Annotated in this window: 51 protein-coding genes and 2 tRNA genes (2 of these 53 only partly in view); 30 read left to right on the top strand and 23 right to left on the bottom strand. The window is 65.8% G+C overall.

The genetic code is table 11. The annotated features are described in order from the left end of the window. The 7 genes from pth to AC6H0N_RS09925 all read right to left on the bottom strand — a co-directional run. Positions 1-439 carry the 5' portion of an aminoacyl-tRNA hydrolase gene (gene pth, locus AC6H0N_RS09955; RefSeq protein ID WP_497573939.1) on the bottom strand. The gene continues 173 nt to the left of window position 1, outside the view, so only the first 439 of its 612 coding nucleotides appear in the window; it begins with the start codon at positions 437-439; its stop codon lies off the left edge, out of view. Positions 440-459: 20 nt separating this feature from the next. Beyond that, positions 460-1,083 carry a 50S ribosomal protein L25/general stress protein Ctc gene (locus AC6H0N_RS09950; RefSeq protein WP_497573938.1) on the bottom strand — a complete coding sequence of 208 codons (624 nt, stop codon included), beginning with the start codon at positions 1,081-1,083 and terminating at the stop codon, positions 460-462. 84 nt (positions 1,084-1,167) lie between these two features. After that, on the bottom strand, positions 1,168-2,118 hold the full coding sequence (locus AC6H0N_RS09945) for a ribose-phosphate pyrophosphokinase (RefSeq protein ID WP_497573937.1): 951 nt from the start codon (positions 2,116-2,118) through the stop codon (positions 1,168-1,170). A gap of 83 nt (positions 2,119-2,201) precedes the next feature. Then, a tRNA-Gln gene (locus tag AC6H0N_RS09940) sits at positions 2,202-2,278 on the bottom strand. 14 nt (positions 2,279-2,292) lie between these two features. Then, positions 2,293-3,150, bottom strand: coding sequence for a 4-(cytidine 5'-diphospho)-2-C-methyl-D-erythritol kinase (ispE, locus tag AC6H0N_RS09935; protein ID WP_497573936.1), 858 nt, complete (start codon positions 3,148-3,150; stop codon positions 2,293-2,295). Then, positions 3,132-3,704, bottom strand: coding sequence for a lipoprotein insertase outer membrane protein LolB (gene lolB / locus AC6H0N_RS09930; RefSeq protein ID WP_497573935.1), 573 nt, complete (start codon positions 3,702-3,704; stop codon positions 3,132-3,134). Before lolB ends, ispE begins: the two co-directional genes overlap by 19 nt. Next, entirely contained in the window at positions 3,701-5,422 is a 1,722-nt protein-coding gene (locus AC6H0N_RS09925; RefSeq protein WP_497573934.1) for a tetratricopeptide repeat protein, read from the bottom strand. Before AC6H0N_RS09925 ends, lolB begins: the two co-directional genes overlap by 4 nt. Positions 5,423-5,536: 114 nt before the next feature. On the opposite strand from AC6H0N_RS09925, the gene mutM reads away from it, so the two are divergent. Next, the gene (gene mutM, locus AC6H0N_RS09920; protein WP_497573933.1) at positions 5,537-6,385 is read left to right on the top strand and encodes a bifunctional DNA-formamidopyrimidine glycosylase/DNA-(apurinic or apyrimidinic site) lyase; all 849 of its coding nucleotides are present in this window, start codon (positions 5,537-5,539) and stop codon (positions 6,383-6,385) included. A gap of 124 nt (positions 6,386-6,509) precedes the next feature. Further along, positions 6,510-8,471 carry a dynamin family protein gene (locus tag AC6H0N_RS09915; protein ID WP_497573932.1) on the top strand — a complete coding sequence of 654 codons (1,962 nt, stop codon included), beginning with the start codon at positions 6,510-6,512 and terminating at the stop codon, positions 8,469-8,471. A gap of 6 nt (positions 8,472-8,477) precedes the next feature. On the opposite strand, the gene AC6H0N_RS09910 is transcribed toward AC6H0N_RS09915, so the two are convergent. The 5 genes from AC6H0N_RS09910 to AC6H0N_RS09890 are packed head-to-tail and all read right to left on the bottom strand — an operon-like array spanning position 8,478 to position 12,499. Continuing rightward, entirely contained in the window at positions 8,478-8,732 is a 255-nt protein-coding gene (locus tag AC6H0N_RS09910; protein ID WP_497573931.1) for a YfhL family 4Fe-4S dicluster ferredoxin, read from the bottom strand. Positions 8,733-8,749: 17 nt separating this feature from the next. After that, positions 8,750-9,241 carry a pantetheine-phosphate adenylyltransferase gene (gene coaD, locus AC6H0N_RS09905; RefSeq protein WP_497573930.1) on the bottom strand — a complete coding sequence of 164 codons (492 nt, stop codon included), beginning with the start codon at positions 9,239-9,241 and terminating at the stop codon, positions 8,750-8,752. Continuing rightward, complete coding sequence (gene rsmD, locus AC6H0N_RS09900) at positions 9,238-9,777, bottom strand: 16S rRNA (guanine(966)-N(2))-methyltransferase RsmD (protein ID WP_497573929.1); 540 nt, start codon at positions 9,775-9,777, stop codon at positions 9,238-9,240. Before rsmD ends, coaD begins: the two co-directional genes overlap by 4 nt. Next, positions 9,774-11,108, bottom strand: a complete 1,335-nt coding sequence (locus AC6H0N_RS09895; protein ID WP_497573928.1) for a M16 family metallopeptidase — start codon at positions 11,106-11,108, stop codon at positions 9,774-9,776. The genes rsmD and AC6H0N_RS09895 overlap by 4 nt, the downstream gene beginning before the upstream one ends. Next, entirely contained in the window at positions 11,105-12,499 is a 1,395-nt protein-coding gene (locus AC6H0N_RS09890; RefSeq protein WP_497573927.1) for a M16 family metallopeptidase, read from the bottom strand. Before AC6H0N_RS09890 ends, AC6H0N_RS09895 begins: the two co-directional genes overlap by 4 nt. Before the next feature lie 143 nt (positions 12,500-12,642). On the opposite strand from AC6H0N_RS09890, the gene ftsY reads away from it, so the two are divergent. Genes ftsY through ftsX form a run of 3 tightly spaced genes read left to right on the top strand, consistent with a single transcriptional unit; the run spans position 12,643 to position 15,232 of the window. Beyond that, on the top strand, positions 12,643-13,671 hold the full coding sequence (ftsY, locus tag AC6H0N_RS09885) for a signal recognition particle-docking protein FtsY (RefSeq protein WP_497573926.1): 1,029 nt from the start codon (positions 12,643-12,645) through the stop codon (positions 13,669-13,671). Continuing rightward, complete coding sequence (locus tag AC6H0N_RS09880; protein WP_497573925.1) at positions 13,668-14,333, top strand: cell division ATP-binding protein FtsE; 666 nt, start codon at positions 13,668-13,670, stop codon at positions 14,331-14,333. The genes ftsY and AC6H0N_RS09880 overlap by 4 nt, the downstream gene beginning before the upstream one ends. After that, complete coding sequence (ftsX, locus tag AC6H0N_RS09875) at positions 14,330-15,232, top strand: permease-like cell division protein FtsX (protein ID WP_497573924.1); 903 nt, start codon at positions 14,330-14,332, stop codon at positions 15,230-15,232. The genes AC6H0N_RS09880 and ftsX overlap by 4 nt, the downstream gene beginning before the upstream one ends. On the opposite strand, the gene AC6H0N_RS09870 is transcribed toward ftsX, so the two are convergent. Continuing rightward, the gene (locus tag AC6H0N_RS09870) at positions 15,229-16,014 is read right to left on the bottom strand and encodes an ion transporter (protein WP_497573923.1); all 786 of its coding nucleotides are present in this window, start codon (positions 16,012-16,014) and stop codon (positions 15,229-15,231) included. The genes ftsX and AC6H0N_RS09870 overlap by 4 nt on opposite strands. Positions 16,015-16,235: 221 nt before the next feature. Here AC6H0N_RS09870 and tadA point away from each other — a divergent pair, with 221 nt between their 5' ends. From tadA to AC6H0N_RS09855, 3 genes are read left to right on the top strand one after another with little or no spacing between them, the layout of a single operon-like run. Further along, positions 16,236-16,703 (top strand): tRNA adenosine(34) deaminase TadA, encoded by a 468-nt coding sequence (tadA, locus tag AC6H0N_RS09865; protein ID WP_497573922.1) that lies wholly within the window; start codon positions 16,236-16,238, stop codon positions 16,701-16,703. Further along, on the top strand, positions 16,703-17,182 hold the full coding sequence (locus AC6H0N_RS09860; protein ID WP_497573921.1) for a L,D-transpeptidase family protein: 480 nt from the start codon (positions 16,703-16,705) through the stop codon (positions 17,180-17,182). The genes tadA and AC6H0N_RS09860 overlap by 1 nt, the downstream gene beginning before the upstream one ends. Beyond that, positions 17,175-17,600, top strand: coding sequence for a GNAT family N-acetyltransferase (locus tag AC6H0N_RS09855; protein ID WP_497573920.1), 426 nt, complete (start codon positions 17,175-17,177; stop codon positions 17,598-17,600). Before AC6H0N_RS09860 ends, AC6H0N_RS09855 begins: the two co-directional genes overlap by 8 nt. An 18-nt stretch (positions 17,601-17,618) precedes the next feature. Here the strand turns inward: AC6H0N_RS09855 and AC6H0N_RS09850 are convergent, their stop codons facing one another. From AC6H0N_RS09850 to ygfZ, 3 genes are read right to left on the bottom strand one after another with little or no spacing between them, the layout of a single operon-like run. Further along, positions 17,619-18,401: an NRDE family protein gene (locus AC6H0N_RS09850; protein WP_497573919.1), complete on the bottom strand. Its 783-nt coding sequence runs from the start codon at positions 18,399-18,401 to the stop codon at positions 17,619-17,621. After that, positions 18,392-18,691, bottom strand: coding sequence for a DUF4936 family protein (locus tag AC6H0N_RS09845; RefSeq protein WP_497573918.1), 300 nt, complete (start codon positions 18,689-18,691; stop codon positions 18,392-18,394). The genes AC6H0N_RS09850 and AC6H0N_RS09845 overlap by 10 nt, the downstream gene beginning before the upstream one ends. Next, positions 18,688-19,701, bottom strand: a complete 1,014-nt coding sequence (gene ygfZ, locus AC6H0N_RS09840) for a CAF17-like 4Fe-4S cluster assembly/insertion protein YgfZ (RefSeq protein WP_497573917.1) — start codon at positions 19,699-19,701, stop codon at positions 18,688-18,690. The genes AC6H0N_RS09845 and ygfZ overlap by 4 nt, the downstream gene beginning before the upstream one ends. Before the next feature lie 93 nt (positions 19,702-19,794). On the opposite strand from ygfZ, the gene mltG reads away from it, so the two are divergent. The 11 genes from mltG (at position 19,795) to AC6H0N_RS09785 (ending at position 36,025) form a co-directional block, all read left to right on the top strand. Next, positions 19,795-20,793 carry an endolytic transglycosylase MltG gene (gene mltG / locus AC6H0N_RS09835; RefSeq protein ID WP_497573916.1) on the top strand — a complete coding sequence of 333 codons (999 nt, stop codon included), beginning with the start codon at positions 19,795-19,797 and terminating at the stop codon, positions 20,791-20,793. Next, entirely contained in the window at positions 20,790-21,422 is a 633-nt protein-coding gene (gene tmk / locus AC6H0N_RS09830; protein ID WP_497573915.1) for a dTMP kinase, read from the top strand. The genes mltG and tmk overlap by 4 nt, the downstream gene beginning before the upstream one ends. After that, positions 21,419-22,438, top strand: a complete 1,020-nt coding sequence (gene holB, locus AC6H0N_RS09825; RefSeq protein ID WP_497573914.1) for a DNA polymerase III subunit delta' — start codon at positions 21,419-21,421, stop codon at positions 22,436-22,438. The genes tmk and holB overlap by 4 nt, the downstream gene beginning before the upstream one ends. Beyond that, positions 22,435-22,800, top strand: a complete 366-nt coding sequence (locus AC6H0N_RS09820; RefSeq protein WP_497573913.1) for a PilZ domain-containing protein — start codon at positions 22,435-22,437, stop codon at positions 22,798-22,800. The genes holB and AC6H0N_RS09820 overlap by 4 nt, the downstream gene beginning before the upstream one ends. A 24-nt stretch (positions 22,801-22,824) precedes the next feature. Next, positions 22,825-23,604: a TatD family hydrolase gene (locus tag AC6H0N_RS09815; RefSeq protein ID WP_497573912.1), complete on the top strand. Its 780-nt coding sequence runs from the start codon at positions 22,825-22,827 to the stop codon at positions 23,602-23,604. Further along, positions 23,582-24,247, top strand: coding sequence for an ankyrin repeat domain-containing protein (locus AC6H0N_RS09810; protein ID WP_497573911.1), 666 nt, complete (start codon positions 23,582-23,584; stop codon positions 24,245-24,247). The genes AC6H0N_RS09815 and AC6H0N_RS09810 overlap by 23 nt, the downstream gene beginning before the upstream one ends. A 66-nt stretch (positions 24,248-24,313) precedes the next feature. Beyond that, positions 24,314-25,486, top strand: a complete 1,173-nt coding sequence (locus AC6H0N_RS09805) for a M20 aminoacylase family protein (protein WP_497573910.1) — start codon at positions 24,314-24,316, stop codon at positions 25,484-25,486. A 32-nt stretch (positions 25,487-25,518) separates the two neighbouring features. Further along, positions 25,519-28,017, top strand: coding sequence for an ABC transporter permease (locus tag AC6H0N_RS09800; protein ID WP_497573909.1), 2,499 nt, complete (start codon positions 25,519-25,521; stop codon positions 28,015-28,017). 94 nt (positions 28,018-28,111) lie between these two features. Next, positions 28,112-31,012, top strand: coding sequence for an HD domain-containing phosphohydrolase (locus AC6H0N_RS09795; protein WP_497573908.1), 2,901 nt, complete (start codon positions 28,112-28,114; stop codon positions 31,010-31,012). A 218-nt stretch (positions 31,013-31,230) separates the two neighbouring features. Further along, a complete protein-coding gene (amt, locus tag AC6H0N_RS09790; protein WP_497573907.1) occupies positions 31,231-34,632 on the top strand; it encodes an ammonium transporter in 3,402 nt (1,133 codons plus the stop codon). Between the two features lie 37 nt (positions 34,633-34,669). Continuing rightward, entirely contained in the window at positions 34,670-36,025 is a 1,356-nt protein-coding gene (locus tag AC6H0N_RS09785; RefSeq protein WP_497573906.1) for a DNA recombination protein RmuC, read from the top strand. A 4-nt stretch (positions 36,026-36,029) separates the two neighbouring features. Here AC6H0N_RS09785 and moaA read toward each other — a convergent pair whose 3' ends face one another. Further along, entirely contained in the window at positions 36,030-37,106 is a 1,077-nt protein-coding gene (gene moaA / locus AC6H0N_RS09780) for a GTP 3',8-cyclase MoaA (RefSeq protein WP_497573989.1), read from the bottom strand. A 208-nt stretch (positions 37,107-37,314) separates the two neighbouring features. Here moaA and AC6H0N_RS09775 point away from each other — a divergent pair, with 208 nt between their 5' ends. Then, positions 37,315-39,738, top strand: coding sequence for a Lon protease family protein (locus AC6H0N_RS09775; RefSeq protein WP_497573905.1), 2,424 nt, complete (start codon positions 37,315-37,317; stop codon positions 39,736-39,738). Between the two features lie 135 nt (positions 39,739-39,873). On the opposite strand, the gene infA is transcribed toward AC6H0N_RS09775, so the two are convergent. The 5 genes from infA to AC6H0N_RS09750 all read right to left on the bottom strand — a co-directional run bounded on the left by infA (position 39,874) and on the right by AC6H0N_RS09750 (position 45,282). Beyond that, the gene (gene infA / locus AC6H0N_RS09770) at positions 39,874-40,146 is read right to left on the bottom strand and encodes a translation initiation factor IF-1 (RefSeq protein ID WP_497573904.1); all 273 of its coding nucleotides are present in this window, start codon (positions 40,144-40,146) and stop codon (positions 39,874-39,876) included. A gap of 259 nt (positions 40,147-40,405) precedes the next feature. Next, the gene (mltB, locus tag AC6H0N_RS09765) at positions 40,406-41,422 is read right to left on the bottom strand and encodes a lytic murein transglycosylase B (RefSeq protein WP_497573903.1); all 1,017 of its coding nucleotides are present in this window, start codon (positions 41,420-41,422) and stop codon (positions 40,406-40,408) included. Continuing rightward, on the bottom strand, positions 41,419-43,383 hold the full coding sequence (locus AC6H0N_RS09760; RefSeq protein WP_497573902.1) for a transglutaminase TgpA family protein: 1,965 nt from the start codon (positions 43,381-43,383) through the stop codon (positions 41,419-41,421). The genes mltB and AC6H0N_RS09760 overlap by 4 nt, the downstream gene beginning before the upstream one ends. Beyond that, the gene (locus tag AC6H0N_RS09755; protein ID WP_497573901.1) at positions 43,370-44,347 is read right to left on the bottom strand and encodes a DUF58 domain-containing protein; all 978 of its coding nucleotides are present in this window, start codon (positions 44,345-44,347) and stop codon (positions 43,370-43,372) included. The genes AC6H0N_RS09760 and AC6H0N_RS09755 overlap by 14 nt, the downstream gene beginning before the upstream one ends. Further along, on the bottom strand, positions 44,344-45,282 hold the full coding sequence (locus AC6H0N_RS09750; protein WP_497573900.1) for an AAA family ATPase: 939 nt from the start codon (positions 45,280-45,282) through the stop codon (positions 44,344-44,346). The genes AC6H0N_RS09755 and AC6H0N_RS09750 overlap by 4 nt, the downstream gene beginning before the upstream one ends. A 50-nt stretch (positions 45,283-45,332) precedes the next feature. On the opposite strand from AC6H0N_RS09750, the gene AC6H0N_RS09745 reads away from it, so the two are divergent. The 3 genes from AC6H0N_RS09745 (at position 45,333) to bamC (ending at position 48,429) form a co-directional block, all read left to right on the top strand. Next, positions 45,333-46,256 carry a histone deacetylase family protein gene (locus AC6H0N_RS09745; RefSeq protein WP_497573899.1) on the top strand — a complete coding sequence of 308 codons (924 nt, stop codon included), beginning with the start codon at positions 45,333-45,335 and terminating at the stop codon, positions 46,254-46,256. Positions 46,257-46,382: 126 nt separating this feature from the next. Further along, positions 46,383-47,258, top strand: coding sequence for a 4-hydroxy-tetrahydrodipicolinate synthase (gene dapA / locus AC6H0N_RS09740; protein ID WP_497573898.1), 876 nt, complete (start codon positions 46,383-46,385; stop codon positions 47,256-47,258). A 22-nt stretch (positions 47,259-47,280) separates the two neighbouring features. Continuing rightward, positions 47,281-48,429, top strand: coding sequence for an NlpB/DapX family lipoprotein (bamC, locus tag AC6H0N_RS09735; RefSeq protein ID WP_497573897.1), 1,149 nt, complete (start codon positions 47,281-47,283; stop codon positions 48,427-48,429). A gap of 60 nt (positions 48,430-48,489) precedes the next feature. Here the strand turns inward: bamC and AC6H0N_RS09730 are convergent, their stop codons facing one another. Continuing rightward, positions 48,490-49,623, bottom strand: a complete 1,134-nt coding sequence (locus AC6H0N_RS09730) for a JmjC domain-containing protein (protein ID WP_497573896.1) — start codon at positions 49,621-49,623, stop codon at positions 48,490-48,492. Positions 49,624-49,701: 78 nt separating this feature from the next. On the opposite strand from AC6H0N_RS09730, the gene rlmD reads away from it, so the two are divergent. From rlmD to flhA, 7 genes are all read left to right on the top strand, one after another. Beyond that, positions 49,702-51,006 carry a 23S rRNA (uracil(1939)-C(5))-methyltransferase RlmD gene (gene rlmD / locus AC6H0N_RS09725; protein WP_497573895.1) on the top strand — a complete coding sequence of 435 codons (1,305 nt, stop codon included), beginning with the start codon at positions 49,702-49,704 and terminating at the stop codon, positions 51,004-51,006. Between the two features lie 156 nt (positions 51,007-51,162). Then, positions 51,163-51,252 (top strand) — tRNA-Ser (locus AC6H0N_RS09720). 17 nt (positions 51,253-51,269) lie between these two features. Then, a complete protein-coding gene (locus AC6H0N_RS09715; RefSeq protein ID WP_497573894.1) occupies positions 51,270-51,686 on the top strand; it encodes a DUF2721 domain-containing protein in 417 nt (138 codons plus the stop codon). After that, positions 51,687-52,274, top strand: a complete 588-nt coding sequence (locus tag AC6H0N_RS09710) for a pseudouridine synthase (protein ID WP_497573893.1) — start codon at positions 51,687-51,689, stop codon at positions 52,272-52,274. A 34-nt stretch (positions 52,275-52,308) separates the two neighbouring features. Continuing rightward, entirely contained in the window at positions 52,309-52,752 is a 444-nt protein-coding gene (locus AC6H0N_RS09705; RefSeq protein WP_497573892.1) for a DUF192 domain-containing protein, read from the top strand. Positions 52,753-52,900: 148 nt separating this feature from the next. Further along, entirely contained in the window at positions 52,901-54,040 is a 1,140-nt protein-coding gene (flhB, locus tag AC6H0N_RS09700; RefSeq protein WP_497573891.1) for a flagellar biosynthesis protein FlhB, read from the top strand. A 33-nt stretch (positions 54,041-54,073) separates the two neighbouring features. Beyond that, on the top strand, positions 54,074-55,917 hold the 5' portion of the coding sequence (gene flhA, locus AC6H0N_RS09695) for a flagellar biosynthesis protein FlhA (RefSeq protein WP_497573890.1). 259 nt of this gene lie beyond the right edge of the window; the window shows 1,844 of its 2,103 coding nt (coding positions 1-1,844); the start codon lies at positions 54,074-54,076; its stop codon lies beyond the right edge, outside the window.

Genomic DNA, 55,917 nt, shown 5'->3' with positions numbered 1-55,917 from the left:
CCACTTCGTTGCGATCGCCCGGATGCCCGATGCCGATGCGCAAACGCCAGTAGTCGTTGGTGCCGAGATGGGCCGAGGTGTCTTTCAGACCGTTGTGGCCACCCAGACCCCCGCCGAACTTCAGGCGCAACTGGCCGGGCGGAATGTCGAGTTCATCATGCACCACGAGGATCTCGGCCGGCTCGATACGGTAGAACCTCGCCAGCGCGCCGATCGACTGGCCCGAGCGGTTCATGAAGGTCTGCGGCATCAGCAGCCAGGCGCCGGCACTGCGCGCGTTGGCCGCGAGGCCATGAAAGCGGGATTCGGGTGCAAAGCGCACGCCGAGCTCGTCGGCGAGACGCTCACAAAACCAAAACCCGGCGTTGTGCCGGGTTTCGGTGTATTCGGCCCCGGGGTTGCCGAGGCCGACGACGAGGCGCACGGGTGCGGAGCTCATCGGTCAGCGTGCGATGCCGATCAGGCCTCGGCCTCGCCGCCTTCGCCGTCTTCCGCTGCGTCGTCGTCAGCGCTGCCGCCGCCGGTCTTCAGTGCGGTGGCGATAACCGGGTTGCCTTCACCGTGGTGAACAACTTCGACGCCCTTGGGCAGAGCGATGTCGGAAACGTGCAGCGACTGATCGTTCTCGATCTTGGAGAGATCGATCTCGAGGAACTCCGGCAGGTCTTTCGGCAGGCAGGCGATGTCGATCTCGGTCATGACGTGCGAGATCATCTGGCCGCCGAGCTTCACGGCCGGGCTGACGTCGCCATTGACGAAGTGCAGCGGCACCTTGATGTGCAGCTTTTCGGTGGCGCTGATGCGCTGGAAGTCGATGTGCAGCACTTGCTGCTTGTACGGGTGCCACTGGGTGTCACGCAGGATGACGGTCTCTTTCTTGCCTTCAACGACAACGTTGAGGACGGAAGAGTGGAACGCTTCCTTGCGCAGCAGGTGATACAGCTCGTTATGGTCGAGCGTGATCGCCTCGGCGTCCTGATGGGCGCCGTAGATGATGCCCGGCAGCTGGCCAGCGCGACGCAGGCGGCGGCTCGCACCCGTGCCCTGATCCACGCGCTTGGTGGCCTTGAATTCGATGTTCATTGCAGTACTCCGGTGGTTGAAGATGATCCGCCCGCGACCAGACGGATCGTAAAGTGGCCCGCAGCAATCGCTGCAGGCCGAAAATCATTCCATGAACAGCGAGCTGACCGATTCCTCGTTGCTGATGCGCAGCATGGTGTCGGCCAGCAGTGAGGCGACCGAAACCTGGCGAATCTTCGAGCACCCGCGCGCGTCGTCGCGCAGCGGAATGGTGTCGGTTACGACCAGTTCGTCCAGATCGGACTCCATGATGCGTGCCGCGGCAGCGCCCGACAGTACGGCGTGCGTACAGTAGGCCAGCACGCGACGCGCACCGTTCTCTTTCAAGGCGGTAGCGGCCTTGCACAGCGTGCCGGCGGTGTCGACGATGTCGTCCATGATCACGCAGGTGCGGTCCTTGACCTCACCGATGATGTTCATCACCTCGGCCACGTTGGCCTTGGGGCGGCGCTTGTCGATGATCGCCAGATCGCATTCGAGACGCTTGGCGAAGGCGCGCGCGCGCACCACGCCGCCGACGTCGGGCGACACGACCATCAGGTCGTCGTATTTCTGTTTGTCCAGATCGTTGAGCAGCACCGGAGCGGCGTAGACGTTGTCCACCGGCACGTCGAAGAAACCCTGGATCTGGTCGGCGTGAAGATCCATCGTCAGCAGGCGCTGCACGCCGACGGCCTGCAGCATGTTGGCGACGACCTTGGCCGTGATCGGCACACGCGCCGAACGCGGACGGCGATCCTGGCGGGCATAGCCGAAATAGGGGATGGCAGCGGTAATGCGACCGGCCGAAGCGCGTTTGAGCGCATCCACCAGCACCAGCATTTCCATCAGGTTGTCATTGGTCGGCTGGCAGGTCGGCTGCAGGACGAAGACGTCCTTGCCGCGGACGTTTTCAAGCAGTTCGACATTGACCTCGCCATCGGAGAAACGACCGACCGTCGCAGAACCGAGTGTGATGCCGAGGCGGCGTACGACATCGGCAGCGAGTTTAGGATTGGCGTTGCCGGTGAAGACCATCAGGCTGCCACGGGGCATGACCGATTCTCCAGTACCGAAATTGAAAATCTGTGGAGCCGGAAGCGACACGGGCAGGCGCGTGGCCTGCCCGGTTCGTCGTCTGGCTGGGGAGGAAGGATTCGAACCTTCGAATGCCGGAATCAAAATCCGGTGCCTTGACCAACTTGGCGACTCCCCAAAAAACCTTTTTCGCTACCCGTCGAGCCAGCTGTGAAGCGGATGCCGCGCCTGACTTCGGGCCTTCCATGCACGCCACTTTGGCGGGCAGGCGGCAATAATATCCGAAGCCGCATTTTCGGAGTCGACCGCCGCAAACACACAGGCACCCGAACCGGTCATGCGCGCGGGAGCAAAGCGCTCCAGCCATTCAACTGCCGCGGCAATTTCCGGGTGAAGTCTGCACGCTACTGGCTGCAGGTCGTTCCGGGTTGCGCGGAAAGCGAAGTCCGCAATTCTGATGGCTTCGGTGTTTCGCGTCAAGTCGGGGGAGCGGAAAATTTCGAGGGTCGGCACGTGTACGCCCGGCGCGACGATGACGTAGCACGCCGGCGGCAATTCGACAGGCGTGAGGACTTCGCCGATGCCTTCGACGAAGGCATCCGTGCCGCCAATGAAAAACGGCACGTCGGCACCCAGGCGCAGCCCGAGCGCGGCCAGTTCGCTGCGCTTCAAGCCTGTGTTCCACAAGCGGTTGAGTGCGATCAACGTGGTGGCGGCGTCCGACGAGCCGCCGCCAAGTCCGCCGCCGCTCGGCAGCACCTTGTGCAGGTCGATGTTCGCCCCTGCACTGCAAGCCGTTTCGGCCTGCAGTAACTGCGCGGCGCGAATTACCAAATCGGTGGATTCGGGAATGCCGGGAATGTCGTTGAGGCGCCGGATCGCGCCGTCGTCACGCAGCTCGAAGTCGAGCGTGTCGCTCCAGTCGAGCAGGCGGAAGACGGACTGCAGCAGGTGGTAGCCGTCGTCGCGGCGGCCCACGACGTGCAGAAAGAGGTTGAGCTTGGCTGGTGCGGGGCAGCCGACCAGACGTTTCAGTCGCGCGGCGTCCATGCGTCCACCACGATGCGCAGTCGGGCGTCGCCCCACTGAGCGTTCAATTTGCGCGGGTGCGATTGCGGGTCGTCGCTTGCGTACTCGGGATAGTCGATGATCCAGCCGCTGTCTGAAATGCGCGTCGGACGGCCGATTGCGTCGGTTTCGAGGATGCGCGCGCCTTCGGCCGGGATGGCCTGGATCCAGTCGGCCAGATGCTCGGCCGGCGCATTGATGCCGAGAATGTGCGGTAGCAGCGTGGTGGTGTCGGGAGCGTACAGACGCTGCCCGTCCGAACTGCGCAGCACGGCGCCTTCCGGCGTGCCGACGACATGCGCGACGACTTGCCCGAGCGGACTGAGTACCACCCATTCGTCGCCCTGCGGGCGGTGCGCCCAGCGCAGCCGGCCATTGGCGCCGCGCTCGCCGTCGCTGGCAGCGAGACGGCCTTCCAGGTCGAAGGAAAGCACGCGCTCGCGTTCGATCGGCGCGACCTGCTCATCCCGCGGCGGCTGCAGGGCGCAGCCGACCAGCAGGGCGCAGCCGGCAAGGGTGGCGAGTAGACGGATCATTGGCCGCGCAGGCGGCGCATGGTTTCACCGAGCACTGCGTTGTCCGGGTGAGCGCGCAGCGCCTCGTTCCAGATGCGGTTGGCTTCGTTGCGGCGATCGAGCGTCCACAGGATTTCGCCCAGATGGGCCGCGATTTCAGGGTCGCTGCGGATCGTATAGGCGCGCTGCAGATAGATCAGAGCCGATTGCGCATCGTTCTTGCGAAAGCGCACCCAGCCCATGCTGTCGAGAATGAAGGGGTCGTTGGGCGACAGTTCGAGCGCGCGGGTAATCAGCTCTTCGGCTTCTTCAAGGCGCACGCCGTGTTCGGCCAGCGTATAGCCCAGTGCGTTGTAGGCGTGGGCGTGCTCGGGGTCGATCTCCATGACCAGTCGCATGTACTGCTCCATGCGTTCGAGCTGGTCCAGGCGCTCGGCCAGCATGCCGGCCTCGTAGAGCAGGTCGGGGTCTTCCGGGGCGTCGATGAGGGCCTCGTCGATGACCTGCAGGGCTTCCTCGGTGCGCCCGGCGTTACGCAGCAGCAGCACTTCGGTGAAGATCAGCCGGCGACGATCGTCCAGCTCGACTTCGGTGCCGGCCAGGTGGGCGCGCGCGGCGTCCAGATTGCCGCCCTCGGCCAGCAGATGCGCGATGCGGATCTGCGCGTCCAGGTAGTGCGCTCCGGTCTCGATTTCGCGGTACAGCGCCAAGGCGTCGTCGCGACGATCGGTGCGCTCGGCAATGGCCGCCAGATTGAACAGGATGCCGTCGCGCTCGGGGTGTCCGAGCTCCAAGGCGCGCCGGAACTGTTTCACCGCCAGCGGGAAGTCGCCGGTCTGGGTGGCGATCATCGCGACGGCGTAGATCAGGTCGATATCGTCCGGGTAGCGGGCCAGCAGACTGCGAAACTCGGTCAGGGCGGCCGGAAAGTCCTGCGCCGAAACCTGGCTGCGGGCATGAGCGATGGCAGCGTTGCGGCTGTCGGGGTGGCGCATCAGGTATGCGCCGAGCAGGTCCAGGGCGTCCTGTACGGCATTGAGCTGCACGAGCAGTTGCGACTTGAGAACCACCGCCGGCTCCCAGTCAGGACGCAGCTTGAGGGCGGTTTCGATGGACGTCAGCGCGGCCAGGTCGTTGCCTTCGCCGGCGTAAGCCTGGGCCAGGGCGAAATGCGCCGGCGCTTGCAGCAGGTAGGGTTCGGTCAGACGCTCGACGGTCTCGCGCACCAGCGACTTGTCCTGCATCGGGGACAGGGCGCGGTTCAGGCCCAGCAGGTTCTGCTCAAGGCGCGGTCCTTCGGAATTGGCCAGAATGCGCGCCAGCTCGATCTGCACCTCGTTCATCTGGTCGCCGCGGGTGGCGAGGATGCCGGCCAGCATGCGACGGGCGTCCTCGGACGTCGGCTCGGCATCGAGCCAGATGCGCGCGGCCACCGAGGCGCTGTCCATGTCGCGCGCCACCAGTGCGATCTCGGTGGCGCGTCGGGCGATGCGTGGGTCGAGCGTCTGGCGCGCCGCGTGCAGATAGGCTTCGGCCGACACCGGCAGGTCGCCGCGGCTGCCGGCGATCTCGCCGAGCAGGACCAGAAACAGTACGTCTGAGGAGAGCTCCTGTATCGGCAGGATGGCGCCCGACTCGGTGGTGGCGGGGCTGTCGCCGGGCGCGGCGTGGCTGGCCGGAGCCAGTAGCGCAAGGGTGAGCGCCATGCCGGCGACGAACGGGGGGAGCTTGTGCTTCATAATCGGGTCCAGTAAGGCCGGTCTGCGCTGCTCGCGAAGTGTCCGATGGTATGCAGTTTCATGCTGCACGGGCAAGCGCGCGATGCCCGGCAGGCTTCAATCAGGAAAACATTCATGCCCGAATTGCCCGAAGTCGAGACCACCTGCCGGGGAATTCGTCCGGTATTGACCGGGCGAATGGCGAGCGGTTGCATCATCCGCAACGGTCGCCTGCGTTACCCCGTGCCCGCCGATCTGGGTGGCTGCATTGACGGTCAGCCATTGCTGGCGGTGGAGCGGCGAGCCAAATACCTGCTGCTGGGCTTCCCCGGCGGCACCGTGATCGTGCATCTGGGCATGTCCGGCAGTCTGCGTGTGGTCGATGCGCGGGCACCCGCCGACAAGCATGATCACGTCGACCTGCTGTTTGGCGAAACGGCCCTGCGCCTGCGCGATCCACGGCGCTTCGGGTTGATAGTGTGGCATGCGGGCGAGCTGGCGCAGCATCCGCTGTTTGCGCGTCTGGGTATCGAGCCGCTGCATGCGGGCTTCGATGGCGACTGGCTGTTTGAAGCGCTGCGTGGCGTGAGCACGCCGATCAAGCTGGCCATCATGGACGCTCATCGCGTCGTCGGTGTCGGCAATATCTACGCCTCGGAGAGCCTGTTCCGGGCGCGCATCCATCCGCTCACGCCAGCCGGCAGTCTGGGGCGTCAGCGCTGCCGACGCCTTGCCGAGGCCATTCGCGAGACGCTCTTTGCGGCCATCGAAGCCGGCGGCAGTACCTTGCGCGATTTCGTCGGGGGTGACGGCAAGGCCGGCTACTTCCAGCAACAGTACTTCGCGTATGGTCGCGACGGCGACGCCTGCCGCGTGTGTGGAGGCACCGTGCGCAAGACCGTGATGGGCCAGCGTTCGACCTTCTGGTGTGCGCGGTGCCAGCCGCTGCGCAAGCCGCGCACAGCTCTGCCGCGACGCGTCTGAGCTGCGTCCGTCGGCCATCACATGCCGCCGGTCGCGGCGCTTCAGATGCATCATTGGCAGGGCGTCGGCCGGACGCTATGCTGAGCGAATCTGATCGCGTCCCCCCTCGATGCCGGAGAGTGCAATGAACGAACTGATTGATCGGTTTTCCGCCTATGGCAACTGGCGCGAGGAGGGTGAGGCGGCCATCGGGCGTCTGCGCGCGTGGCTGACCCGCAATGAAGTCGGCGATGCGCAGACCGAGATGCGCCTGAAACAGGTGCTCGACCGCATGCGCGAGGACCGCCTGACAATTGCCTTCGTCGCCGAGTTCTCGCGCGGCAAATCCGAACTGATCAACGCTGTGTTCTTCTCCGGCTATGGTGACCGCATCCTGCCGTCGAGCGCCGGCCGCACCACCATGTGTCCGACTGAACTGTGCTGGGAGCACGGCAGCACGCCGCAGATTCGCCTGTTGCCGATCGAGTCGCGTCGCGACGGCGACGTGGTCGCCGTGCTGCGTTCGCGCCCCGAAGCCTGGCAGGTCGAGCCGCTCGATACCGCTTCTGCCGAGAGCCTGCAACGTGGTCTGGCGCGCGTCGGCGAAACCACTCGGGTGAGCGTGGACGAGGCGCGCGAACTCGGCTTTCGCGTGGGCGAGGAGGGCGGTGAGGACATGCTGGTGGCGGACGCCGACGGCATGGTCGAGATCTCGCGCTGGCGCCACGCCATCATCCATTTTCCGCATCCGCTGCTCGAACAGGGCCTGGTTGTGCTCGACACGCCGGGGCTCAACGCCATCGGTGCCGAGCCCGAACTTACCCTGTCGATGCTGCCCAATGCACACGCCGTGGTGTTCGTGCTGGCGGCCGATACCGGCGTCACGCAAAGCGATCTGGCGGTATGGCGCGAGTGCGTCAGCGCCGGTCGCAGTGGTAACCACGGCTGCATGGTGGTGCTCAACAAGATCGATGGCCTGTGGGATGGCTTGCGCGACGACGCGCGCATCGAAGTCGAGATCGAGGGGCAGGTGGCGTCGGTTGCGCGCACCCTCGGGGTGCAGGCTTCGAGTGTGTTTCCGGTGTCGGCACAGAAGGGGCTGGTCGGTCGCATCAACGGCGACGAGGCACTGGTCGAGCGCAGCCGGCTGGGGGTTTTCGAGCAGGCACTGTCGGCGGAGGTGCTGCCGGCACGTCAGCGCATCGTGCGCGAAAGCAGCCTGGCCGAAGTCGACGACGTGGTGCGCCAGTCGCGCCAGTTGCTGCTTGCGCGGCAGAGCGGCGTGCGCGAGCAGTTGCGTGAGCTGGCGGACTTGCGCGGCAAGAACCAGAGCGTCATCGAATACATGATGCGCAAGGTCGGCAGCGAAAAGGCCGAGTTCGAGGAAGGGCTCAAGAAGTACTACGCAGTGCGTTCGGTATTCACCACGCTCACCAACAACCTGCTGCAGCACATGGGCCTGGACGTGCTGCGACACGAGACGCGGCGTACGCGCGAAGCCATGCTCGACTCGACCTTCACGGCCGGTTTGCGCGGTGCGATGGAGCAGTTCTTCACCCGCCTGCGTGGCAACCTCGCGCAATCCGACGCCGAAATCGTCGAGATCTCGGCGATGCTGGCTTCGATGTACAAGCGTTTCAGTGTCGAGCACGGCCTCAAGCTGGCTCAACCGGCAGGCTTTTCGACGCAGCGCTATCTGCGTGAGATCGACCGGCTGGAAGAGATCTTCAATCGCCAGATCAACACCACGCTAACCCTGGTGACGACCGAGAAGCGCAAGCTCACACAGAAGTTCTTCGACACTGTGGCGGTGCAGGCCCGGCGCACCTTTGAAGTCGCCAACCGCGACATGGACCAGTGGTTGCGGGCCGTCATGGCGCCGCTGGAAACGCAGGTACGGGAATACCAGATTCAGCTCAAGCGTCGCCTGGAGAGCATCAAGCGCATCCATCAGGCGACCGACACGCTGGAAGACCGCGTCGACGAACTGCGTCACTCCGAGGAAGGGCTGGAGCTGCAGATCGCCGAGCTTGAAGAGATGCTGGCCGAGGTGCGGACTGCCCTCGGCGCGGCGGAAGAGGACGACCAGGTCGTCCGCGCCGCCTGACGCGGATCAGGCCGCGGTGTTGGTGAGGAGAACGAACTTCTCCATCAGCTGGTCCTTGGTTTCGACCACATCCGGATTGAGCGGAATGCAGTCTACCGGGCAGACCTGCTGACACTGCGGCTCGTCGAAGTGTCCGACACATTCGGTGCACTTGTTCGGGTCGATCTCGTAGATCTCGTCACCCTGGTAGATCGCCCCGTTCGGGCATTCCGGCTCGCACACATCACAGTTGATGCATTCGTCGGTAATCATCAGCGCCATGCTGTAATCCTTTCCTGTTACCTGTCCGGCTGAAACTTGTGCAGCAGGCGCCGGGTGACCTGCGGCTGAACGAATTTTCCGATGTCGCCGCCAAGGCGGGCAATCTCGCGCACCATCGTGGCCGAGATGAACATGTACTCGTCGCCCGGTGTGAGGAATACGGTTTCGACCTCGGGGAAGAGCTTGCGGTTCATGCCGGCCATCTGGAACTCGTACTCGAAGTCCGATACCGCGCGCAGACCACGCAGGATCACACGCGCATCGTTGGCCTTCAGGAAATCCATCAGCAGGCCATCGAAACCGGTTACTTCCACGTTCGCAAAGGGCGCGCAGACCTCGCGTGCGATCTCGATGCGCTCGTCGAGCTCGAACAACGGGGTCTTGCCGCGGCTGCGTGCAATGCCGACGATGAGGCGGTCGAACAACTGCGAGCCGCGGCGCACGAGATCCTCGTGACCACGCGTGAACGGGTCGAAAGTGCCGGGGTAAACCGCAACGGTTTCCCTCATTCGCTACTACCTCGCATCAGGTGGAAATGAACCTGGCCGGCGCGACCCTCGCGGATCGTCGTCCAGCGGCCAAGCTGCGTGAGCGGGTGCTCGCTTTCGGCATACAGCCAGCCATCAGGCACGAGCAGGCGCTCCAGGGCGGGCTCGATCTTCTCCAGCAGGCCCTGGCGGTAGGGCGGGTCGAGAAAGACCAGATCGAACTTGCGCGACGTCGAGCGGGCGAATTCTACCGCATCGGCACGCAGCACCTCTACCTGAGTGGCCTGCAGCGACTGCGCAGTAGTACGCAGTGATGCTGCTGCGCGTGCGTCGCGTTCGACCAGCAGCACCTCGGCTGCGCCGCGCGAGGCGGCCTCGAACCCGAGCACGCCGGTGCCGGCGAAGAGGTCGAGGCAGCGCATGCCGTGCAGCTCCTGCCCCAGCCAGTTGAACAGCGTCTCGCGCACTCGGTCCGGCGTCGGACGCAGGCCGGACAGCTTCGGCACCTCGATCAGCCGCGAGCGCCATTGCCCGCCAACGATGCGAACCCGGCTCACGGTTTCGTGCTGTCGCCGTCGCCGCCGGCCACCACCACCGACAGGTGTGCTGGCTCGACGCGTCGTGCGAAAGCATCGCGGATGCCTTGCACGGTGACTTCCGAGACGTGCTGCGGATAGGTGTCGAGCCAGTCCAGCGGCAGGCCATAGAAGCCGACCACGGCAACCCAGTCGAGGATCTTGCCGTTCGAGTCGAGTCGCAGCCCGAAGCCGTTGACCAGGTTGGCCTGCGCGGCAGTGAGCTCCTCCTCGGTCGGGCCTTCGGCGATGAAATCGGCCAGCACGTCCTTGACCACCTTCAGCGCGTCGTCGGTCTGGCCGCCACGGGTCTGCAGCCCGATCTGGAACGGGCCGGCGACGGCTTGCGGCGCAAAGTAGCTGTACACGCTGTAGGCAAAGCCGCGTGCGTCGCGCACCTCGCGGTTCAGGCGTGACACCAAGCCGCTGCCACCGAGGATGTGGTTGCCGACGAGCAGCGCGAAGTAGTCCGGATCATTTCGCGACATGCCGGGCATGCCGGCCAGGATGTGGGCCTGAGAAGACGGGTGCGGGATGCGTACGGTGGAGGCCTGCGGCATCTCCGGCGCGGGCGGCGGCGGTACGGCAGCGCCGGCCGGCAAGGCCCGCGTCAGCGCCACGGCGATGCGTTCGGCTTCGGCCCGGTCGGCATCGCCGACGATGGTGACAACCGCGTTGCGCGCTGTGTAGTGATTGCGATGGAATTCGAGCAGCGCATCGCGGCTGATCGCCTCGATGGACTCGAAAGTGACTTGTGCTCCGTACGGGTGATCACCGAACACCAGACGCCCGAAGGCCCGCTCGGCCAGCGTGGCGGGGCGTGTCAGTGCCTCGCGCAGGCCCGCTGAGGCGCGGGATTTTTCGCGCGCCAGCACGGGCGCGGGATAGGCCGGTTGGGCGATCAGGCGGGCCGCCAGGTCAAGCGCCGCATCGCGTTCGGGGGCGCTCGACAGCGTGCGCACCGAGAACCAGGCGCGGTCGTTGTCGGTGCCGCCGCCGAACTGTGCGCCGGTGTCGGCACGCGCCTCGGCAATGGCCTGTTCGTCCAGATTCTCGGTGCCGGCGTCGAGCAGACCGCGCGCCAGCGAGGCAAGGCCCGACAGGCCTTGCGGATCGCGTGCCGAACCGGCGGCGAAGTCGACCTGAACGTCGAGCATGGGCAGCGTATCGCCCGGCACGAAATACACGCGGGCGCCGGTTTCGGCGACCCAGTGCTGGATGGCCGGGCCGGCCGTTGCGGCGTGGGCCGAAACGCCAAGGACGAGGGCGGTCACAAGCCGCCCCATGGCGGCAGGCAGGCGGAAATTCATCATTGCTTGCTCCCGATCTGGGGACGGGTGGCGCCAAACGCGTTGGGTTTGGCGGGGCTTGCGGCGTCGAGGGATTGCGGGTCAAGGATGGCGCGCGTCAGCGTGCCGTCGCCGAAGTAGCGTCGCGCAACGTCCTGCACTTCTTCGGCGGTGACCTTGCGAATACCTTCGAGCAGCGCCGCCTCGTCACGCCAGGAAATGCCGGCGCCTTCCAGAAAGCCGATCTCCATGGCCTGACCCATCAGCGAATCGCGCTTGTACACCTCGGCCGCCAGCGTCTGCGTCAGCACGCGCCGCAACTCGGATTCCTCGATGCCGTCGCGGGCGATGCGCGCGACCTCTTCGCGCAATGCGGTTTCCAGTTCGGCCACGCTCTTGCCGGCAACAGGCGTGGCGCCCAGCGTGAACAGCGAAGGGCCGCGCGCGATGCCGCCGTAGCTGGCGTCTACTGCCACGGCGATCTGTTCCTCGCGCACCAGGCGACGTGGCAGACGCGCGCCGTCATAGCCGTCGAGCAGGGCAGCCAGTACCTGCAGCGCATAGACGTCGCGGTCGGCCTCGACGTCATTGAGCGTCGGCGCGTGCCAGGCCAGTGCGACGTGCGGCAGCTCGGCCGGCGCCTCGACGGTGACCTGACGCGTGCCGCGCTGCTGCGGCTCGCTCGAAATGCGGCGCTCGGGCAGCTCCTTGGCGGCAATCGGCCCGTAGTGTTGTTCGGCCAGCGCGAACACCTCGCGGTGATCGACGTCACCGACGACCACTAGCCGTGCGTTATTGGGCGCATACCAGGCCTCGTGCCAGCGGCGTGCGTCTTCGACTGTGTAACTTTCGATGTCGCCCATCCAGCCGATGATCGGGCGTTGGTAGGGGTGTGCGGTGTAGGCCGTGGCCATCAGCTGCTCCCACAGCAGCGAGCGCGGGTTGTCATCGGTGCGCATGCGGCGCTCTTCCATGACGACCTGCCGCTCGGGCAGGAATTCCTTGTCGCTGATGACCAGATTGGCCATCCGGTCGGCCTCCATCCACATCATTTCGTCGAGACGGCTGGGTGGAATCTGCTGGAAGTAGGCGGTGTAGTCGCGCCCGGTGAAGGCGTTGTCGCGCCCGCCGGCGGCCGCCACACGACGGTTGAACTCGCCCGGCGCGAGCTTCTCGGTGCCCTTGAACATCATGTGTTCGAGCATGTGGGCGATGCCCGACACGCCATCGGGCTCATCCATCGAACCGATGCCATACCAGACCATGTGCACCACCGAGGGTGCGCGATGGTCTTCCTTGACAATGACATGCATGCCGTTGGGCAGCGTGGTTTCAAAAGGGTTGGCCAGGGCCGGTGCCGGTGCGGCAATGGCGGTCAGCGCGAGGGCGACCGCGGGCAGTGCGTGACGGAGCATTCGGGGTTCCTGCATCTGTTAGAATCCGGGGCAGTTTTCGGGCTTGCTGAGGCAGGCACGAAACCGGCGCGGCGCTGCATCTTAGCGCCATCATGGCCGGCACGCCTGCCCGGCAGCAATCGTCCCTAGAGACTCGACGCCTGATGTTTGGTTTCCTCAAGAAGTCCCCCCGCCCCGACACCGAAGCGCCTGAAGCGCCTGAACCGGAGTCGTTGACGCCGCCGGAAGCAAGTGTTGTCGAGGTCGCTGCGACCGCGCCGCGGCCTTCGTGGGGCGACCGGCTCAAGGCCGGCCTTTCGCGTACTCGCGGCAATCTCGCCGGGCTGTTTGGCCTGCGCGGCATCGACGAAGAACTGTTCGAGGATGTCGAGGCCACGCTGTTGATGGCCGATTGCGGCGTCGAGGCAACCCAGTTTCTGATCGACGAATTGCGCAAACGCTGGAAGCGCAACGAAATCGCCAACGCCAACGAGTTGCGTGATGCGCTGGCCGAACTGCTGCGCGACTTGCTGGCGCCGCTCGAAGCGCCGCTGGATGTGTCGGGTCACACGCCCTTCGTCATCATGATTGCGGGCGTCAATGGCGCCGGCAAGACCACCTCCATCGGCAAGCTCGCCAAGCATTTTCAGGCGCAGGGCAAGAGTGTGCTGCTGGCCGCGGGCGACACTTTCCGCGCCGCCGCGCGCGAGCAGCTCGAAACCTGGGGTGAGCGCAACGGCGTGACGGTGATCGCGCAGGATCAGGGCGATTCCGCCGCGGTCATCTTCGACGCCGTGAACGCCGCCCGGGCACGCGGCATCGACGTGGTGCTGGCCGACACGGCCGGCCGTCTGCCGACGCAACTGCACCTGATGGAAGAAATCGCCAAGGTGCGTCGCGTCATCGCCAAGGCGTTGCCGGAAGCGCCGCACGAAGTGCTGCTGGTGCTCGACGGCAACATCGGCCAGAACGCGCTGGCGCAGGTCAAGGCCTTTGACGCCGCCATCGGCGTGACCGGCCTGGTGCTGACCAAACTCGACGGCACGGCCAAGGGCGGCATCGTCGCGGCCATTGCGCGCCAGCATCCCAAGCCCTTGCGCTACATCGGCGTGGGCGAGGGCATCGACGATCTGCAGCCGTTCCGCGTCAAGGAATTCGTTGACGCGCTGTTTGCGCGCGGCAGCGCCGCATGATCGTTTTCGACGAAGTCGTCAAACGCTACCCGGGCGACTATGTCGGCCTGGGCGGCGTCAGCTTCACCATCCGCCACGGCGAGCTGGTGGTGCTGTCGGGCCATTCCGGCGCCGGCAAAAGCACCCTGCTGAAAATGATTCCGGCCATCGAGCGCCCAAGCTCTGGCGTGGTCAGCATCAACGGGCAGGACGTTTCGCGCCTGCGTGCCTCGGCCATTCCCTATCTGCGGCGCAACCTCGGTCTGGTGCTGCAGGAGAGCCGCCTGCTGTATGACCGCAGCGTGTTCGATAACGTCATGCTGCCGCTGGTGATTACCGGGCAGTCCTCACGCGACGCTGCGCGTCGAGTTGCCGCGGCGCTCGAGCGCGTCGGTCTGGCTGGACGCGAGCGCGAGATGCCGGCGGGTCTTTCCGGCGGCGAGCAGCAGCGCGTGGCGATCGCGCGCGCCATCGTCAATCGCCCGTCCATCCTGATTGCCGACGAGCCCACCGCGCATCTCGATGCAGCCTACGCGCGCGAGATCGCGGCGCTGTTCAAATCCTTCAACGAGGCCGGTGTGACCATTCTGGTGTCGACCCACGACGAGCGCCTGTTCATGGAATGGCGCCCGCGCCGGCTGATACTCGGCAAGGGCTTGCTGGTAAGGGATCTGGCGCCATGAACAACTGGTTCCATCTGCATGCCCACGCCATCGGCATCGCCGTGCGCCGTCTTGCGCGCCAACCGGTCGGCACGCTGCTCTCCGCGCTGGTGGTGGGCATTGCGCTGTCGCTGCCGGCGGCCGGCTATCTGCTGCTCGACAACGTGGCCTCGCTGGCGCGCGGGGTGTCTGGCTCGCCGGAACTGAGCATCTTCCTGGCGAACGAAACCGCGCGCGCCGACATCGCCGACATGGACAAGCGCCTCGGCGCTGACGGCGACGTGGCGAGCTACGTATTCGTGTCGCGCGACGAGGCCATGCGCCAACTAGAGCGCAGCGGTCTGGGCGACGTGCTCGGCGGTCTGGCCGCCAATCCGCTGCCGGATGCTTTCGTGGTTACCCCCGCGACGGCCGACCCGGCGCTGTATCAAACGCTGCTGGCGCGCTTCGGTGAGTGGGAAGGCGTCGAGCATGTACAGCTCGACTCGGCCTGGGTTGAGCGCCTGCATGCGCTGCTGGAGCTGGGCAAGTCATCAGTGTTGCTGCTGGCGCTGCTGCTCGGCATTGCGCTGGTAATCGTTACCTTCAACACCATCCGGCTGCAGATCCTGACGCAGCGTCACGAGATCGATGTGAGCCGCCTGCTGGGCGCTACCGACCCCTTCATCCGCCGTCCGTTCTACTGGTTCGGCAGCCTGCAGGGCTTGCTCGGCGGTGTCGTGGCATTGATCACCGTGTGGCTCGCCGTGCATGCGCTGGCCACGCCGGTTGAAGGGCTGGCGGCCACCTATGGCGCGGTGTTTGCACTGACCGGTCCGGGGCTGTCCGACAGCCTGGCGTTGCTTGCCTTTGCGGCATTGCTCGGCTGGTGCGGCAGCGAACTGTCGGTGCGCCGCCACCTGCGCGAAAAGCTCAGTTAACTTCGTTCCTTGCGCAGCGCTGCGATCTCCTCACGCAGCGTGCGCATCTGTTCCATCATTTCGTCGTGGTCGGCTTTGACCAGCGCGCGTGTCTGTTCGCCCTCCAGGTGGTCGGTGGTGTTCATGGCATCGACGACGATGGCAATGAACAGGTTCAGCACCGCGAAGGTGGTGATCAGGATGAACATCACGAAGAAGATCCACGCCAGCGGATAGACCTCCATCACCGGTCGCACGATGCCCATCGACCACGATTCGAGCGTCATCACCTGGAACAGCGTGTAGAACGATGCGCCGATGCTGCCGAACCACTCCGGGAAGCGATCAGCGAAAAGTTTGGTCGCCATCACCGCTGCAACATAGAAGACCAGCAGCAGCAAGGTCAGCACCGAGGTCATGCCGGGGATGGCGCGCAGCAGCGCATTGACCACCTTGCGCATCGACGGCACCACCGATACCAGCCGCAGTGCGCGCAGGATGCGCAGCGCCCGCAGCACCGAGAGGCCTTCGCCGGTGGGCAGCAGCGTGACGGCAACCACCAGAAAGTCGAACACGTTCCAGCCGCTGCGGAAAAAGTTGTGGCGATACACCACCAGCTTGAGCACGATTTCGACAACGAACACCGCCAGCGCGGCGCGGTCGAGCAGCACCAGCAACGGGCCGGCCGAGGCCATCACCGAGGCAGAGGTTTCGAGACCCAGCGTGATCGCGTTGATCACGATCACGGCGATCACGAAGTTCTGGAAAGAGGTCGATTCGACGAAGCGTCTGAGGGCGATCATTGCGGGCGGTAACGTGTCGGGATTGGGGTGCGATTCTATGTCAGGCCGGCGGCGGAGATTGCAAGAACCCGCAATTGACCCCAGCGACACGGCTTCGCATCATGGGAGCCGTCTCACCGGACGCCGCCCATGATCGACGATGAGCGTGATGCCGAGACGTTCTCGAAGGGCGCGCTGCGTTCAGCCGTGACCGGTAAACTCCCGCCATGGGAAGGATGAAAATGGACATTGACGAGACCTACATGCTCGCTGCACTGGAACAGGCCCGGCTCGCTGGCGCCTGCGGCGAGGTGCCGGTGGGAGCAGTGGTGGTGCTCGACGGCGAGATCGTCGGGCGTGGTTTCAATCAGCCGATCCGCGGCAATGATCCGACGGCGCATGCCGAGGTGATGGCCTTGCGCGACGCGGGCACTCGCCTGGGCAATTACCGGCTGCCGGGCTGCAGCTTGTATGTGACGCTGGAGCCGTGCGCGATGTGCTCGGGGGCGATCATGCATGCGCGCGTGGCGCGCGTCGTGTTCGGTGCGCGTGATCCCAAGACGGGCGTGGCCGGCAGCGTGATCGACCTGTATGCCGAGAAGCGCCTCAATCACCACGCGGAGATCGTTGGCGGGGTGCTGGCCGAGGCATGCGGGGCCTTGCTCAGCGGCTTCTTCGCGGCGCGGCGCAACAAGACACAGGTGGTGTGATGCGAATCGAGATCAGTATTCCGGAGCAGGCTCTGCGTCTGTTCGATGAGGGCGATGCCTGTCTGCGCACCTGGTCGGTGTCTACCGCCGCCAATGGCGCGGGCGAGCAGGAAGGCAGTAATTGCACGCCGCGCGGGCGCCACGTCATCCGCGCGCGCATCGGCGCCGGTGCGCCGGCCGGGGCGGTATTCCGCGGGCGCCGGCCGACCGGAGAGGTGTGGACGCCGGAATTGGCGGCGCAGCACCCGGATCGTGACTGGATCCTCAGCCGCATTCTGTGGCTGTCGGGCTGCGAGCCGGGTTTCAACCGGCTCGGTTCGGTCGACAGCATGCGACGCTACATCTACCTCCACGGCACGCCGGCGGACCAGCCCATGGGCGTGCCGCTGTCGCATGGCTGTGTGCGCATGCGCAACGCCGACATCATCGAGTTGTTCGAGCGCGTGCCGGTCGGCACCGAAGTCGTCATCAGTGACTGAAGCACGCCTGGCGCTGCTCGACTGGGCGCAGGCCGAAGCGCGCGTGATGCCGCTGCGCATCGAAGTCTTCGTGCGCGAACAGGGCGTGCCGCTGGAAATGGAGCGTGACGAGTTCGACCCGGTGTGCGTGCACGCAGTGTGCGAGGTCGACGGTGACGTGGTCGGCACCGGCCGACTGTTGCCGGACGGCCACATCGGGCGGCTGGCGGTGGCGTGCGCATGGCGCGGCAAAGGCTTCGGCGCCCGCCTGCTGGAAGCGCTGGTGGCCGAAGCGGCCCGCTGCGGCCTGGCCGAAGTGGTGCTGCATGCGCAGGTTCAGGCCGAGGCTTTCTATAGCCAGCGTGGCTTCGTGGCCGAAGGGCCGGTGTTTGACGAGGCCGGCATCGCGCACCGCTTGATGCGCCGCCGCCTTGCCTGAATCAGCGTCTGGCTCGGGTCACTCTTCGTCCTGCGGCGGCAGCGTGACATTGAACTCGTGATTTACCCGGCCGGCTTCTTCGGCCTGTTCGTCCCACGTCCATTCACTCAGGCGCGCTGCGCCGTCACGGCGCACGAACAGCAGCGTCGACGAGCGCGTGCCATAGCCGGGCGCGCGCACGAAAACGGGTGACATCAGGCGCTCCCATTCCAGGCTCAAACCGGTTTTCGGCAGTTTCTGATCCGCTGCGGGCTGGTCATCGAGCAGCAGGTCGAGAAAGGCGTCGTCGGTCTGCGGGCCATTCAGGGCGGCCATGAAGCGCTGTCGCGCGATCTCGACTTTGGGCCACGGCGTGTCGAGCAGATGGTTCGACAAGGCATACACACCGGGTTCGAGCAGGCGCGTGCGCCCGGCGGTGCTTTCGTGAATGCCGAGGCTGCGCCCGTCGCTGACGAAGAGGTTGAAGTCGGTGTAATGCGAGGCAACGCTGGAGACATGGCCCAGCACCTTTCGGGTCTGCGCGATGCCGGTCAAAGCGTCGCGCACCAGCACACCGCGAGATGGCCCGTGCGCGCGCTGCACGGCGGGGTTGCGATAATTGGTCAGCGCGGCGAAGCGGCCGTCGCGCGTCACCCCGAGCCACGTGCCGAGGCTGCTCAGGTCGCGCCCGCCCAGCACCTTGGGTTCGTCGTCCCACCAGTGGGCCGGGGCCGTCGGGCGCGCGAAGTGTTCATCGCGGTTGGCTGCGACGATCAGCGGGTAGTCCGGGTGGGCGTGCCAGCCGATGACGATCAGACACATGCGAAACGCTCTACATGCCGGGCGGTGCCGGGCTGCACCAGGGCGTCCAGGCCGCTGGCGGCCACCGCCTCGGCCAGTGCCGCTTCGAAGACAGCGGCGTCGGTGACGCCGGCGTAGATCTCCATCAGCGTGTGCGCGTCGTCGCGCCGTTGCATCAGGCGTCCGCGGATACCGCTGCGGGTGGCCAGCGCCTGCTGCATGGCCTGGGCGCGCTCTACTGCCGCAGCGACATCGTCCACACGGTAATAGATGTACAGCTCGACGACCGATGACTGAGCCGGGGCGCTCATGCCAGCGCGTAGGGCAGCGGCAGAAAACTGACCGGCATGCCGTCGGGCGCGCCGAGCCTGGCCTCGCCGGCCTCGGCGCAGCTGATTTGCAGCACGGCCAGCGCTTCGAAACCGCCGTCGGGCGCCGCGGCGACGTTAACCAGCTTGCCGGCCGACTGCTCGCCGAAGCCGGGTGTGTATAGGTCATCGCCCGGCGTGGGCGTGCGCTCGCCGTTCACATGTACGCGGTACATGCGCTTCTTGAGCTTGCCGAGGTATTGCGTGCGGGCGACGATTTCCTGCCCCGGATAGCAGCCCTTGTTGAAGCTCACGCCGCCGATCAGCTCGAAGTTGAGCATCTGCGCCACGAATTCCTCCTGCGTGGCGGCGGTGATCAGCGGCAGGCCGGCCTGGATCATGGCGAGCTGCCACTGGTCGGTGCCGGCGGGGCGAGCGCCGGCATCACGCAGGCGCAGCCACAGCGCCGGGGCGTGCTGTGCATCGGCGATCAGCACGTAGTTGTCGCCCTGGATGCGGATGCAGCGCAGCCCATCGGAAATGCTCTGGCGCATGGCCTCGGCAGGCACGGCAATGCCGGCAGCGCTGAGCACCTCGGCGGTCTTCGCACCGCACAGGCCAATCAGCACGACGTCGTCGAGCGTCAGCTTGACCTTGCTGCGCAGTACGTACATCGACAGGCGCTTGAGAATGGCCGGCGCGATGTCGGCCGATAGCACGATGCCGTAGCCGTCCAGATCGCGATGCATCAACAGGCTCGCCAGCATGCGACCCTTGGGCGTGTTGAGGCTGTTCCAGGCAGCGCCGTCGGCGGCCAGATGCTTGACGTCATTCGACAGCAAATTGTGCAGGAACTCGGACGTGTCCTCGCCGCGGCTGCCGATGCAGGCCAGATGCAGCAAGGGCACGGCGTGGCAGCCGGCAGGGTCGACCGGTACGGCCGGGAAGTGCACGGCAAGTTCGGTGGTCTGAGCGCCTTCTTCGGCGAGGAATTCGTTCCAGGGCTGGGTCATGGCTCGGTCGGGGGAGTGGCAACGTCGATGCAGTATTATACGGGCCGCCGCAAAGCGCCATGCCTGCGGTCCTACAGGCCGCTTGCTGATTCGATGAAGACCTTGTTACTGCGTATTTTCCTGATGCTGTCTTTGGCCGCCGTGGTGCTTGTCGCCGCGGCCGGATGGTTTGTGCTGCGCCCGTTGGACGTGTCGGCGCCGGTCAATTTCGAGGTCGAGCGCGGCTTCACCATGCGTCAGGCTGCGCGCGCGGCACATGCCGCAGGTGTGCCGGTATCGCCCGATGCGCTGTACTGGATTGCCCGTCTCTCGGGTAAGGGCGGGCGCATCGTCGCCGGAGGTTATGAGGTTACGTCGGGCATGTCGGCGCTGGACGTGATCGACCGGCTCAATCGTGGTGACGTGGCGCATGCCGAGGTTCGCCTGATCGAGGGCTGGAACTTCCGCCAGGTCCGGGCGGCACTGGAGTCTCACGACTGGATTCGCCCTGACACCCGCGACATGACGGATGCCGAGTTGCTGCAGGCGGCGGGTATCGACGAGTCGCACCCGGAAGGATTGTTCTTCCCCGACACCTATCGTTTTCCGCGCTTCACAACCGCCAGTTCGGTGCTGCGCATGGCGTATGCGGCCATGCAGCGGCATCTGGCCGATGCCTGGGCTGAACGTGATGCCGACGTGCCGCTGGATTCTCCCTACGAGGCGTTGATTCTGGCCTCCATCATCGAGCGCGAGACCGGCCGGCCGGATGAGCGCGGCCTGGTGGCCTCGGTCTTCACCAACCGGCTGCGCATCGGCATGCGCCTGCAGACCGATCCGACGGTGATCTACGGCTACGGTGAAGCCTTCGAGGGTCGGCTGCGGCGACGTCATCTCGACACCGATCACGAGTACAACACCTATACCCGCGCCGGCCTGCCACCCACTCCGATCGCCATGCCGGGGCTGGCTTCGTTGAAGGCGGCGGTGCGCCCGGATGAATCCGAATACTTCTATTTCGTTGCGCGCGGTGATGGCAGCAGCCAGTTCTCGCGTACGCTGACCGAGCACAATCGGGCCGTAAATATCCATATCCGGGGGATCAGTCAGTGAGTGCAGCGGGCACGCAGGGACGCTTCATCACATTTGAAGGCATCGATGGTGCGGGCAAGAGCACGCAGATCGCCGCAGTCGTGGCGCTGTTGCAGGCGCGCGGCATCGAGGTCGAGCAGAGCCGCGAGCCGGGTGGCACGCCGCTGGGCGAGCGCCTGCGCGAACTGCTGCTGCACCAGCCCATGCATCTGGAAACCGAGGCCATGCTGATGTTTGCGGCACGGCGTGAGCACCTGGCTGCGCGCATCATGCCGGCGCTGGCGGCCGGGCGCTGGGTGGTGTGCGACCGCTTTTCGGACGCGACCTACGCCTATCAGGTCGGCGGGCGCGGGCTGGACGCGGCCAAGTTCGCTGCGCTGGAAGCCTGGGTGCATCCTGGTCTGCAGCCGGACCTGACGCTGGTATTCGATCTCGACCCGGCGGTGGCTGCGGCGCGTGTCGCCGCCACCGGTGCGGCGCCCGATCGCTTCGAGCGTGAGCAGCGCGATTTCTTCGAGCGCGTGCGCAACGCCTATCTGCTGCGTGCTCAGGTCGCACCGCAACGCGTCTGCGTGATCTCCGCCGATCGCCATCCGGACGCCATTCGTGCCGAAGTCGAAGCCGTCGTCACGGAGCGCTTGTTGCCATGATCCATCCCTGGCTTGCCGACACCTGGCAGCGTCTGATCGGCCTTGGCGAGCGTCTGCCGCATGCGCTGCTGTTTGTCGGTCCGCCCGGTGTGGGCAAGCGTGATCTGGCCGAAGCAATGGCCGCACGCCTGCTGTGCCGCTCACCGCGTGCCGACGGCGAGGCCTGTGGTGAATGTGCCGGCTGCACATTGCGCCTGTCCGGCAACCACCCCGACCTGATGCGCGTCGAGCCGGCGGATGCTGGCGCCGATGCAGAAGCCGAGCCGGATGCCAAGGGCCGCAAGTCCTCGCAGATCGTCATCGACCAGATCCGCGACGTGCAGGAAGCGCTGATGGTCACCGGCCACCAGAGCTCGCGCCGCGTAGTCATCGTCGATCCGGCCGAAGCCATGAACGGATTTACCGCCAACGCGCTGCTCAAGCTGCTCGAAGAACCGCCTGTGGGTTGTGTGCTGATGCTGGTGTCGTCTGCCCCGCGCCGGCTGCTGCCGACCATCCGCAGCCGCTGTCAGCAGTGGGCATTCGCGCGACCGTCGGCCGAACTGGTGGCCGCACGCGGTGCTGACGCGGCCTTGCTGGCGGTCACCGGGGGCTTGCCGCTGGCGGCCGAGCGGCTGGCGGACAAGGGTGTGGGCGAGATGCTGGCGCGCTTTGTGCGCGATGTGTCGCGCCTCCCGGCGTCCGACCCGCTGACGCTGGCGGCACAGTGGGAGAGCTGGCTGCGCAGCAAGGACGCGATGTCGGTCGGGCTGGACGTGGTGATGCTGACCGACTGGATGCAGCGCTGGGTCAGCGACCTTGCCGCTGTCGCGATGGGCGGTGGGGCGCGCTTCTTTCCGGCGCAGGCGGCGTTGCTGGAGAAGCTGGCGGGGCCGGCCGGTATCGCCGGTGCGTCAAGCTGCTACAATGATTTCGCGCGAATCCGTCGGGTCGCGCAGCATCCGCTGAACCTGCGGCTGATGCTCGAAGACATGCTATTGCGCTATGCGCGCGTCGTGAGCGGAGCAAGGTCATGAGCGAACAGGCAATCCCCGGGGGCGTACGCCCCAGCGTCCTGTCGATGAACATCAACTCGAAGTCGGCGCTGTACGCGGCCTACATCCCGTTCTTCGTCCATGGCGGCATTTTCGTGCCGACACCGAAGAGCTACAAGATCGGCGACGAGGTCTTCGTGCTGCTGCAGTTGATGGATGACCCGACCAAGCATGCGGTCGCGGCCACCGTGGCGTGGGTCACGCCGGCCGGCGCCCAGGGCGGCAAGACCCAAGGCGTGGGCCTGCACTTTGCCGGTGATGAAGCCGGCAAGGGCCTGCGCGGCCGCATCGAAACTGTGCTCGCCGGCCTGGTCGGTTCCAACCGCCCGACGCACACCCTCTGAGTTTTCTTTCCCCAGCGGTACCTGATGTTTGTCGATTCCCACTGCCATCTGGATTTTCCCGAACTCGCCGAGCGCGAAGACGACATCGTCGCGGCCATGCAGGCCAACGACGTGCGTCAGGCGCTGTGCATTTCGGTCACGCTCGAGAACTTTCCGCGCGTGCTGGCCGTTGCCGAGCGCCATGACGGCTTCTACGCCACGGTTGGCGTGCACCCCGACAACCTCGACGTGGACGAGCCGGACGTGGCCCGTCTGGTCGCGCTGGCCGACCACCCCAAGGTGGTGGCGATCGGCGAGACCGGGCTCGACTACCACTGGCACAAGGACGAACCCGAGTGGCAGCGTGAGCGCTTTCGCACGCACATCCGCGCCGCGCGCGAGTGCGGCAAGCCGCTGGTGATCCACACCCGTTCGTCCGCCGCCGACACGCTGCGCCTGATGCGCGAAGAGCGTGCCGAGGAGGCCAGCGGCGTGATGCACTGCTTCACCGAAACCCGCGAGGTTGCAGCTGCAGCGCTTGATCTTGGCTTCTATATTTCGTTTTCGGGCATCGTCACCTTCAAGAATGCTGTTGAATTGAAGGAAGTGGCGCGCATGGTGCCGCTTGAGCGCATGCTGATCGAAACCGATTCGCCGTATCTCGCGCCCGTGCCGCATCGCGGACGTACCAACGAGCCCGCCTGGGTGGTGCATGTCGCCGAAGAGATCGCACGTTTGCGTGGCGAGTCGGTCGAAAGCATTGCCAGTGCAACCCGCGACAACTTTTTCAGGTTATTCACACATGCCCAAGCACTTCAGTCCTAAACGTTTTGGCCTCGTGTTGGCCGCGAGCCTGCTGCTCGGCAGCACTGGCGCGCTGGCTGGCAGCTATGAGGATTCGCTCGACGCAGCCCGCCTGGGCCGGGTTGACCAGCTTGCGACGCTGCTCGACCGTGGCATCGACCCCGATACCGTCGACGCCTTCAACAACAGCCTGCTCATCATTGCAGCGCGCGAGAATCACCCCGACGTGGTCGAATTGCTGGTCCGGCGCGGTGCGCGCATCTCCTATCGCAACGAAGCCGGCGACTCGGCCCTGATGCTGGCCGCCTTGCGCGGCAATCAGGCCATCGCCGAACGCCTGCTTCTTGCCGGCGCCGAGATTGATCACGACGGCTGGACGCCGTTGATGTACGCCGCCTTCGAAGGGCATGTCGAACTCGTCGATCTGCTCATCCGGGCGGGCGCGGACGTCAACGCCAAGGCCCCGAACAACGCGACCGCAATGATGTTTGCCGCCCGCAACGGCCATATCGACGTGGTTCGACGCATGCTCGAAACCGAAGTCGACCTCAAGCGTGAGAGTGATCGCGGCTATACCGCCGTGACCTGGGCTGAGGAGAACGGGCATACCATCATCGCCGGGATGGTGCGCGAAGCCATCTCCGCGCGCGCGGCTCAGCGCTAAGGCGCCTGCTGTTGCGCGCTGACGGTCATGCCATGGCCGTCGTTTCATCGTTTTCCGGAGGTTCCCATGACTGTCATCGAAGCGCTGCGAGGCGATCAGCCACGCTACGCCCAAATCCGCCGCGACATTCACGCTCACCCCGAACTGGCCTACGCCGAGCACCGCACCGCCGATCTGGTGGCGCGGCATCTTGAGGCGCTGGGCATTGAAACGCACGGTGGCATTGGCGGGACCGGCGTGGTCGGCGTGCTGCGCGCCGGCTCGGGTAGCCGCGCCATCGGCCTGCGCGCCGATATGGACGCGCTGCCAATGCAGGAACACAACGAGTTCGCCCACCGTTCCACCCACGATGGCTGCATGCATGCCTGCGGCCACGATGGCCATACCACCATGTTGCTTGCCGCCGCCGAGGCGCTGGCCAAGCATCCCGACTTCGACGGAACGGTGTATTTCGTGTTCCAGCCGGCCGAGGAAGGCATGGCTGGCGCCAAGGCCATGCTCGACGACGGCATTTTCGACCGATTCCCGATGGACGCCATCTTCGGCCTGCACAACTGGCCCGGCATGGAAGCAGGCCATATCGCCGTCCACGACGGGCCGGTGATGGCCGCGGCCGACCGCTTCGACATCGAAGTCACCGGCATTGGCTGCCATGCCGCGATGCCGCATCTGGGCGTTGATCCGGTAGTGGCTGCGGCGGCCGTGGTGCAGGCTTTCCAGACGATTGCCGCGCGCACCGTCGATCCGCTCGACGCGGCCGTGGTGTCGACCACCATCTTTCAGGCCGGCAAGGCGCAGAACGTCATTCCGGACCGAGTCGAGATGGCCGGCACGGTGCGCAGTTTCCGCGAGGAGGTGCGCGAAACCGTGCGCCGCCGCATGCAGGAGATCTGCGACGGCATCGGTGCCGCACACGGGGTGAAGATCGCGCTGAACTACCGCGCCGGCTACCCGGCCACGGTCAATTCCTCGAACGAGGCGGCGCTGTGCGCCGAGGTTGCACGTGCGCTGGTCGGCGCCGAGCAGGTCACCACGGCGATGCGGCCGAGCATGGGGGCGGAGGATTTCGCATTCTTCCTGCGCGAGAAGCCGGGCTGCTACGTGTGGCTTGGCAACGGGCCGGGCGAGGGCGGCTGCCTGCTGCATAACCCGCGTTACGACTTCAACGACGAGCTGATCCCGGTGGGCGCGGCCTACTGGGTCGAGCTCACACGCCGCCTGCTCGCGGCGGCGCGATGAACCGTCTTCGCCTGGCCGGGTCGTAGGCTCCCATGGATACCCTGCGACTGGCTTTTCGCATGATGCTGCGCGACCTGCGTGCGGGCGAGCTGCATCTGCTCGGCCTGGCCATCGTCATCGCCGTGGCCAGCCTGACCAGCGTCGGCTTCCTGGCCGACCGCGTCGCCCACGGGCTGGACCGCGAGGCCAATCAGTTGCTTGGCGGCGATCTGCTGCTCAGCGCCGATCAGCCTTGGGGGGCCGAGGTGCGCGAAGAGGCGAGTTCGCGCGGGCTGGAAGTCGCCGAAACCGTCTTGTTTACGAGCATGGCGAGCACCGAGGAAGCGGCCGAGCTGACCGGCGTCAAGGTCGTCGGCGAGGGCTATCCCTTGCGCGGCGCGGTGCGCATCGCGCCCGGACCCAATCAGCCTGATGCGGTCGCCGACGGCATTCCGGCGCGCGGCGAGCTGTGGCTGGACGAGCGCATGTACGCAAGCCTGGGTGTGCAGACCGGCGATCTTGTCGGTCTGGGCATGCTCGAGTTCCGGCTCGCCGGCATGGTCAGCTTCGAGTCCGATCGTGGCGCCAACTTCTTCAGCCTGCTGCCGCGGGCAATCTTCAATCTGGCGGACCTCGAAGACAGCGGCCTGATTGTCACCGGCAGTCGCGCCGACTATCGGCTGCATGTGGCTGGCGAGCCTGCCGCGGTGGACGCCTTCGAGGACTGGATCGCGCCGCGCCTGGGCCGCGGGCAGAAGCTCGAAACCATCGAAAACGCGCGCCCCGAAGTGCGCTCGGCGCTCGATCAGGCGCAGCGCTTCCTGCGTCTGGCGGCGCTGCTGGCGGTCATTCTGGCGGCGGTAGCGGTCGGCCTTTCGGCCCGCCGCTTCATGCGTCGCCACCTCGATGCCTGCGCCGTCATGCGTTGTCTCGGCGCGCGACAGTCGCGGGTGCTGATGATTTTTGTCGGGGAATTCCTTGTATTCGGTGCGCTGGCGGCCTGCGTCGGGGGTGCGCTCGGCTGGCTGGTGCAAGCCACGCTGGGCGGCTTGCTGGCCTCGTTGATGCAGTTGCGCCTGCCGCCGCCGTCGATGTTGCCGCTGGCGCATGGCATCGCCGTCGGCATTGCCTTACTGGTTGGCTTCGTGCTGCCGCAGTTGCTGCGGCTGCGCCGCGTGCCGACGCTGCGTGTGCTGCGCCGCGAGCTCGGCGCGGTCGAGCCGGCCAGTGGTTCGGCGTGGCTGGCTGGCGCCGCGGTGCTGCTCGGCCTGATTTTCTGGATTGCCGGTGATCTGCGTCTGGGTGTTTCCGTTGCTGCCGGTTTTGCGTCGGCTCTGGGTGTGTTTGCGCTGGCGGCATGGGGCGTGTTGCGCTTGCTGGGACGGCTGCGTGGCAGCGGTGGCCTTGCGGGCGGGGGCTGGCGGTATGGCCTAGCGGCGCTGAACCGGCGCATGGCGGCCAGCGTGATCCAGGTCACCGCACTCGGTCTGGGCATCGCAGCGCTGCTGCTGCTTACCCTCGTGCGCGGCGATCTGGTCGAGAACTGGCAGCAGAAGACACCGGCCGATGCGCCCAATCGCTTCATCATCAATATCCAGCCGGACCAGCGGGCGGCGGTGGCGCAGCATTTTGTCGACGCCGGACTGGAGGCGCCCGAGATCCTGCCGATGATCCGCGGCCGACTGGTTGCGATCAATGCTGAGGCGGTTGATCCGGCGATGTATGCCGATGAGCGCGCGCAGCGGCTGGTGACACGCGAGTTCAACCTCAGCCAGGGCAGTCGGCTGGCCGACGGCATTACGATCACCGAAGGGCGCTGGCACGGCGATTCGGCTGAACCGCAATGGTCGGTCGAGCAGGGCCTGATGCAAACCCTGGGCCTGAAGCTTGGCGACGTGTTGCGCTATGACGTAGCCGGCCGCCTGGTCGAAGGGCCGATCACCAGTGTGCGCAAGCTCGACTGGGGTTCGATGCGCGTCAATTTCTTCGTGATCGCCGCCGATGGCATGCTCGACGGCGACCCCACCAGTCTGGTCAGTGCCTTCCACCTGTCGGAGGCCGATGCCCATGCCTTCACAGCGGGCCTGGTCAATGCCTTCCCCAATCTGTCGGTGATCGACGTGGCAGCGGTGCTGGCCCAGGTCGAGGAAATCACCAGCAAGCTGGTGCTGATCGTGCAGTTCGTGTTCGGCTTCGCGCTGCTGGCCGGGCTGGTGGTGCTATACGCGGCACTGCAGGCCACGCACGACGAGCGTGACCACGAAATGGCCGTGCTGCGCACGCTGGGTGCGCGCAACAAGCAGCTCACGCAGGCCATGTTTGCCGAGTTTGCGGTGCTCGGCGGGGTGGCCGGTGTACTGGCAGGCGGGGCGGCGAGTGCGATCGGCTGGGCCTTGGCGCAGTTCGTCTTCCGCATGGACTATGTGCCGGATCTGGGCGCCGTGATGTTCGCCACCGCATGCGGTGCCCTGGGCGTGATGCTCGGCGGTTGGTTGGGTACGCGACGTTTGCTGCATCGCCCGCCCATGGCCAGTCTGCGCGCCGCTGCGTAAGCATTTCAACTGGTGTAGGCACAACAATCCGGAGTAGTCTCTCGTCATTGCCGACGGAGTGGTTCGGTTGATTCGCTGCCAGGCGAGGTGAGCAATGAAATCGGCTCCACGCAACATCGTGCCCTACCGCATTCAGGTGCCGCTGAATGTTGCTGTTGCCTTCGGTGTTGCCTTGCTGGTGACCTGCATCGTCGGGGCGCTGGCCTTCAGCGCCTACCGCGGTGCCGAGCATTCGCTGGCAACTGCCACCAGCGAAGCCATCGAGCAGGGCGCATCGCTCCTCGATGAGCGAATCGGCCGCATTTTCGAGCCGGCCGACAACCAGCTACGCCTTCTATCCCACAGCGACATGGTGAGCGCGCGTACGCTCGATGAGCGTCTGGCGCTGCAGCCGCTGGCGCGCCAGGTGCTGCGCGGAAATTCCATCGTGCAAGCCGTGTATGCCGGCTATGCGGATGGCGATTTCGTGCTGTTCCGACCACTCGACGCGGTCGGGCTGGTGGCGCGCTTTGGCGCGCCGACCGGGGCGGATCTGTTGGTACAGACCATCACCGACGCGGTTGGCGAGTACCGCTTCTACGCGCCTGATGGTCAGTTGCTGGAGCGCCGGGTCTTGCCGGATTACCGCTTCGACCCGCGTGAGCGCCCGTGGTTTGTAAACGCCGCCGACACGGCCGACACGGTGCTGACCGAGCCCTATCTGTTCTTCACCACCCGCGTGCCCGGCGTGACGCTGGCGCGCCGCGCCGCCGAAGGGAATGCGGTAATCGGTCTGGATGCCGAGTTCGCCAACCTCGCCGCCCAGATCGACGAGTTGCGCATGACGGCGTCGAGTGAGCTGGCCATCGTCGATGCGGCCGGCACGGTGGTGGCTCATCACGATCCGGTAGCGATGCTGATCCCGGATGGCGGCGACAGTTTCCGGCTGGCGCATGTCGACGAACTTGCCCGCCCGCTGCTAGCCGATGCCTTTGGCCTGGATGGAGGCTCGGTGACGGGTCACGCCGAACATGCCGGCAGCCGTGAATGGCATCTGGTGCGCATCCCGCTCAAGCCGGTCGGTTCCCTCGAACTCATGGCGCTGCTGGCGATTCCGGAAGACGAGATGTTCGCCGAGGCGCGCAGCATCGTCGCTCAACAGATCCTGATCGCCTTGCTGATCTTTGCGGTCAGCGTGCCGTTCGGCTTGTGGCTGACGCAGCGTTCGGTGGTGTCGCTGCGCCGCCTGGCAGAGGAAGCGCAGGCAATCGAGGCCTTCGACTTTGCCGCGCGGCCCCTGTTGCGCTCGCGCATCGGCGAGATCGACCGCCTGTCGCTGACCATCGACCGCATGCGCACGACCTTGTCGGACTTTCTCGACACCAGTGTCGCGTTGGGCCTGGAGCGCGATGTCGAAACCCTGCTGGAGATGATTCTCGGCACGGTAGTCGACACGTCACGCGCCGAGGGCGGCGCGATCTATCGCGTCGTGGACGGCTCGCGCATCGTGCGCGTGCGTCAGCGCGGAGATGCCCGCGTCGCGGCCGCGCTGCCCGAAGAGATCTTGCCTGGTGCGGGCGGGCTGGTGGCCGATGCTTTGGAACGGCGCACGACGCGCATCGAAGCCGAGGCAGGCAGCTTGCGCGTGGCCGTGCCGCTGATCACGCGCGAAGGCGCGCTGGTCGGCGCCGTCGCAGTGTGGCTGCCAGGGCTGGCTGATGGGCAAGGTCCGCGACGTGATTCGCGCGTGGGCTTCATCGAGGCACTTTCGGCCACCGCCGCCGTGGCGATCGAGACACGCGAGTTGATCGACGCCCAGAAGCACCTGCTCGAATCCTTCATCCAGCTCATTGCAGCGGCCATCGACGCCAAGAGCCCTTACACCGGCGGCCATTGTCAGCGGGTGCCGGAGCTGGCCAAGATGCTGGCCGAGGCTGCGCACACTTCCGACGCCGATCCGTGGCGCGATTTCCGCCTGTCCGGGACTGATCGCGAAGCCCTGCACATCGGGGCCTGGCTGCATGACTGCGGCAAGATCACCACGCCCGAGTACGTCGTCGACAAAGCCACCAAGCTCGAAGGCATTTACGACCGCATCCACGAAATCCGCATGCGCTTCGAGGTGCTCAAGCGCGACGCCCGCATTGCGGCGCTGGAAGCACGTCTGGCCGGTGACGACGCGCACGCCGTGGCCGAGCAGCTGCAAAGGACGCTGGAAGAACTCGACGCCGAGTTCGCTTTCGTGGCCGACTGCAATCTGGGCGGCGAGGCCATGGATGACGCCGACGTCGAGCGGTTGCAGCGTATCGGTGCCCGCAGCTGGCTGCGCACGCTGGATGACCGCCGCGGCATTTCACGCGACGAGAGCCTGCTGCGGGCGCCCCATCCGAAGCCACCTTTGCCGGCTGAAGAGGCGCTGCTGGCCGATCAGCCGTGGCACCGCATCGAGCGCCCCGACAGCGAGCGCTTCGGCGCCGACAACCCATGGGGCTTCTCGATGGAGGTGCCGCACTACAAGCACGATCGGGGCGAGCTGCACAATCTCACGGTCCGTCGCGGCACGCTGACGCCCGAAGACCGCTACATCATCAATCACCACATGATCCAGACCATCATGATGCTCACGCGGCTGCCGTTTCCGCAGCACCTGGCGCGGGTGCCGGAGATTGCCGCGGGCCACCATGAGCGCATGGACGGGCGCGGCTACCCGCGGCGCCTCAAGCGCGAGGACATGAGCGTGCTGGCGCGCACCATGGCGGTGGCCGACGTGTTCGAGGCGCTGACCGCCGTGGATCGACCCTACAAGGCGCCCAAGACGCTGTCGGAGTCGGTGACCATCATGGCGAACATGGTGGCGGATCAGCACCTGGACGCCGACCTGTTCCGGCTGTTCCTCGAATCCGGCATCCATCAGGTGTACGCCGAGCGTTTCTTGGACCCATCGCAGATCGACGAGGTGGACGTGGACGCCGTACTCGCCATCGCCTCCAGCCCGGCTGCCGTGTCCCGGGACTGATCATCGCGCACCGCAATGGTGCGTGTGCGGCTACACACAAGCCGCTCGTCTCCCCGGTACGACCCGCAAACCCCCGTTTTGCGCGGGCGCATGCAGTGGCATGTGGCTTGCTAACTCATCGGAAGGCCTTCCTACTGCGCTGCCATGCGCACTCGGGGCCTGCTGCGTGAGTTGCAATCCGCCCCGGCCGGAAGCCGGGACCGTGTGCCGAGGACGCGATGTCGCAAAACCAGTCGCTGGATATTCTGTGGATGCTCGTGTGTGCCGCTCTGGTGTTTGTGATGCAGGGCGGATTCCTGTGTCTCGAATCCGGGCTGACGCGTGCCAAGAACGCCATCAACGTCGCGGTCAAGAACATCGCTGACTTCGCCGTGGCGTCGATCCTGTTCTGGCTGTTCGGTTTCGGGCTGATGTTCGGTGACAGCGTCGGCGGGCTCTTCGGCACAGGCCATTTCGCGATGAACGGCGAGGCCGGCACCTCGACCTGGCTGATGGCCTTCGTGCTGTTCCAGATGATGTTCTGCGCGACCGCGGCCACCATCGTGTCCGGCGCGGTGGCAGAGCGCATGCATTTTCCGGCTTACGTGGTGGTATCCGCTGTGGTCGCCGGCCTGATCTATCCAGTTTTCGGTCACTGGGCCTGGGGTGGCGTGATTGGCGATGGCGGGGCCGGCTGGCTGGCTGCCATGGGTTTCGTGGATTTCGCCGGCTCGACCGTGGTCCACAGCACTGGCGGCTGGGTGGCCCTGGCGGCGGTGATGATCCTCGGTCCGCGCGAAGGGCGGTTCGTGCCAGGCGAGCCGGCGCGTGTGATTCCGGCCGGCAACCTGCCGGTGGCCATGCTCGGCGGCTTGTTGTTGTTCTTCGGCTGGTTCGGCTTCAACGGCGGCAGCACGCTGGCCTTCACCGAAGCGGTGCCGGCGATCATGGCGCACACCGCGCTGGCGGCCGCCGCCGGAATACTGGCCGGCATCCTGATCGGCTGGAAACTGCACGGCTACTGCGAGGTGATGTACGCGCTCAACGGCGCGGTGGCCGGGCTGGTGTCGATCACCGCCAGCGCCCACGTCGTGAGTGGGCTGGACGCACTGGTGATCGGAGCCATCGGCAGCGTCATCATGGTCATCGCCAATGAGTGGCTACTGGCGCGGCGCATCGATGACGCGGTGAGCGCCATTCCGGCGCACCTGGCCGCCGGTGCCTGGGGCACGCTGTGTGTGGCGCTGTTTGGTGACCTTGCATTGATCGGAAACGGCCTGTCGCGTGTCGAACAGTTCGGCGTGCAGGTGTTGGGCGTGGTTGCTTGCGGCGCCTGGTCCTTCGGCATTGCCTGGTTGGTGCTGCGGGCGTTGGGGCGCTTTCGGCCCTTGCGCGTCAGCGCCGAAGACGAACGCCTGGGGCTCAACGTATCCGAGCACGGTGCGCGTACCGAGCTCGTGCAGTTGATGGAAACCATGGAGGAGCACAGCCGCACCGGCCGGCTGACCAACCGTGTTCCGGTCGAGCCGTTTACCGAGGTCGGCCAGATCGCCTCGGCCTACAACCGCGTCATCGGCGCGCTGGAAGAGGCCACCGAACAGACCCGCGCCGTGATCCGTGACGTGCGCGACGGCATCATCACCTTCACGCGCGAAGGCGTGCTGACCAGTCTCAACCCGGGCGCCGAGAAGCTCTTCGGCGTGGCTGCTTCGGGCGTCATCGGTCAGCCGGTGCAGCGCCTTGTATCGCCCGAGGGTGGCACACCTCAGCCGCGCCTGGAACGGCTGTTCGTTCCCGGCGAGAAACTCGAGCTGCGCTTCGGCGCACCGCGCGAGCGGCGCGTGCTGGAGGTCTCGATCAGTGAAAACCGGGTCGGGCAGGTGGCCCAGCTCACCGGCATGGTGCGCGACATCAGCGAGCGCAAGCAGGTCGAATCGCAACTGCACAAGGAGCGTGATCTGGCGCAGGTCACGCTGGCCTCCATCGGCGACGGCGTGATCACCACCGACGAGAGCGGCTGCGTGCAGTACATGAATCCGGTGGCCGAACGCCTGACCGGCTGGCGAGCGCACGAGGCGCGCGGCAACCCGGTGAGCATGATCTATCGGCTGGTCGACGAGAAATCCGGCGCCGTGATCGAGAACCCGGTGCGCACGGCGCTGCATCGTGGCCAGGTCATGCCGCGGCTGGAGCACGCGCTGCTGCGCCAGCGCGACGGCGAGAACGTGCCGGTGCTCGACACCGCCGCGCCGATCCGCTCGCGCGACGGCTTTCTGATCGGTGCGGTGCTGGTGTTCCATGACGTCACGGTCACGCTGAACCTCGCGCGCGAACTGTCGCACCAGGCCAGCCACGACGCGCTGACCGGCATACCCAACCGCCGCGAGTTCGAGCGCCGCCTGTCCGAGCTGCTGGGGCGCCCGTTCGAGGAAGGGCAGACGCATTACCTGTGCTACCTCGATCTCGACCAGTTCAAGGTCGTCAATGACACCTGCGGACACGTCGCCGGGGACGAGCTGCTGCGCCAGGTCACGTCGCTGCTGCGCACCCATCTGCGTGCCTCCGACGTACTGGCGCGGCTGGGCGGCGACGAGTTCGGCCTGATCCTGCAGAGCTGCCCGCGCGAGCGCGCGCTGGAGTTGGCCGAGACCTTCCGCGAGGCCATCGCCGAATTCCGCTTCGCGTGGGAGACCAAGGTGTTCTCGATCGGCGTGTCGATCGGCGTGGTCGAGCTCGAAAGCCACGAGAGCGATCTGGGTGCCGTGCTGTCCTCGGCCGACGCCGCCTGCTACGCCGCCAAGGAGGGCGGGCGCAACCGCGTGCATCTGTACCAGCCTGACGACGACCGCCTGCTCGAACAGCACGGCCAGATGCAATGGGTCACGCGCTTGCAGGCCGCGCTCGATCAGGACCGCCTGCGTCTGTACGTGCAGCCCATCGTTCCGCTCAATGCGCCGGATCGCAACCGCATGCACTTCGAGATCCTGGTGCGGCTGGAAGAGAATGGCAAGATCATTCAGCCCGGCGCATTTCTGCCCGCCGCCGAGCGCTACAACCTGATGCCGCGCATCGACCAGTGGGTGGTCAACAACACGCTGGCCTGGCTGGGGGATCGCTACCGCCGCCACGGCCGTCTCGACGGCGTGTATTGCATCAACCTGTCCGGCGCCTCGCTGTCAGATGAACGCTTTCGCCAGACTCTGCGCACCACGCTGGAGCAGTCCGGCCTGCCGCATGGCGCGATCTGCTTCGAGATCACCGAGACAGCCGCGGTGGCCAACCTGTCCAAGGTCGTGCATTTCATCCGCGAGGTGAAGCAACTCGGCTGCGCTTTCTCGCTGGACGACTTTGGTTGCGGCCTGTCCTCGTTTGCCTACCTCAAGACCTTGCCGGTGGATTTCCTGAAGATCGACGGCAGCTTCATCAAGGACATCGAGCACGACCCCATCGACATGGCCATGGTGCAGGCCATCAACACCATCGGCCACACCATGGGCCTGCAGACCATCGCCGAATTCGTCGAGACCGAGAGCGTCATGAACCGCCTCATCGAACTGGGGCTGGACTATGCCCAGGGCTATCTGCTGGGCGAGCCGCGGCCGCTGGGCGAGGGAGACCAGGTGCGCATGATGCCGCGCTGAGTACAATCCCTGCATCGAAACGGAGGGCTCATCGCCGATGCAGGGACTGGAATGGATAGGCGCGCACGCGCCCGAACTCACGCTGGCTGCGCTGGCGGCCGTGCTTCTGGTGCTGGCGTGGGTGGTGCTGCGCTTGGTGCGCAGCGAGCGCCGCCTGGCCGAGGTCATGAGCGAGTCGATGGCCGAGCGGCTCGACGAAGCCTCCGATCACGGTTATGCCGCGCTGGAGCGGCTCGGGCAGCGCGCCGATGTGCAGTCAGAGCGCACACGCGAATCGCTGGAGCGAGAGCTGCGCGCCATGCGCGAATCCTTCCATACCTTCGATTCCGCCATGCAGGCGCGGCTTGCCGAACAGCGCGAGCAATCTGCCCAGCGTTTTGCCGAAGCAGCGGGTGCTTCGGCCTCGGCGCATGAACGCTTGCGTGCCGAGTTGCTGGAACAGGTGCTGACGCGCCTTGCCGAGCAGGCGCGGGCCGACCGCGAGCTGCTGCAGGGCGGGCTGTCCGGTGTATCGCGCACGCTCGACGAGCGCCTCGAATCCATCGCCGGCCACGTGAATCAGCGCCTCGACGAAGGTTTCCGCAAGACCAACGAAACCTTCCTCAACGTCATGGAGCGCCTCGCCACCATCGACGAGGCGCAGAAGAAGATCGACGGCCTCACCACCAGCGTCGTCAGCCTGCAGGATCTGCTCGGCGACAAGCGTGCGCGCGGTGCCTTTGGCGAAGTGCAGCTCGAAGGCCTGGTGCGCAACCTGCTGCCGCCCGACAGCTACAGTTTTCAGCACACGCTGCCCAACGGCACGCGCGTCGATTGCGCGCTGCGCCTGCCCGAGCCGACGGGCATGGTGTGTGTGGATGCCAAGTTCCCACTCGAAAACTACCGCCGCATGCTCGATCTTGAGTCGCCCGAGCTCGACCGCAAGCTGGCGCAGACGGCCTTCCGCGGCGACGTGAAGCGCCACATCGACGCGATTGCCACGAAGTACATCGAGCAGGGGGTGACGTCGGATGGTGCCGTGATGTTCGTGCCGGCCGAAGCGGTCTTCGCCGAGATCCACGCCTGGCACCCCGAACTCATCGCCTATGCGATGGAGCGCCGTGTGTGGGTGGTGTCGCCGACCACGCTGATGGCCGTGCTCAACACCGCGCGGGCCGTGCTCAAGGACGTCGAGACGCGCAAGCACATCCACATCATCAAGGATGCGCTGGGCAAGCTGGCCAAGGATTTTCACCGCTTCGACGAACGCATGAACGCGCTCGCCCGCCATATCGATCAGGCCAACCGCGACGTGCAGGACGTGCAGGTCAGCTCACGCAAGATCACGGCGCATTTCGAGAAGATCGAGTCGACACAGCTGGATGAACTGCCGCCGGCGAGCGACGAGAGGTAGGGCGTCAGCCGCCGATGTACGACATCTCGATCTTGCGCTGCTTGGCGGTGTTGGCCGTGCGGATCTCGGAGTAGCGGTCCGTACGCGTCATCCACACGCGGGCAATCGCGTTGTCCAGATCGGCGTCCGACGCGCCGCCGCGCAGCAGCGCGCGCAGGTCGTGGCCGGATTGGGCGAACAGACAGGTGAACAGCTTGCCTTCGGTGGACAGGCGGATGCGTGTACAGGTGGAGCAGAAGGCCTGCGTGACCGAGGAGATGACGCCGATTTCGCCCGAGCCGTCGGTGTAACGCCAGCGCTCGGCGACTTCGCCGGTGTAGTTGGGGTCGGCCGCCTCCAGCGGGAAGACCGCCGAGATGCGCTCGACGATTTCGCGCGAAGGCATGACCGCAGCCATGTCCCAGCCGTTCGAGCTGCCGACGTCCATGAATTCGATGAAGCGCACGATGTGGCCGCTGCCGCGGAAGTGGCGCGCCATGTCGACCACGCCGTCGTCGTTTTCGCCGCGCTTGACGACCATGTTGACCTTGATCGGGCCAAGGCCGACGTCGGCCGCGGCGTCGATGCCTTCGAGCACGGATTGAACCGGAAAGTCAGCATCGTTCATGCGGCGGAAGGTCGGGTCGTCGAGCGAGTCGAGGCTGACCGTGACGCGGTGCAGGCCGGCGTCTTTCAAACGCTGCGCCATCTTCGGCAGCAGCACGCCGTTAGTGGTGAGCGTGATCTCGACGTCGGGGATGCGCGCGAGGCGTTCGATGAGCTGGTCGACGTTCTTGCGCAGCAGCGGCTCGCCGCCGGTGATGCGCAACTTGCGCACGCCGCGATCGGCGAAAACGCGCGCGACGCGTTCGATCTCCTCGAAGCTGAGCAGGTCGTTGCGCGGCAGGAACTGGTAGTCCTTGTCGAACACCGAGCGCGGCATGCAATAGGTGCAGCGGAAATTGCAGCGGTCCGTCACCGAAATGCGCAGGTCGCGCACTTCCCGCCCCATGCGGTCGGCCAGCGGGCCGGACGCGGGGATGCTGCCTTCGATTTCGGGCAGGGTGTTCGACAACTCTGTGCGGATGGGGATGATCTTCATGTTCATTCGCTGTTCGGACTCGCCGTGGCGCAGCGGTAGCGCAGTGCGGTGCAGTGTGGATTGACCGCCGACACGCGCCGCCGGTTCATTCTGCATGGGCGGGATCGTCGCTGCCGCCGTGCGTGTCATGCAACAATGCGCATTGTAGCCCCGGCGTGCGGATCGCGGCCGGCACGTGTGCGGGGCGACATGACAAGGAATGGAACGAATGACGCATACCCGCCTGCCCGCGGAACGCTTGCGCACCCGCTGCGAGCCCGAATCCCTGGAATTCGAAACCACGGCCGAACTGGCCGATCTGCCCGACGGACTGGAGCAGGCGCGCGCCGACGAGGCCTTGCGTTTCGGCCTGGCCATGCAGCACCCCGGTTACAACGTCTATGTGCTCGGCGAGTCCGGCACCGGCCGCCACGCCATCGTCAATCGGCTGCTGGCCGAGCTGGCGGCGAAGGGCGAGGTGCCGCTGGACCTGTGCTACGTCTACAACTTCGAAGACCCGCAGCGTCCGAGTCTGCTGTCGCTGCCGCCCGGTTGGGGCACGCAGTTGCGCAACGACATGCAGACCTTCGTGCGCGACCTCGCCCCGGCGATTGACGCCGCGCTCGACGGCGAAACGCACGAGGCCCGCATCGAGGCCTTGCAGGACGCGCACAAAGAGCGCGAGGAAGAGGCGTTGCAGGAGCTGGGCGAAGGCTGCGCAGCTGACAATCTGTCGCTGCTCAAGACGCCGGAGGGTTTTGTCTTTGCCCCGACCAAGGACGGCGAGACCATGTCGCCCGAGGATTTCGAGGGCTTGCCCGAAGCCGAACGCGAGACCATCGAGGAGAAGGTTGGCGACTGGAGCGACCGGTTGGCCGACCTGCTCGAAGAGTTTCCGGGCTGGCGCAAGGCTTTGCGCGAGTCGATCTGCCGGGCCGAGCGCGACGCGCTGGCGCCGACCTTCGCGCATCTGTCGCGCGATCTGCGTGATCGCTACAAGGACATCGACGCCGTTCAGGAATTTCTCGACGCGGTGCAGAAGGATTTGCTCGACAGCGGCATCGATTGGGGTAGCGCGCTCGACGAGGAAGACGAGGGCGAGGACAACACCGGGCGCTTTCAGCGCTACCTGGTCAAGCTCCTGGTCGACAACGCCGAGACCACCGGCGCGCCCATCGTGTATGAGGACAACCCCGGCTTCGGCAACCTGATCGGTCGCATCGAACACCTGGTGCACATGGGCAACCAGGTGTCGAACTTCCAGATGATCCGAGCCGGCTCGCTGCACCGCGCCAACGGCGGTTACCTGATCCTCGACGCCGAGCGTCTGTTCGGCCAGCCGTATGCCTGGGACGGACTCAAGCGCGCGCTGCGCAGCGGCGAGATCCGCATCGAGCCGCCAGCCGAGGCGCAGGGCTGGAGCGCGCCGGTCACCCTCGAGCCGCAGCCGGTGCCGTGCAAGCTGAAGGTGGTGCTGATCGGCAGTCGCGAGGTGTTCTACCTGCTCAACGAGCACGATTCGGATTTTGCCGAGCTGTTCAAGGTGGCCGCCGATTTCGACGACGAAATGTCGCGCACGCCGCAGAACGTCACTTACTACGCGCATTTGCTGGCGATGCTGGGCCGCAATGCAAAGCTGATGCCGTTTCGCCGCGACGCGGTTGCGCGCCTGATCGAGCAGAGCGCCCGCTATGCTGAGGATTCCGCCAAGCTGTCGCTGTACACGCGACGCGTCGGCGACCTGATGCGCGAGGCCGATTTCCACGCGCGTGAAGCCGGGCTGGAAGCCGCCAGTCGAGAGCATGTCGACTGGGCGATTGCCGCTCGTGCGCGGCGTTTCGGTCGTTACGCCGAGCGCGTGATCGAATCCATCGTAGAAGGCTCGACGCTGATCTCGACCGAGGGTCAGCGCGCCGGGCAGGTCAATGGCCTGGTGGTGGTCGAACTGGGCGGTGAGCACTTCGGCCATCCGGTGCGTATCACCGCTACCGCGCGACTCGGCGACGGCGAAGTCGTCGACATCGAGCGCGAAACTGAACTTGGTGGCGCCATTCACAGCAAGGGCGTGATGATCCTCACGGCTTTCCTGGCCGCGCGCTATGCGCGCAATCGTCCCTTGTCCGTGTCGGCGAGTCTGGTGTTTGAGCAGAGTTATGGCATGGTCGAAGGCGATTCGGCCTCGATGGCCGAACTGTGCGCCTTGCTGTCGGCGTTGGCCGACGTGCCGTTGAAGCAGAGCCTGGCGATCACCGGCTCGGTGAACCAGTTCGGTGAGGCTCAGGTGATCGGTGGCGTGAACGAGAAGATCGAAGGCTTCTTCGACCTGTGCGCGATGCGCGGGCTGACGAGTGAGCAGGGCGTGCTGATTCCGGCGGCCAGCGTTCGCCACCTGATGCTGCGCGAGGACATCGTCGAGTCGGTACGCCGCGGTACCTTCCACATCCATACCATCGAGACCGTCGATGATGCGATGACGCTACTCACTGGCCTGGAGGCCGGCGAGCCCGACACCAAGGGCGTGCTGGCGAAGGGCACGATCAACCACAGAGTGGCGCTCGCCCTGGAGGCGATGGCCGCCGCGCAGAGCGCGTATCAGAATGGTCAGGGTGCCGAGGGACAGGATCAGCGCCGGGTGCGACGCGGTCAGCGCTAAAGGCGCTGAATGAAATGCTGCTCGGATGATTTTCGGACTGCGCGCCCCGGTGTACTCACCGGGGCGGCTGTGGCGGCACGAAGCTGTGCTTCGCGGAGCTCCGCCTGTTTCAGTAGTGGCTGAAGCGCCAGGCGTTCAGCGGCGACGCTTGTGCTGGGGGGCGCCACCGGTCGTGCCAGGGGGGCGGCCGGGCAGGTGGCGGAAGGTGATGCGTCCCTTGGACAGATCGTACGGGGACATCTCAAGCGAGACGTTGTCGCCGGCGATGATGCGGATGTGGAACTTGCGCATCTTGCCGCCCGAGTAGGCGATCAGATTGTGTCCGTTCTCCAGCGTCACGCGGTAGCGGCCGTCCGGCAGCACTTCGGTGACGGAACCCTGCATTTCGATTAGTTCTTCCTTGGCCATATGGCTTCCTCATGTGGTCCGCGGCGTCTGGCGGCGGACGAATCGGGCCGGCCTGCGCGCGTGGCGACTGGCATAACCCGTTGGCGAACCGCGGCTTGCGGCTCGAACCTTGTCTGAATACGGATGGGAGTTCGCTGCTTCCCGGAGATGTGTCGTCCGCATGGCTGGGACGACGCGATTGGTGCAAGGCGGCAATTATAGCATGTCAGCCATAAACGCCCGGTCCAGGCTTTGGTTTCGCCGCGTTGGCCAGACGCTTTCAGCGCTCTGTGCTCGGCGCTACCTCTTCGAGTTGCGCACGCACGGCCTGAGCGAGCTGGTACACCGCCATCGCATAGAAGCTGCTGCGGTTGTAGCGCGTGATGACGTAGAAGTTGCGATAGCCGATCCAGTATTCGGTATCGGCGTCCGGCGTGGGGAGGTCGAAGAGCGTCGCCAGGCCGGGTTTGAAGTTGCCCGAGATGGGGCCGATGCCCCGGCCGCTCAGGCCCGCAGTCTGGATCGACGGCTCGATGCCGGCGGCAATCAGCGGTGCCGGGTCAAGATCGGGCGGCAGGTAGACACGCTGAGCCACAGGCTCGCCCGGCTGCCAGCCGTGTACGGCGAAATAGTTGGCAATGCTGCCGATGGCGTCCACCGGGTCGGCGTCGAATTCGATGCGGCCGTTGCCATCAAAATCCACCGCATAGGCGCGCACGCTACTGGGCAGAAACTGCGGGTAGCCGAGTGCGCCGGCATAGGAGCCGGAGTAGCTGAACGGGTCGCGGTTCTGCTCGCGTGCGAGCAGCAACAGGTTTTCGAGCTCGCGGCGGAACAGCGGTGCGCGCGGCGGGTAGTCGAAAGCCAGCGTGGCGAGTGCCGAGACGGTCTCGAAATTGCCGGTGTAGCTGCCGTAGTTGGTCTCGATGCCGAGGATGGACACGATGAATTCGGGCGGCACGCCATAGCGCGTGCTGGCGGCCTCGATGCTGTCGCGATAGGTCAGCCAGAAGCTCACGCCCTGCTCGATGCGGGCGTCCGTCAGAAAGCGTGAACGGTAGCGCTGCCAGGAGCGCTGGCCGGGTTCGGCCGGTGGGCGGATCAACTCGATCACGCGGTCGATACGGCTGGCCTGGCCCAGCACCGTTTCGAGCTCGGCGGACGAGAAGCCGTGGTGCTGCTGCATGTCGCGCATGAAGTCGCGCGCTTCACTGTGGTCGACGTAGGAGGCGGCAGCGCCCAGCGGCAGAACGGCTGCCAGGGCGCTGACGAGGACGGTACGAAACTGAAGCTTCATTGCGGAGAGAACTCCCGGATGCGATGGGCCAGCTCACGTGTGCGGGCGGCGGTGTCGGAGCGCGTCGCGCCATAGCGCAGACGTGCGTAAGTAAGTGCGATGGCGCGCACGCGCGCAGCGTTTTGCGGGCTTTCGCGAGCGATGCGTTCAGCGTAATCGATGGGGCCTTCTGAAGGCAAACGGGCCAGTCCGCGCCGCGCCAGGCGTGCGCCGAAGCGGTGCCACAGGCGGTCGAGCTCGTCGCCTCGTGGGCGCTGTCGCAGCACCCACAGCAATAGTGCAGCGAGCAAGGCCGAGACGGTGCCGACGAGCGCCAGCAACAGCGTGCGCAGATCTGCCCCGTCTAACCCGAGGCGCGACAGCAGCTTGCTTTGGCGTTGCTGATCAAAGCCGATGACGTTGCGGTTCCAGGCGTTGGACAAGGCTTCCCAGCGGTCGCGCATGCCTCTCAGCATTTCGGTGGCAAAGCCAGAGCGCATCATGAATGGCCGCGCTTCGCCGTCAGGCAGGGCGGCGGACAAGCCGCGTTCGATGCGATCCGGCGCGGCCAGTGCGGTTGGGTCGATGCGCACCCAGCCGCTGTCTGGCAGCCACACCTCGACCCAGGCGTGGGCATCCGACTGACGTACCACCAGACTGCCGTCGAAGCGGTTGAGGGCACCGCCCAGATAGCCGGTGACCACCCGCGCGGGGATGTCGGCGGCGCGCATCATCACCGCAAAGGCCGAACTGAAGTGCTCGCAGAAGCCGCGGCGGGAGTCGAACAGGAACTCGTCTACCGGCTCGTCGCCGAGTAACGGCGGCGACAGCGTGTAGGTCAGGTCGGCCCGTTGCAGGTGGGCGAGTACACGGTCGAGTGCTTCGCGCGGGCTGTTGGCGCCGTCGATGATGCGCTCGACCAGTGCTCGCGTGCGCGGGCTGGAGTCTTCCGGCAGGCGCGTGGCCTGGCGCAGCACAGATGGCGACTCGTTCAGTCCGACCGGGGTTTCGGGCCAGGCATTGAGTGCAACGCGGGTGCGCTGTCCGAGCGGCAGATCCGACAGCAATTGCAGGTCGCCGGCGTAGCGGGTGCGAGGGCGCTCTACTGCGCCGGGGAAATCCATGGCCAGCAGCCAGCGCCGCTGGTGTGGTTCGATGATGGAAATGTAGTCGTAGCGTGGCCCGCTCGGCGTATAGGGCGGATTCTCAAGCAGCGTTGCGTTGCGTGCTTGCCAGGTGCGGCCGTCAAAGTCGGTCAGCACCGGCCCGCGCCAGTAGCGTTGCGCCGGAGGCGGTGGTGCGCCCTCAAATTCCACGCGCAGAGCGATCTCGCCGGATTCGATGAGCTGCGAGATCGAGCCAGGCTGCATCTCGTCCGACAAACCCGTAAGGCCGCTGTGCGCATCGGCCGGCAAGCCCCACAGCGGTCCGGGCAGGCGTGGGAAGAGCAGGAACAGCACGAGCAGGAAGGGCAGGGCCTGCAGCATCAGCACGCCGCTGCTGCGCAAGGCCGGCAGCGGCCGCGCTGTCGGGTCTTCGATGGCCGTCAGCGTGGCGATGGCACAAAGAGCGCCGCCCAACGCGAGCGCAGCCACCGGCAGGCTCTGGTCGTTGAAGAACAGGCCGAGCTGCAGGAACAGCGCAAGCAGAATGGCCGCGCGCAGATCGCGGGTGGCATTGCCTTCGAGCAGCTTCAGGCACAGCAGCACGGCGAGCAGCGCGATGCCCGGATCCTTGCCAAGGAAGTAGCCGAAATGCAGGCGTATGCCAGCGGCGATGCCCGCGGCCAGCAGCAGGATGAACAGGCGCAACAGCCGCCCGGCAGCGGGGGCTGCGCTGCGGCAGCGCACGGCATGCCAGCCGAGCAGCGCGACACAACAGGCGGATGCCCATGCCGGCAGATACAGCATGTGCGGGGCAAGGGTGATGGCGGAAGTGGCCAGCGCCCACAGCGCGGCGGGGCGTGTGTCAGCGCTGTTCATGACGGCTTCGTGCGAGCGCCAGACGGGCCAGGCAGGCGCGCAGGTGCGGTGTCCCGTTGGCGGCATCAAGCAGCCCTTCGGGGGTGCGCAGGGCGTAGCGCAGGCCACGGTTTTCGGCGACGAGCGCCCAGGCGGTGAGGCGCGCCGCACGGGTCTCGTCGTCGAGCCCATGCAGGGCATTCCAGTCGAGCAGCAGGCTGCTGCCTTGCTGGGCGGAAAATTCCTTGGTGAGCAGCGGCCCGCCCGAGGCGGCGGCCTTCCAGGCAATGTGACCCGGCGAATCGGTCATGCGGTGCGCCCGCAGCCCGGCGAAGTCGTCGTCGCCGCTGCGGTGCGTTACGCGGCCGTTCGCTTCCGGGCTCTCGCCCTCTGGTAGTGGAGGCGGGGCGGTTTCGGGTGAGGGGTACACCAGGCAGTTCAGCTCGGGGCGAACGATGCTCCAGGCCCTCACCAGGCCGAGTGGCCAGGTGGTGCCGATACGAATGGCGTCGACCGGCATCCAGCCGCGGCGCGCGGTGGGCAGGGCGAGCTCGGTGTCAGCGGAAGTCGCCGCTTCGAGCGTGGCGCGTGTTTCGGAGGCACCGCAACGCAGGTGCAGCGCGGGGCGACGCAGCGCTGACGGGTTCTCGACGAGAATGCGCAGTGTGGCCGCTTCACCGGCGAACACTGGCTCGATGCGCAGGCGCGCGATGTTCAGCCCGAGCAGATTGCGAAAGGCCTGTACGGTGGCCGAGATACCGGCGCCAACCAGCAGAAAGACCAGTCCGTAGCCCAGGCTCAGGTTGTAGTTGATGGCGCCGATCAACATCACGAGCAGCGCCACCCCGAAGGCCAGTCCGGCGCCTGAGGGCAGCACGTAGATGCGGCTCTGGGTCAGCTTCAGCGGGAGGTTTTGGGGGGCGCGACGGCCCAGCCAGGCGGCGGCGCGGTCGGGAAGGCGTTCGAGGCGGTCGACGAAATTCATCCGTCCACGGCGACGGACGCCACGATGCGCGCGATCACCGCGGGCGGTGCGCTGCGGCCGTCGCTGGCCAGATGCAGACGATGCCCGGCGACATGCGGAAACACCGCCTGCACGTCTTCCGGCAGGACGTGGTCGCGCTCCTGGATCAGCGCCCAGGCGCGCGCTGCGGAGAGCAGGCCGAGCCCGGCGCGCGGGCTGAGGCCACCAGCGAGTTCGGTGTCATTGCGTGTGGCGGCGAGCAGCGACTGCACGTAGTCGATGAGGCGCGGCGCGACGTTCACCGCGCGCGCTGCGCGCTGCAGCACCAGCAGTTCGTCCGGCGTGATGACCGGCGGTGTGCGTTCGAGCAGGTCACGGCGGTCCTCACCCATCAGCAGCGCGCGCTCGGCGTCACGCCCCGGGAAGCCCAGGTGGATGCGCATCAGGAAGCGGTCGAGCTGGCTCTCCGGCAGCGGGAAGGTGCCGATCTGCGTGGTGGGGTTTTGTGTGGCGATGACGAAGAAGGGGTCGGGCAAGGCGTGGGTTTCGCCGTCAGCCGTGACCTGGTGTTCTTCCATGGCTTCGAGCAGCGCGCTTTGCGTCTTGGGTGTAGCGCGGTTGATCTCGTCGGCGAGGATGATCTGTGCGAACACCGGCCCCGGATGGAAGCGGAAGGCGCCGGCCTCGCGGTCGAAGATCGATACACCGGTAATGTCGGCCGGCAGCAGGTCGCTGGTGAATTGCACGCGCTGGAAGTGCAGGCCGATCAGCCGCGCGAAGACGTGTGCCAGGGTGGTCTTGCCGACACCGGGCTGGTCCTCGATGAGCAGGTGGCCACGGGCGATGATGCAGGCCAGCGTGAGACGCAGCGGTTGCGGTTTGCCAAGGATGATTTCGTTGGCGGCGGTGAGCAGTCTGCGGACGCTCTCGGCGGGAGTTTGGCTGGGCGATGGCATGGCGCGATAATAGACCACCTAAGGGCTCAAACGGTTCAGGAGCGGCGCGCATGGCGACGGCCTTCATCACCCATGCGGACTGCGCTCTGCACGATATGGGTGCGCATCATCCGGAGTGTCCTGCGCGACTCGGCGCCATCAACGATCGGCTCATTGCTTCCGGTGTCGAGGCCTATCTAGAGTTCCACGATGCGCCGCGCGCCGAAGATGCGCACATCCTGCGCGCCCACGACGCGGCCTATCTCGAACGCTTGCGTGCCAGCGTGCCGGAGCACGGCACGCACCATCTAGACCCCGATACCGCGATGAACCCGCACACCCTCGACGCCGCGCTGCACGCCGCTGGCGCCGGAGTGCTGGCGACCGATCTGGTGGTGTCGCGCCGGGCCGACAATGCCTTCTGCGCCGTGCGCCCGCCCGGCCATCATGCGGGTCGCGCCAGCGCGATGGGCTTTTGCCTGCTCAACAATGTGGCCATTGCCGCATTGCATGCGTTGGAAGCGCACGGCCTGCAACGTGTCGCCGTGGTCGACTTCGACGTGCATCACGGCAACGGCACGGAAGACATCCTGCGCAATGAGCCGCGCGCGATGATGGCCAGCATCTTCCAGCACCCGTTCTACCCCTACAGTGGCACCGACGAGGTTCCGGCGCATTGGGCCAACGTGCCGGTCAAGGCCGGTCTGCGCGGGGCGGAGTTCCGCGAGGTGGTTGCCGGAAAATGGCTGCCGGCCCTGGAGGCCTTCGCGCCCGAGATGATTTTCATCTCCGCTGGCTTTGATGCGCACTACGAAGATGACATGGCCTCCTGCGGCCTGGTCGAGGACGACTACGCCTGGGTCACCGCCGAGCTGCGGGGTTTCGCTGAGCAGCATTGCCGTGGCCGTATCGTGTCGATGCTCGAAGGCGGCTACGCCCTTTCGGCACTGGGGCGGGCAGCAGTGGCCCACGTGCGGGCGCTGGCCGATCTTTAGCGCGCTGGCGATCCCCGGCACAACCGACAGCGCGCGCCAAGCGTTGAAAAGTACTCAGCCAGGGCTGGCCGTGCGGGCCGCTTCAGGTAGAATCGCGCACTTGACCTTCGCCTGACTGCCCGCCCCATGATCACCGGTTCCCTGGTTGCAATCGTTACCCCCATGCACGAGGACGGTCGTCTCGATTTCGAGCGGCTGCGTTCTCTCATCGACTGGCATGTGGAGCAGAAGACCGACGGCATCGTGATTGTCGGCACCTCGGGCGAATCGCCAACCGTCGACATGGACGAGCATTGCGAGCTGATCCGCGTGGCTGTCGAGCATGCCGCCGACCGTATTCCGGTCATCGCCGGTACCGGTGCGAATTCCACCGCCGAAGCCATCGAGCTGGCGCAGTTCGCCGAGAAGGTCGGTGCGTATGCCCACCTGTCGGTCGTGCCCTACTACAACAAGCCGACGCAGGAAGGCCTGTACCGTCACTTTCGCAGCATCGCCGAGAAGGTTGCGCTGCCGATGGTGCTGTACAACGTGCCGGGTCGCACGGTGGCCGACATGGCCAACGACACCACGCTGCGTCTGGCCGAAGTCCCGAACATCATCGGCATCAAGGACGCGACCGGCAGCATTGATCGCGCCTGCGATCTGATCGAGCGCGCGCCGGTTGGTTTCGCGCTGTACACCGGTGACGACATGACCACCGCAGCCTTCATGCTGCTGGGTGGCCACGGCGCCATCTCGGTTACTGCCAACGTCGCACCGCGCCTGATGCACGACATGTGCGTCGCCGGTCTGGCTGGCGATGCCGCGACCGCACGCGACATCAACAGGAAGTTGTTGTGGTTGCATCGCAACCTGTTCTGCGAGGCCAATCCGATCCCGGTAAAGTGGGCGGTGCAGCAGATGGGACTGATCGAAGGCGGTATCCGCCTTCCGCTCACACCCCTTTCCGAAGCCTTCCACGAGCGTGTGCGTGAATCCCTGCGCCGCGCCGGAATCAACTGACACGCGAGGAATCCTCAAGCTCATGAACGCAAAGCTTCTCAGCTCGGTATCGATTCTGGCGCTGACAGTCGGTCTTACCGCCTGCTCGTCCGGTGGGGGCGGTCTGCTCGAAGGCAAGAAGATCGATTACAAGAGCGCTCGCCCGGTGGGCAACACGCTCGAGGTTCCGCCCGACCTCACTGCGCCGTCGCGCGACGACCGCTACGCGGTGCCGGACGTATCTCCGCGCGGCATTGCTACCTACTCGGCCTACCAGGGCGACCGCGAAGCGGCTGCCGTCAAGGGTTCCGACGAGGTGCTGGCGCCGATCGACAACATGCGCATCGAGCGTGCGGGTTCCGAACGCTGGCTGGTGATCCGCGGTAACGCGGACGACCTGTGGCCGCAGATTCGCGATTTCTGGGGCGAGCTGGGCTTCATCCTCACCCTCGACCAGCCGAGCATCGGCATCATGGAAACCGACTGGGCAGAAGATCGCGCGCAGATCCCCCAGGATTTCGTGCGCCGCGCCCTCGGCAGCATCTTCGACAGCCTGTTCTCTACGGGCATGCGCGACAAGTTCCGCACCCGTCTTGAAAAGGGTCAGAAAGACGGCACGGTCGAAATCTTCATCAGCCATCGCGGTGCCGAAGAGGTGTATTCCAGCTCCAGTCAGGACAGCACGGTGTGGCAGCCGCGCGAGCCCGATCCCGAGCTCGAAGTCGAGATGCTGCGTCGCCTGATGATCTATATGGGCGCCGAGGAAACCCGTGTTGCGGCCGAGTTGCAGACTGAGCCGGCTGCGCCGCGTGCCACGCTGGGCTTGCCCGACGGACGCATGGGCCTGACACTCGACGAATCCTTCGACCGCGCCTGGCGTCGTGTTGGTCTGGCGCTTGATCGCGTCGGCTTCACGGTGGAAGACCGCGACCGCTCGCAAGGCCTGTACTTCGTGCGCTATATCGATCCCGACGAGGAAGCGCGCAACAAGAAGGCCAACGAGAAGGGCTTCTTCGGTCGTCTGTTCAGCTTCGGCAAAGACAAGGCCGCCGAGAACGGTTCGGAGTACCGCGTCCTGGTCGAGGGCGACAGCGCAACTTCGCGTGTCACCGTGCTGTCGCGCGAAGGTGGAGTCGAGTCCGGCAACACTGCGCGCAACATCCTCACGCTTCTGCAGGAACAGCTGCGCTGACCTGCGGTTTGCGAAAACAAAACGGCGCCCCACGGGGCGCCGTTTTTGTTTTGATGGGCTTCAATCCTCGTCTGGCAGGTCGGGGGTGCCGAGGCCGTCGCAGTACAGGCGGTAGAGCAGTTCGAACACGCCGTCGGAAAATTTGATGCCGGCGGCAAGACGGCGAGCGTGGGCCAGGTCGGCGAGCACGGCTGCGTCCGTTGCGGCGACCTCGAGCTTTTCGCCGTTCAGATGGAAGCGCCCGCCGCGGAGCAGCAGCAGCGTGCCGGGGTCGAGCATGAAGCCATGCTGCGCCATCGCGGCGGCAAAACGCTTGCGTGTCAGCGGCTCGTCCGGCGGCAGGTAGAACACCGACGGCTTGGGCTCGCTCAGGTAGTCACCCAGAAAGGCGGCTACATCGTCGCGCGTCCACTGGATGGCGTTGAGCATGTCGGTAACGCGATCAACCATGGTGTCGCTGATCTCGGCCGAGTTTTTCTGCAGCGTCAGATCGGGGTCGGCATACATCCCCGGCAGATCGACGTGCTCGGCCAGCCAGCCGAGAAAGCCCGCGCCGAGTTCTCGCGCCTGCGGCGCGCGAAAGCCGATCGAGTAGGTCGTGCATTCGCCGATAGCCGTGCCTTCGTGCGCGTAGCGCGGCGGCAGATACAGCATGTCACCCGGCTCCAGCACCCACTCTTCAGTCGGGCGGAAATCGGCGATGAGCTTGAGCGGCGCACCTTCCACCAGCGTGTGCTCGGTCTGGTCGCCGATGCGCCAGCGTCGCTGGCCGAAGCCCTGCAGCAGGAACACGTCGTAGCTGTCGAAATGCGCACCGATGCCGCCGCCGTCGGTGGCGTAGCTCACCATCAGGTCGTCGAGCCGCGCCTGCGGGATGAAGTCAAAGCGATGCAGCAACTCGTCGGCCTCGCGCACCCACAGGTTCAGGCCTTGCACCAATACCGTCCACGGCTGCTTGCGGCCTTTCAGTGCGGACGCCTTCTGCGGGCCGCGCGAGACTTGCCAGCCCTTGGCTGCGTCGTGCCGGATCAGGCGCGATTCGACGTCCTCGTCACCGGCCAGCTCGAACAGTTCTTCCAGCTCGACCACGCCGGTGAAGCCCGGAATGGCCTGACGGATCAACAGGGGCTTCTTCTGCCAGTACTCGGCCAGGAATTGCTGCGGCGTGATGCCGCCAAGGAGTTCGTTTTTCATGGCCGGGATTATCGCCGATTGCTTCGACGCGCGAGGCCCTGCACCGTTAAAATGCCGGACTTTTCCGTGGAATCGCCCATGCCCGTCGCCACCATCGAATCGCTCGACCACGAAGGCCGCGGCGTCACCCACGTCGACGGCAAGGCCGTCTTCATCGAGGGGGCGCTGCCGGGCGAGGAAGTCGAGTACGTGGTGGTGCGTGCGCGGCCGAACTATGAACTGGGCGAGCTGGTGCGCGTGATCACGCCCAGCGCGCTGCGCGTGACGCCGCGCTGCCCGTACTTCGGCACCTGTGGCGGCTGTTCGATGCAGCATCTGGACGCCACGGCGCAGGCAGTGGTCAAGCAGCGCGTGTTGGAAGACGCGCTGTGGCACGTCGGCAAGGTGCGCGCCGAGACCATCTACGCCGCCATCCACGGGCCGAGCTGGGGCTACCGCTTCCGTGCGCGCATCGGTGCGCGGCTGATACCGAGCAAGGGCGGCATGCGGGTGGGATTTCGCGAGCGCAGCAGCAGCCACCTGATCGACATGGAGAGCTGCGAGGTTTTGCCGCCGCATGTCTCGGCCCTGCTGCCCTCGCTGCGTGAGCTGATTGGCAGTCTGTCGATCCCCGACCGCATTCCGCAGATCGAGCTGGCCATGGGCGACGACGATGTCACGGTGCTGGTGTTTCGCCACCTGGAGGCGCTCACGGCCGCAGACATCAAGCGCCTCGTTGCCTTCTCCGAGGCCAGTGCCGTGCAGGTCTGGCTGCAGCCCAAGGGGCCGGACAGCATCCGCAGACTGCACCCGAAGGAAGCGCCGGGCTTGTCCTACAGCCTGCCGGAGTTCGACGTGAAGCTGCATTTTCGTCCGACCGACTTCACGCAGGTGAATGTGCTGACCAACCAGTTGCTGATGCGGCGCGCCCTGCAGCTGCTCGATCCGCAGCCGGGCGAGCGCATTGCCGACCTGTTCTGCGGTCTGGGCAATTTCAGCCTGCCGATTGCTCGCAGCGGCGCACGCGTAGTCGGTATCGAGGGCAGCGATGCGCTGGTTGCGCGTGCCGCCGAAAACGCCCGTGCCAACGGACTTCAGGCCAACAGTGAATTTCACGCTGCCAACCTGTTCGAGGTCACGCCTGACAGCTTCGCCGCGCTGGGCCATTTCGACCGCATGCTGATCGATCCGCCGCGCGATGGCGCCATCGCCATCGTCAAGGCGCTGGGCGAGGGTGCGCCGCGCCGCATCGTCTACGTCTCATGCAACCCCGCCACCCTGGCGCGCGACGCCGCGGTGCTGGTGCGCGAGAAAGGCTACGTGCTGCGCGGGGCCGGTATTGCCAACCTGTTTCCGCAGACCTCGCACGTCGAATCCATCGCGTTGTTCGAGCGTAAGGTCTGACGCAGAGCGGGGCGGGACGGTATACTCCGCCGCGGGTCGATGATCCGCATGGGCTTGGACGGAGGTGTGGCAGAGTGATTGAATGCACCGGTCTTGGCGCGCCAGCGCTGGCGAAGCCAAAACCGGCACGGGCCGCAGGCCCGCATGGGTTCTTACGGAGGTGTGGCAGAGTGGTTGAATGCACCGGTCTTGAAAACCGGCAGGGGTTTGCGCCCCTCGTGAGTTCGAATCTCACCGCCTCCGCCAATTGACCCGGATACGCCATGGATATCTCCACACCAGCCCTGCTATTTCCTGCGATTTCCTTGCTGTTGCTGGCCTATACCAATCGTTTTCTGACACTCGCGCAGGTGATCCGGCAGTTGCATGCCTCGCAGGATCCGCATGCATCGATCGTGCAGCGGCAGATTCCGGGGCTCAAGCATCGCATCGTGCTGATCAAGTACATGCAGGGCTTCGCGGTGTTGAGCTTTCTGTTGTGCTCGCTGTCGATGTTCGGGCTGTATGTGAATGAGGCCTTTGCCGGCAAGCTGCTGTTCGGCGCGAGTCTGCTGGCGCTCACCGTTTCGCTGCTGATGTCGCTGGCCGAAGTGCTGATCTCGACCAACGCGCTGGCCATTGTGGTGGAAGACATCGAAGCGCCGGTGCCCCCCGAAGAAGCCGATCCGGCCAGGCGCTGAATGACCCGCGTTCTGCTCTTCAACAAGCCCCATGGCGTGATCTGTCAGTTCTCGCCGGAAGGCGACAAGCCCACGCTGAAGGATTTCATCGCCGTGCCGGGTGTGTACGCGGCCGGGCGGCTCGATACCGATTCCGAAGGCTTGCTGGTGCTGACCGATGACGGCGCGCTGCAGCACCGCATCACCGACCCGCGCAGCAAGCAGCCGAAAACCTATCTGGTGCAGGTCGAAGGCGAGCCCGACGAGGCTGCGCTGGCGGCCTTGCGTGCCGGCGGGCTTGATCTGGGTGACTTCCGCACCTTGCCCTGCGAGGCACGTCGTGTGGCGGAGCCTGACTGGCTGTGGCCACGTGATCCGCCCGTGCGCTTTCGCCAGAACATCCCGACGAGCTGGATCGAGATCGTGCTGCGCGAGGGCAAGAACCGGCAGCTGCGGCGCATGACGGCCAAAGTTGGTTTCCCCACGCTGCGCCTGCTGCGCACGGCTATCGGGGCGTGGTCGCTGGGCGGTCTGGCGCCGGGGCAGTGGCGCGAGGAGGCTGTCGCAGCGCAACCGCCGGCGAGCCCGCGCGTGCGGCGCTCGCGTTAGAATCTGCGCTGTTTCTTCCCCGACCGGACTCACCATGAATTTCCGCCGTTGCCTGCTACTGCTGTCTTTCCTGCTCTTCGTTCCGACGGCCTTTGCGCAGCAGATGCCGGTGGTGCAGCTCAGCGCCGGCATGTACCGCATCACCGCCGAGTTGGCCAACACCCCGAAGTTCCGGGAGACCGGGCTGATGCACCGCGAATCCATGGGTGAGAACCGCGGCATGGTGTTCGTGTTCGAGTTCGACGCGACGCACTGCATGTGGATGCGCAACACGCTCATTCCGCTGTCGGTGGCCTTCCTCGACGCCGATGGCAAGGTGCTCAACATCGAAGACATGGCGCCGCAGACCGAGACCAATCACTGCGCAGCCCAACCCGCGCGCTACGCGCTGGAAATGAACAAGGGCTGGTTCGCGCAACGCGGCATCGGCGCCGGTGACGTCATCGGTGGCGTCAGCAAATTGCGCCCGACGCGCTGACCGGCGCGCAGTCCGCTCCGGCCGAAGGGCCGAATTGAGGCAGAAACCCTGCCTTTATCCACCGGCAAATCTTGCCGCCTCCTCCTGATAATTGCCGCACGTGGCCGTCCGTCCGCATCTTTGCGGCGCGGACTGAGGTGGAGCGGCAATGGCCGAAGAAAGCGATCTCGAGAAAACAGAACAACCAACCCCACGGCGAATAGAGCAAGCCCGTGAGGAAGGCCAGGTCCCGCAATCGCGGGAACTGTCGACGTTCTTCGTGCTGATCGCCGGCGTGGCCAGCCTGTGGCTGATGGGTGGCTGGGTGAGCCGGCGCATCACCGACACGCTGCGCCATGGCTTCAGTTTCGAGCGCGAGGCGGTGTTCGATACCGCGCTGATGCTCGATACCTTCCACACCATTTTCAGTGACGTGCTGCTGACCATGCTGCCGTTCTTCGGCGTACTGGTGGTGGCGGCATTGGCTGCGCCGATTTCGCTCGGTGGCTTCGTGTTCTCGACCAAAGTGCTGGCACTCAAACCCGAGCGCATGAACCCGCTCAAGGGCCTGGGCCGCATGTTCTCGGTGCATGGGCTGGTCGAACTCGTGAAGTCGATACTCAAGGCGGTGGTGATTGGCGCTTTGGCCGTATTCGCGGTGTGGCGCGAGTGGGACCACGTGTTTTCACTGATGATGCAGCCGCTCGAATACGCGCTGCCGGAGTTCTTCCAGACGCTGTTGTTTGCGTCGCTGATCATCGTGCTGGGGCTGGCTATCATCGCCATGATCGACGTGCCGTTCCAGCTCTACCAGTACCACCGCAAGCTGCGCATGACGCGCGAGGAAGTGAAGCGCGAGAACAAGGAGCAGGAGGGCGATCCGCACGTCAAGGCGCGTATCCGCATGCTGCAGCGCGAGATGGCGCGCCGCCGCATGATGACCGAGGTGCCCAAGGCCGACGTGGTGGTGACCAACCCGACGCACTTTTCGGTTGCACTGAAGTACGACAGCAACAAGATGGGTGCGCCGGTGGTGGTTGCCAAGGGGCGCGGCGACGTGGCGCTGAAGATTCGCGAGATTGCCGCCGAACACGACGTGCCGCTGCTCGAAGCGCCTCCGCTGGCACGTGCCCTGCACGCGCATTGCGAGCTGGGCGAAGCGGTGCCGGCACAGCTCTATACCGCCGTGGCCGAAGTCATGGCCTATGTCTATCAACTCAACGCCTGGCTGTCGCGTGGCGGGCGCAAGCCCGCGGCGCCAAACAAGCTGGCCGTGCCGGAAGGCATGGATCCGGGCGCGATCGAATGAGCACGCAATGCATTGCCGAAACGAGGTTTCTGAATGAATGAAACACTGAACCTGCGCGCGCTGATGCGGCCGGAGAACATGCGCCTGCTCGGGGCGCCGATCTTCATCATCATGATCTTGTCGATGATGGTGTTGCCGCTGCCAGCCTTCGCGCTGGACCTGTTCTTCACCTTCAACATCGCCATCGCGGTGATGGTGCTGCTGGTGGCGATGTACACCCGCAAGCCGCTGGAATTTTCGGTGTTTCCGACGGTGCTGCTGGTCACCACGCTGCTGCGCCTGGCGCTCAACGTGGCGTCCACCCGGATCGTGCTGCTCGAAGGTCACACCGGGCCGGACGCCGCGGGCAAGGTCATCGAGGCCTTCGGCTACTTCCTGGTCGGCGGCAACACCGCCATCGGTCTGGTGGTGTTCGGCATCCTCGTGTTGATCAACTTCATCGTCATCACCAAGGGTGCCGGCCGTATCGCCGAAGTCAGCGCGCGCTTCACGCTCGACGCCATGCCCGGCAAGCAGATGGCCATCGACGCCGACCTCAACGCCGGCCTGATCGACGAGAACGAAGCCAAGCGGCGCCGCAAGGAAGTGTCGCAGGAGTCCGACTTCTTCGGCGCCATGGACGGTGCCTCGAAGTTCGTGCGCGGCGATGCCATCGCCGGCATCCTGATCCTGCTGATCAACATCGTCGGCGGCCTGATCGTCGGCACCGTGCAGCACGACATGGCCATGGGCCAGGCGGTCGAGACCTACACGCTGCTGACCATCGGCGACGGCCTGGTCGCGCAGATTCCGGCGCTGGTGATTTCGGTGGCGGCCGGCCTGGTCGTTTCGCGTGTCGGCGACGAGTCCAACGTCGGTGACATGGTCATCCTGCAGGTGTTCTCCAACCCGCAGGTGCTGGTCCTCACCGGCGCCATCATCGGCGTGCTGGGCCTGATCCCGGGCATGCCCAACCTGGTGTTCATCCTGATCGCCGGTGGCCTGTTCGCGCTGGCCTGGCATCGACGCAAGCTCAACGAACGTGCCAGCGAGGCCGAGGCCGAGGCTGAAAAGGCGCCCGCCGCGGCCGCCGCCTCCACGCCCGAAAACCTCGAAGCGAGCTGGGCCGACGTGCAACCGGTCGACGTGCTGGGCCTCGAGGTGGGCTATCGCCTGATCCCGCTGGTCGACAAGGCGCAGGACGGCGAGCTGCTCAAGCGCATCCGCGGCTTGCGCAAGAAGTTCGCGCAGGACGTGGGCTTCCTGCCGGCCTCCGTGCACATCCGCGACAACCTCGAACTCAAGCCCAACGCCTACCGCATTGCGTTGAAGGGCGTCGAAATCGGTGCCGGCGAAGCCTGGCCAGGCCAGTATCTGGCGATCAATCCGGGCCGTGTGTCCGGCCCGTTGCAGGGGCGCGAGACGCGCGATCCGGCCTTCGATCTGCCGGCCTTCTGGATCGACCCCGCGCAGCGCGAACAGGCGCATGCGCTGGGCTACACCGTGGTGGACGCCGGCACCGTGGTGGCCACCCACCTCAACCATCTGATTCTCAATCATGCCGCCGAACTGCTCGGCCGGCAGGAGACGCAGCAACTCATCGACCACATCGCCAAGGATGCACCCAAGCTGGTCGAAGACCTGGTGCCTGGGCAGCTGGCGCTGTCGGTGGTGCAGCGCGTGCTGCAGGCCTTGCTGGAAGAGGGCGTCAATATCCGCGACATGCGCAGCATCATCGAGGTGCTGGCCGAGAACGCGCCGCGCACGCAAGAGCCGGTCGAACTGGTGGCCCGCATTCGCGAAACCCTGGGCCGCGCCATCGTGCAGAGCCTGTTCCCGGGCAACGACGAGGTGCAGGTCATCGCGCTCGAACCGACGCTCGAACGCATCCTGTCGCA

It is taken from the genome of Pseudazoarcus sp. NS34, from assembly GCF_059703725.1.
This window is presented reverse-complemented; position numbering and strand designations above follow the sequence as displayed.

Excerpts from the sequence above, each read along its gene's own strand:
- AC6H0N_RS09745 (WP_497573899.1), top strand. The coding sequence starts at position 45,333 with ATGGCGACGGCCTTCATCACCCATGCGGACTGCGCTCTGCACGATATG.
- AC6H0N_RS09810 (WP_497573911.1), top strand. The coding sequence starts at position 23,582 with ATGCCCAAGCACTTCAGTCCTAAACGTTTTGGCCTCGTGTTGGCCGCG.
- AC6H0N_RS09890 (WP_497573927.1), bottom strand. The coding sequence starts at position 12,499 with ATGCTCCGTCACGCACTGCCCGCGGTCGCCCTCGCGCTGACCGCCATT.
- AC6H0N_RS09805 (WP_497573910.1), top strand. The coding sequence starts at position 24,314 with ATGACTGTCATCGAAGCGCTGCGAGGCGATCAGCCACGCTACGCCCAA.
- ftsX (WP_497573924.1), top strand. The coding sequence starts at position 14,330 with ATGAACAACTGGTTCCATCTGCATGCCCACGCCATCGGCATCGCCGTG.
- AC6H0N_RS09870 (WP_497573923.1), bottom strand. The coding sequence starts at position 16,014 with ATGATCGCCCTCAGACGCTTCGTCGAATCGACCTCTTTCCAGAACTTC.
- bamC (WP_497573897.1), top strand. The coding sequence starts at position 47,281 with ATGAACGCAAAGCTTCTCAGCTCGGTATCGATTCTGGCGCTGACAGTC.
- AC6H0N_RS09785 (WP_497573906.1), top strand. The coding sequence starts at position 34,670 with ATGCAGGGACTGGAATGGATAGGCGCGCACGCGCCCGAACTCACGCTG.
- AC6H0N_RS09715 (WP_497573894.1), top strand. The coding sequence starts at position 51,270 with ATGGATATCTCCACACCAGCCCTGCTATTTCCTGCGATTTCCTTGCTG.
- AC6H0N_RS09820 (WP_497573913.1), top strand. The coding sequence starts at position 22,435 with ATGAGCGAACAGGCAATCCCCGGGGGCGTACGCCCCAGCGTCCTGTCG.
- coaD (WP_497573930.1), bottom strand. The coding sequence starts at position 9,241 with ATGAGGGAAACCGTTGCGGTTTACCCCGGCACTTTCGACCCGTTCACG.
- flhB (WP_497573891.1), top strand. The coding sequence starts at position 52,901 with ATGGCCGAAGAAAGCGATCTCGAGAAAACAGAACAACCAACCCCACGG.
- AC6H0N_RS09895 (WP_497573928.1), bottom strand. The coding sequence starts at position 11,108 with ATGATGAATTTCCGCCTGCCTGCCGCCATGGGGCGGCTTGTGACCGCC.
- holB (WP_497573914.1), top strand. The coding sequence starts at position 21,419 with ATGATCCATCCCTGGCTTGCCGACACCTGGCAGCGTCTGATCGGCCTT.
- AC6H0N_RS09775 (WP_497573905.1), top strand. The coding sequence starts at position 37,315 with ATGACGCATACCCGCCTGCCCGCGGAACGCTTGCGCACCCGCTGCGAG.
- AC6H0N_RS09730 (WP_497573896.1), bottom strand. The coding sequence starts at position 49,623 with ATGAAAAACGAACTCCTTGGCGGCATCACGCCGCAGCAATTCCTGGCC.
- AC6H0N_RS09845 (WP_497573918.1), bottom strand. The coding sequence starts at position 18,691 with ATGAGCGCCCCGGCTCAGTCATCGGTCGTCGAGCTGTACATCTATTAC.
- AC6H0N_RS09710 (WP_497573893.1), top strand. The coding sequence starts at position 51,687 with ATGACCCGCGTTCTGCTCTTCAACAAGCCCCATGGCGTGATCTGTCAG.
- lolB (WP_497573935.1), bottom strand. The coding sequence starts at position 3,704 with ATGATCCGTCTACTCGCCACCCTTGCCGGCTGCGCCCTGCTGGTCGGC.
- AC6H0N_RS09950 (WP_497573938.1), bottom strand. The coding sequence starts at position 1,083 with ATGAACATCGAATTCAAGGCCACCAAGCGCGTGGATCAGGGCACGGGT.
- mutM (WP_497573933.1), top strand. The coding sequence starts at position 5,537 with ATGCCCGAATTGCCCGAAGTCGAGACCACCTGCCGGGGAATTCGTCCG.
- ispE (WP_497573936.1), bottom strand. The coding sequence starts at position 3,150 with ATGGACGCCGCGCGACTGAAACGTCTGGTCGGCTGCCCCGCACCAGCC.
- AC6H0N_RS09915 (WP_497573932.1), top strand. The coding sequence starts at position 6,510 with ATGAACGAACTGATTGATCGGTTTTCCGCCTATGGCAACTGGCGCGAG.
- mltG (WP_497573916.1), top strand. The coding sequence starts at position 19,795 with ATGAAGACCTTGTTACTGCGTATTTTCCTGATGCTGTCTTTGGCCGCC.
- AC6H0N_RS09925 (WP_497573934.1), bottom strand. The coding sequence starts at position 5,422 with ATGAAGCACAAGCTCCCCCCGTTCGTCGCCGGCATGGCGCTCACCCTT.
- AC6H0N_RS09800 (WP_497573909.1), top strand. The coding sequence starts at position 25,519 with ATGGATACCCTGCGACTGGCTTTTCGCATGATGCTGCGCGACCTGCGT.
- AC6H0N_RS09880 (WP_497573925.1), top strand. The coding sequence starts at position 13,668 with ATGATCGTTTTCGACGAAGTCGTCAAACGCTACCCGGGCGACTATGTC.
- AC6H0N_RS09945 (WP_497573937.1), bottom strand. The coding sequence starts at position 2,118 with ATGCCCCGTGGCAGCCTGATGGTCTTCACCGGCAACGCCAATCCTAAA.
- mltB (WP_497573903.1), bottom strand. The coding sequence starts at position 41,422 with ATGAAGCTTCAGTTTCGTACCGTCCTCGTCAGCGCCCTGGCAGCCGTT.
- AC6H0N_RS09705 (WP_497573892.1), top strand. The coding sequence starts at position 52,309 with ATGAATTTCCGCCGTTGCCTGCTACTGCTGTCTTTCCTGCTCTTCGTT.
- infA (WP_497573904.1), bottom strand. The coding sequence starts at position 40,146 with ATGGCCAAGGAAGAACTAATCGAAATGCAGGGTTCCGTCACCGAAGTG.
- amt (WP_497573907.1), top strand. The coding sequence starts at position 31,231 with ATGTCGCAAAACCAGTCGCTGGATATTCTGTGGATGCTCGTGTGTGCC.
- AC6H0N_RS09795 (WP_497573908.1), top strand. The coding sequence starts at position 28,112 with ATGAAATCGGCTCCACGCAACATCGTGCCCTACCGCATTCAGGTGCCG.
- ygfZ (WP_497573917.1), bottom strand. The coding sequence starts at position 19,701 with ATGACCCAGCCCTGGAACGAATTCCTCGCCGAAGAAGGCGCTCAGACC.
- AC6H0N_RS09755 (WP_497573901.1), bottom strand. The coding sequence starts at position 44,347 with ATGAATTTCGTCGACCGCCTCGAACGCCTTCCCGACCGCGCCGCCGCC.
- moaA (WP_497573989.1), bottom strand. The coding sequence starts at position 37,106 with ATGAAGATCATCCCCATCCGCACAGAGTTGTCGAACACCCTGCCCGAA.
- dapA (WP_497573898.1), top strand. The coding sequence starts at position 46,383 with ATGATCACCGGTTCCCTGGTTGCAATCGTTACCCCCATGCACGAGGAC.
- AC6H0N_RS09760 (WP_497573902.1), bottom strand. The coding sequence starts at position 43,383 with ATGAACAGCGCTGACACACGCCCCGCCGCGCTGTGGGCGCTGGCCACT.
- AC6H0N_RS09910 (WP_497573931.1), bottom strand. The coding sequence starts at position 8,732 with ATGGCGCTGATGATTACCGACGAATGCATCAACTGTGATGTGTGCGAG.
- AC6H0N_RS09860 (WP_497573921.1), top strand. The coding sequence starts at position 16,703 with ATGCGAATCGAGATCAGTATTCCGGAGCAGGCTCTGCGTCTGTTCGAT.
- AC6H0N_RS09850 (WP_497573919.1), bottom strand. The coding sequence starts at position 18,401 with ATGTGTCTGATCGTCATCGGCTGGCACGCCCACCCGGACTACCCGCTG.
- AC6H0N_RS09815 (WP_497573912.1), top strand. The coding sequence starts at position 22,825 with ATGTTTGTCGATTCCCACTGCCATCTGGATTTTCCCGAACTCGCCGAG.
- AC6H0N_RS09750 (WP_497573900.1), bottom strand. The coding sequence starts at position 45,282 with ATGCCATCGCCCAGCCAAACTCCCGCCGAGAGCGTCCGCAGACTGCTC.
- tadA (WP_497573922.1), top strand. The coding sequence starts at position 16,236 with ATGGACATTGACGAGACCTACATGCTCGCTGCACTGGAACAGGCCCGG.
- ftsY (WP_497573926.1), top strand. The coding sequence starts at position 12,643 with ATGTTTGGTTTCCTCAAGAAGTCCCCCCGCCCCGACACCGAAGCGCCT.
- rlmD (WP_497573895.1), top strand. The coding sequence starts at position 49,702 with ATGCCCGTCGCCACCATCGAATCGCTCGACCACGAAGGCCGCGGCGTC.